The organism is Actinomyces urinae (genome assembly GCF_900119695.1).
GTDB classification, from domain to species: Bacteria; Actinomycetota; Actinomycetes; order Actinomycetales; family Actinomycetaceae; genus Gleimia; species Gleimia urinae.
Genome location: NZ_LT632546.1, coordinates 114,855 through 172,525, shown reverse-complemented (window position 1 = coordinate 172,525; position 57,671 = coordinate 114,855). Strand labels below are relative to the sequence as shown.

The following is a 57,671-nucleotide window of genomic DNA, read 5'->3' as shown; positions in this document are numbered from 1 at the left end:
CCGGGGGCTAGAATCAGCTTGTCGTAAGCCTCTTCATACTCGCCCTTCGGGCCCGCGACCGTCACCGTTTTCGCATCGCGATTGATCCGGGTCACCCGAGTTTCAATACGCACGTCCAAGTTCGAGCGGCGAGCCAGCGACTCGGGAGTGTGCAACAAAAGCGCATCTCGTTCCTCGATCTCCCCGGCTAAATGATACGGGAGGCCGCAATTGGCAAACGAGACGTACTCCCCGGCCTCAAAAACTACAATCTCGGCGTGCTCATCGATACGGCGAGCCCTCGCCGCCGCGGACATGCCGCCGGCAACGCCACCAATAACTACAAGCTTCATGACACTCCTAAAACCGAACAGCTGCGCAAACTACGCAAGGGACAAGAAGATTTTGCGAAGTTCCTCAGCGTCGGGATGATCATCCACCCCGCTGCCTTCACTGGCCGCACAAGACTGGATGGCCGCCAAAACCATCGCGTACGTAGCCCTGTCCACCGCCTTCGATGCCGCGATCATTTGCGGCAAAACCTCTAGGCACGGCTTGTCTTCCTCAAGCTGGCGGATAATGGCATCTATTTGACCGCGTGCCCGAGAGAGGCGGTTTCGAACCGCGCGGCGATCTTTTTCGCTTACTTGAACTGAAGCCATTTTTACAACCTGCAATCTATACGAAAGATACCCCCACGGGTTTACGACCGATCATATCGTGTACCCGTGGGGGTATTCTCGAGAGGGAGTTAATCGAGTGGAAAATCACCACATCTTGGACTTCTTCTCCTTTACGCTTGCTATAGCCGCAGTGATCAGCATGATGAGGCCCATCACCGTTAGACCCGCCGTTCCGATCAGAGGCCAGTTGAACATGTGCCACCACGGCATCGAGATGATAAGCGCTCCGATGGCAATTAGAGTGAGTGCCCAAGTCAGCAGGCCGAACTTAACCGAACGATCCTCGTCTTCATTCTCTAGGGGAGGCTGAAAAGCGGGACGTTGCGGAGCAAAGCCGGTATCTGCAAACGGGTCTTCCTGGCGGCGCGAGTCTTCGAAGGAGGAAGCGGGGCCAGGCGTTTCGTTGGGGACATGCCCGGCCTGCGCTGGCTCATTTTGCGAAGACGCGGTTGCGAAGACTTCAGGCTCTGCCGCGATGTTCTCCGTTTCAGTCGCGTCGGACTCGCCTGTAACGCGCGGATCAAACGCGCTGGGCTGGTCCGCTGGGTCAAAGTTAAGCTCTGGAAGAAGCTCGGTTGCGCCGGAGTCCTCTCCCTCGCCCATCGGCATTTGGGCGGTGCTGTCCACCTCAAACGAGGTGGTCTTATCTTCGTCAGGAATGTTCTTATTTTCCGTCATGATTCACTCCTAAAAAGCTAAAAAGGCCGATGCGCTGCCAACAACCATCATGAATCCTGGGACCAGCACCGTCACTGCAATCGACAGCGCGGTGAGCCACGTGCCCTGCTTGCCCTGCAGCGCGCGCACGCCCAAAACCATTCCGGTGATTATGAACGCAACGCCAACCACCGAGGTAGCGATAATGCCCGGATTCGCAAAGAAGTCCATCCGCCACAGTAACCAAGTCAGGGCCGTAACGAGGAACAGTGAACCCGTAATGCCAAGGAATGCAGACACGCCAGGTCCCTGCGGGCGTGTCCTCACCGGATAAGGCGGTAGTGGTGCGGGTTGCCCATACGGGGCGTAGGGAACTGGCCTCGGCTCAGGGCCACGCAAGGGGGGCGCCGGTTGGTTCGAGTTCCATGCTGTTTGATCGGTCCTGAACGCGGCATTCGTTGGAGCGGGACCAACTACACTTTCCTCGTGTTCCGGTGTAGCGTCCGAGACATTCCAAGCCGGGGCATTTGGTTCCTGCTGGTTTTGGTTAGGCAGGGAAGTCTCACCGGGCTGGACCGCGTTGCCAGTTTCGTCAAACCTGAAGTCGTTCTGGCGGGGAGGAAATGCGTTGCCGTGAGATTGGGGTGCCTCACCATAGGGCGGGCGCGGACTGAACTGGCTTTCAAGCTCCTCACGCTGTTTGCGTTTACTCATCAGAATAATGATCAGCACAGCCGCTGCGACCAAGAAGAATGTTGCGACGGTACCTCCCGCCCCATACAACCCTCCAATCCAGCCATCGCCCGTCTTGTACTCGATAGAAATGGGCCAGAAGAATCCGAAAATAGCGAACGCTGCCACACCCAAGTGCGCGATATCGAAACGCGCCTGAATGAACTCTTCAAGATGGATTCGGTTATCCGTGCGTTCTGGAACGAGCGCCCAGAGCGCCGCATATGCGAACAGCATCACGCGCGGGTTCAAAATCGCGAAAATGAACATCAGGCCGCGAATCAGGTTGGCGTCAAGGCCTGTGATAACTGCGGCGCCGGAAGCCACGCCGCCGATCCAACGATCGGGTTCGCGGCGAATACGCCAACTGCGGATCGAATTGAAAAAGCTCTGCCGACCCCGCTCATCTGGCTCGTAGGGCGGGCGCGGAGGCTGATAGTTGTAACTCATGATTCAATAATCACCCGCGCCGCCGTCTTGCGGTATCAGGGAAGGCCCTGATTTCACCCTGAATCTGGGGTAGGGGAAGTACAAGCGAGGTTATTTTTTGGCACTATGAGAGTGTGAATAGCGCGCAACAACAGAATTGGCTGGCCGCAGTAAGGCCGCCGCTCGAACGCACTCCGCGAGGAGCGGATGGTAGGCCTAAGCCGTGGCTGGCAGGTGTCGTATCCGGGCTGTCCGTACATTTGCGCGTGTCCGTCACCGTGCTACGCGTAGCCTTTTTGGTGCTTGTGCCGCTTGGGAGCCCAATCCTCTACGTGTGGTTGTGGGCACTCACGCCGAAGGTGAGTGAAGAACGCAGATACCGCTCGGCCCGCATTGCCCGGCCCGTTAAAGAGCACCGAGACGTGCCAGCCGGCACCGCCCGCAACGGCATCGCCTTTGCCATTGCCCTCCTTCTAGCTGCCGCGATCTTCTGGGCTGTGCAATCCGGGTGGATCTACCTCAGCAAAGACTGGATCGCAACCGCCCTCCTACTTGCCGGCATCGCCCTCATCTGGGTGCAATCCTCCAGCGTCCAAGACTGGAGAAACCCCATGGTGCTTGGTCTAACCGGAACAGGTGTAGTTGCCGTCCTCGGCGGCGTCACCCTGCTACTACTCGGGGGAGGATCCGGCCTGCTTCCCGGCCTGATCCTAGGCCTGGCCCTCATCCTCGTTCTCGCGCTCGCATTCTCGCCCCTAGTTATGCGCATGACCAAAGAGCTCTCCGCAAACCAGGTGGCTCGTGCCCGAGAAACCGAACGTGCTGACATTGCCGCGCACCTGCACGACTCCGTCCTCCAAACCCTCACTCTAATTAAGAACAATGCGGACAATCCCACGAGCGTGCGCTCTCTTGCCCTCAAACAAGAACGTGAATTAAGAGCGTGGCTCTACACGGGAGCGGAACGAACAAGCGCGTCAGCCCGGCGCCTACTCGAAACGTCAATTGAGGCGGTTGAAGAACTTTACGGCGTGGAAATCGAAACTGTAACCGTTGGTGACGGCGCGCCCGGCTCCAACGAGCAGGCTGCCATCGCGGCCGCCACAGAAGCCGCCAAGAACGCCGCACGCCACGGAGCGCCGCCCATCCAAATCTACGCAGAAATTGGCGACCAATACGACATTTACATCAAAGACGCGGGCCCCGGCTTCGACCTTTCAAACATGCCTCCAGACAGGCACGGCGTGCGCGACTCCATCATCGCTAGAACCGAACGCGCCGGCGGCCGCGCAGAAATCCGGACCCTAAACCCCGGAACCGAAATTCACATCAGCGTTCCTCGAAGTGAAAAGATTAAACCGTGACACTAAACGTAATAATCATTGACGATCACCCCCTCGTGCGTGCAGGCGTGCGTCACGAGCTGTCAAAATACCCTGAAGAAGTCCGTGTTATTGGGGAAGCCGAAGATGTAGATACCGGTATTGCCCTCGTTCGCGAACTCCAGCCAGACGTAGTCTTGCTAGACGTGCATCTACCCGGTGGAAGAGGCGGAGGCGGCGCTGAAATTCCGCGCACAACCGCTGACCTTCCCAACGTGCGCTACCTGGCCCTCTCCGTGTCGGACTCGCCCGAAGACGTGGTTGCAACCATACGCGCAGGCGCTCGCGGGTACGTCACTAAATCGATTTCCACTAAGGACCTCGTGGGAGCGATCATCCGTGTTGGTGCCGGTGACGCCGCCTTCTCGCCGCGCCTCGCCGGATTCGTTCTCGACGCCTTTGGAACTCGTGAAATCGCCACCACCGATGAGGAACTCGACTTGCTCTCCGCGCGCGAACGTGAAGTTATGCGGCTAATCGCTCGTGGATTCACCTACAAAGAAGTAGCGGGCGAACTTTTCATCTCGGTCAAAACGGTAGAAACCCACGTTTCATCTGTACTGCGCAAACTACAGCTGTCAAACCGCAATGAACTCGCGCGTTGGGCTGCCGCAAGAAATATCGTGTGAGGGCCCCACTAACTTCATGTCCGTGGCAGTGTGTACAGTTGATGCGGGCGGCTAACCTGCCCGAATAGTCGACAAGTTGGAAAGCGCGATGCGAAGCTTTAACGAACCTGCACACTCCTACACCGCACTACCTGGCCTGCCTCCACTGGCGGCGCAAGGAGACGAGCCGGAAGTATCGTGGGATACGCCGGGCACGCTGTGGGATGAACCAGCGTCTGTTGACACCAGTGACCTCACAAACGGCCTCAATCCGCAGCAGCATGAAGCCGTTGTATACGAGGGTGGGCCGCTACTCGTGGTGGCCGGAGCGGGATCTGGAAAGACGCGCGTGCTCACTCATCGCATTGCATACCTGCTCCGCACGGGGAGGGCGCGCGCCAGCGAGATCCTCGCAATCACATTTACCAACAAAGCTGCGGCCGAGATGCGGGAGCGGGTTGCCGGTCTCATCGGCCCCGAAGCGCGCCGTATGTGGGTATTCACTTTCCACTCCGCGTGCGTACGCATTCTGCGCGAGCAATACCAGGCGGCGGGTCTGCGCTCCTCGTTCACCATTTACGACCAGCAGGACTCCAACCGTCTCGTCACCATGGTTGCACGCGCCCAAAACATCGACACCAAACGGTTTAGTGCCAAAATGCTTCAGGCGCGTATTTCTGACCTCAAGAACGACCTCATCACGCCCAGTAAATACGCTGAGATCGCGCCAAACGATCCGGTTTCGCAAACCGTTGCAAACGTCTACCGCGACTACCAGAAGCGCTTGCGCGAATCGAACGCTCTCGATTTTGACGACCTCATCATGCGCACCGTTCAGCTTCTCAAAGAGAATAGGGCCGTTGCGGAGCATTATCACAGGAGATTCCGCCACATCCTCGTTGACGAATATCAAGACACGAACCACGCGCAATACGTGCTCATCCGTGAACTAATTGGAGATGGCGCCGATGTTCCGCAGGGCGAACTGACGGTAGTTGGTGACTCGGACCAGTCGATTTACGCATTCCGGGGCGCCACCATTCGCAACATCGAAGAGTTCGAAAAAGACTTCCAGAACGCGCACACCGTGGTCCTAGAACAAAACTACCGGTCCACTCAAAACATTTTGTCGGCCGCAAACGCCGTCATCTCAAAAAACTCCGGGCGGCGCGCGAAGGCCCTGTGGACTGACCTGGGCGCTGGAGACAACATTGTCTACGACGCCGCAGAATCTGAACACGACGAGGCGCGCTTCATCATCGGTGAAATCGACAACCTGATCGGCACCTACAAGTACGGCGACATGGCGATCTTCTACCGCACCAACGCCCAATCGCGCGCCCTAGAAGAATCGCTTGTCCGAGCCGGCATTCCATACCGCGTTGTGGGCGGCACCAAGTTCTATGAGCGCAAAGAAATCAAGGACGCGATTGCCTATCTGCAGGCCATCGCAAACCCTGACGACACGGTTTCGTTGCGCCGCATTATCAATACGCCCCGGCGTGGCATTGGCGACAAAGCAGAGGGGGCGTTCATCGCCCATGCCGACATGTATGCCACAAATTTTGGAGGGGCGCTACGCGAAAACTGGATTGCAAAAGACTGCCCGCGCGGGGAAGGTGAGGGCGTAGACCTGCCCGAGGGGGCATGGGAAGCGCACATAGACAAAGTGCGTGCAGAAGGCGGCGGCAACCTGGTTACAGGGGCTAGCCCGAGGGCGCTCAACGCGGCCGCCGGTTTCTGGGGTCTGCTCGAAACCATGCGATGCGCAGTAGAAGCAGGAGCGACCATTAGCTCTGTGCTCGACGACGTCATGGAAGTCACCGGCTACCTCAAAGAGCTACGCGAATCTAACGATCCGCAAGATGCCTCCCGCGTTGAGAATCTGGCGGAACTGCACTCCGTGGCCGAGGACTTTGCCCAGGTGAATCCCGAGGGCGGGCTAGTGGACTTCCTTGAACGGGTATCCCTCGTAGCAGATGCCGACCAGGTTCCAGACTCCGCGGACCTTGCGGGCGGCGTGAGCAGTGGGGAAGTGACCTTGATGACCGTGCATACCGCTAAGGGCCTGGAATTTCCCATCGTGTTTGTAACCGGCCTCGAGGATGGAACGTTCCCGCACCAGCGCAGCCTCACCGACGAAAGCGAACTATCCGAAGAGCGTCGCCTCGCATACGTTGCGATCACGCGCGCCCGGAAGCGCCTGTACCTAACGCGCGCCGCAGTGCGGTCTGCATGGGGAACGCCCGTGGATTTGCCCCCTTCGCGTTTCCTGGACGACATTCCTGGCGAGGTGTTGGAAATCAGGCGTGAGCATACCCAAATGGACAGTTACCGCTCCGGTGGTTATGGATCTGGCTACGGGTCCAAATACAGTTCCGGTTCGGGCTATTCCGATTCTGACTTCAGCCCCGCCTTTGGGTCGGGCCGCTACCGGGGCTCCCACTCTGGGAAGCGATCGTCGCGCGTCACCTCGCGTTTTGACAGTGACGCTGTCAGCCGCGTGAGGGAGGTCGGCGAGAAGTTTAAACCCACCAAACTCGGGCAAGGCAAGGCGAAGAAGAGTTCCGCCCCCGCGATTCAGCTGGACGCGGGTGATCGGGTTAAACATGCCTCGTACGGTGAGGGAGTGGTGATCCGCTTGGAGGGAGACGGAGCGTCGCAGGTGGCGCACGTCGATTTTGGTGAAGGGAAACCGCGCAGATTACTGCTTCGTTACGCTCCGCTAAAGAAGCTCTAAGCATTTCTTGGCGAGCTAATGGCGTAAATCTCAAACTTGATATACGAAAGTGAGATTCGCGCCATTAGTGACGCATTTTTTGCGGCAAGAGGCTAACCTGATATCAAGATGTCTCGATGTCGAGCTTCTTTTGATGGGAGCTCTTCTTCAGATTTCGTAACCGAGGACCATACGATCCAGACGAAAGGCAAGGGCGTGGATCTATACGAATACCAGGCGCGCGACCTCTTTGAAGCGCACGGTGTACCAGTTCTCCGTGGCATCGTCGCCACCACCCCAGATGAAGCAGAAGCGGCAGCTACCGAACTGGGAGGCGGCACCGTAGTTGTCAAAGCCCAGGTCAAGGTTGGCGGCCGTGGTAAGGCAGGCGGCGTTAAGCTCGCGCATTCGCCCGCTGAGGCCCGTGAGAAAGCTGAGGAAATCCTCGGTATGGATATCAAGGGCCACACCGTCCACCGCGTTATGATCGCCGAGGGCGCCGCGATCAAGGAAGAGTACTACTTTTCCATCCTTCTTGACCGTGCCAACCGGCGCCACCTGGCCATGTGCTCGCGCGAAGGCGGCATGGACATCGAGACCCTCGCGAAAGAGCGTCCCGAAGCCCTCGCCAAAGTGGGCTTGGACGCCACGGTTGGTATCGATGATGCGAAAGCGCGTGAAATCCTTACCGAGGCCGGCTTTACTGCTGATGAACTTGATGCGCTTGCTCCCGTCCTCGTGAAACTTTGGGACGTTTACAAGGGCGAAGATGCAACGCTCGTTGAGGTGAACCCGCTGGTCAAGGTTGAAAGCGGCTCGATCATTGCCCTCGATGGTAAGGTCTCGCTCGATGACAATGCCGCATTCCGGCACCCTGAACACGAGGCCTTGAAGGACACTTCGGTGCAGGACCCGCGCGAGGCCAGGGCCAAGGCAGAGGGCCTGAACTACGTTCGCCTCGAAGGTGAGGTTGGCATTATTGGAAACGGCGCAGGCCTCGTCATGTCTACCCTTGACGTCGTCGCATACGCCGGCGAGAAATACGGTACGCGCCCCGCGAACTTCCTCGACATCGGTGGCGGTGCTTCCGCAGAGGTTATGGCCAAGGGACTCGACGTCATCCTTGGTGACGAGCAGGTGCGTTCCTGCCTCGTAAACGTTTTCGGTGGCATCACCGCGTGCGATGAGGTTGCCAAAGGCATCATCGGCGCCCTCGAGCTGCTAGGCGACGCTGCAACGAAGCCGATTGTGGTGCGCCTGGACGGCAACAAGGTTGAAGAAGGCCGCGCTATTTTGGCCGAAGCCAACCACCCCCTCGTAACCATGATTGAGACCATGGACGGCGCTGCCGCCAAGGCCGCTGAACTCGCGAAAGCCTGAAAGGACCGAAAAGATGGCTATCTTTCTAGATGAAAATGATCTGATTATCGTCCAAGGCATGACGGGGTCAGAAGGCACCAAGCACACCACGCGTATGCTATCTGCTGGCACCAAGGTGGTGGGCGGCGTGAACCCGCGCAAGGCTGGACAAACTCAGACATTCGACGTCACGCCATACGGCCCCATGGCCGACAAGGTTGAGGCTGGCCAGGTAGAGGTCTCTGTTTTTGGAACCGTTGCTGAGGCTAAGGAAGCAACTGGGGCGGAGGTCTCCGTAGTTTTCGTGCCCCCACGTTTTGCCAAGGGCGCCGTCCTCGAGGCCGTAGAGGCGGGTATGCGCCTAGTCGTGGTAATCACGGAGGGAATCCCCGTTCAGGACTCCGTTGAGTTCCGCCAAGCAGCTGAAGCTAAAGGCGTTCAGTTGATCGGCCCGAACTGCCCCGGCATCATCTCGCCCGCAAAGTCCAACGTGGGTATCACGCCTGCCGATATCACGGGTCCCGGCCGCATCGGCCTAGTCTCTAAGTCTGGCACGCTCACCTACCAGATGATGTACGAGCTTTCCGACATTGGCTTCACCACCTGCATTGGTATCGGTGGCGACCCGGTCATCGGAACTACGCACATCGATGCTCTTAAGGCCTTTGAAGAAGATCCTGACACCGAACTGATCGTCATGATTGGCGAGATAGGTGGCGACGCGGAAGAACGCGCAGCCGAGTACATCAAGGCACACGTAACCAAGCCCGTAGTTGGCTACGTTGCGGGCTTTACCGCTCCGGAGGGCAAAACCATGGGGCATGCCGGTGCGATCGTCACCGGCTCGTCCGGTACTGCGGACGCCAAGAAGGAAGCGCTCGAGGCAGTGGGCGTGCGCGTAGGCAAGACACCTACCGAAACCGCTAACCTCGCTCGCGAAATCCTCCTGGGCTAATCGATAAGCGCTAAGGGCGGCCCCACGTCGTTGTGAACTGTCCCCTGAAAGTTAGACAGTTTAATAGTAGGGGTTCTTAGGCTACGAGGGCATGATTCCGATATTCGTTCGGGGTCATGCCCTCGAGTCGTTGTTGGATGCGTTGGTTGTTGTACCAGTGGATGTAGTCCTGTATTTGATTGGCTAGGTCTTCGGTGTTGGTGAACGCTTGTTGGTAGAACAGTTCTGCTTTGAGGTGAGCGAAGAAGTTTTCTGCCATTGCGTTGTCATGGCAGTTACCTTTTCTGGACATGGATTGAGTAGCGTTGTAGTTGGCTAGTAGGGCTTTCCAACTGTGGTGTTGGTATTGGAATCCTTGATCCGTATGCATGATCATGCCCGGTCCTGGCTGTGAAGCGTACTGAGTTTTGTTCCGCTTCTTATACGGGGGTCAGCTTGGCTGACCGGGTTTGATTGTATCTTGTGATGACCTCTTCGGGGGTGGTGTAGTTGAGCGATTCGTGGAGCCGTTCAGTGTTCCACCAATGGACCCAGTTCAAGGTAGCCCATTCGACCTCGGTACATGAACTCCAGGACTGGGAGTAAATCAACTCGCTCTTGTACAGTCCGTTGACTGTCTCAGCTAGCGCGTTATCGTAAGAGTCACCAACCGAACCGGTCGAAGACTTAATCCCGTAGTCAGCGAGCTTATCGCTGTAGGCAATCGATGTGTATTGCGAGCCGTGATCAGCATGATGAACCAGACCATCAAGACCCTCTTTTGCGCCCATGATGGCCTGCTCAAGTGCCTCCAGTGGAAGAGCCTCGGTGGTCATGGTCGATCTGGTAGACCATCCCACGATCTTCCTGGAGTACACGTCGGTGACAAAGGCCGTGTAGACGAACCCTGACAAGGTGCGAATGTAGGTCATATCAGCGACCCATAGCTCGTTAGGCCTGCTGGCCTTGAACTCCCGGCTCACTAGATCCGGGCGAGTATCTGGGACTGGTGCTGGCCGGATGGTCACAGGCACCCGGCCGCGGCGAACACCGCTAATACCGGCGATCTTCATAAGCCTGGCGACCTGGTCACGACCGATATTCCACCCTGCACGCCTGGCAGCGTGCCACATCTTGCGTATCCCATACACGCCATAATTGCGAGCATGGATCTTCTTTAGCTCGTCGATCAGCATCCGGTCTCGTATGCTCCTAGCGCTGGCAGGCCGACTTTTAGCTAGCCGGTAGCCACGGGAGGTAATAAACCTGCCAATCGTATGCTCGCCTAGTACCCGGCAGATGAGCTCGACCGAGAAACGCTCGCGATATTCGTCAATGAACGCGATCATTTGCTCCCGGGGTGGTCGAGTTCTCGTGCGAAAAAAGCTGACGCGAGTTTCAAAATCTCGTTCGCCCGCCGTAATTCCGCATTCTCGCGTTTTAACCGTTTGATCTCTTCGTGTTCTTCACGCGTTATTCCGCCTTTCTTACCCGAATCAATCAGGTGCTGGTCATACCAGCGCCGCAACGACTCATTCGATACCCCAAGCTTCGGGGCGATCTTTTGAACCGCCTGCCACTGCGTCACGCTCGGATCATCGCCTAGACGATCCGCAACCATCCGCACCGCGCGATCCTTAAACTCTGGTGAATACCTCTTCGCCATGTTCCTAATCCTCTCAAAAACAGGTAGGAACAAAACCCAGGACGCTTCAATTATCGGCCCATCCGGAGCTGGCAAGAGTACCGTTTTTCCCTTTTGGAATGCTTCTATCCCTTAAGGTATGGGCAGATCTACATAATGGGTCAGCCATTAACTTCAATGACAATAGAAGAAGTTCGATCGCATTTTGCGTACGTCGAGCAAAATGCACCCCTTCTATCTGGCACTGTTCAGGACAACCTCTGTCTCGGACTTTCCGAGGTAACACGAGAGGAATGTGCGAGAGCACTCGAAGTAGTTGGACTGGATCATCTGGCAGATGATCTTGGCCGCGACATAGATGCGTATGTCGGCGAGCATGGCGTTTTGTTAAGCGGAGGCGAAAGGCAGCGGCTTGCATTGGCTCGCACGCTGCTTTCCGATAAAGATATATTGCTACTTGATGAGTCGACGTCTAACGTCGACGAGATTGCTCAGAAAAAGATAGCCTCCTTTCTTAAAGGTTACGTAATGAATAAAACGGTACTTATGATCGCTCATTGACCCGCGCTGATTGAAGCAGCGGATAATGTCATTGTTTTCGACAAGGGGCGACTGGTGGACTCAGGATCGCTTGAGGCCGTCCGCAGCCGTTGCTCCCTCTACCGGCAATTGACTCAGGTGGGTGGTTAGTTTGATAGGAATTGCGGGTATATTGATGTATATCAACGTGGGGAGTGGGGTTTAGCGTGCATACTCGTCTATGTTTTCGGAAAATGCGGAGCACAGATTGGCCCCTTGTTCGACTTGCTCGCAAAGAACTAGCCAAAGATCTCGCTCCCTGGATAGCACTCGCGTTTACATCAGCCTTTACCGCCATGGGCGTGTCATTTTACATCGGCAGCCTGGTCCGAGGGAGCGGGTTTGATGGTCAGATCGGACAGGCTTACGTTGAATCCGGTTCTACCGGTATTGTGCTGTTAATCCTGGTTTCGGTATTTGCGATCTCATCCAGTTCACGAGTTGCAGTCACGCTACAGCGCAGGGATATTGTCGTCTGGCGACTTGCTGGGGTTAGTGAGCAGCAGGCTAAGATCGTTGCGCTGGTTGAGATTTCGATTGCTACTGCGGTGGGTACACTTGTCGGCGCAGCTGGCGCTTTCGGGCTTTGGCCCATCTGGAGACTTGTGTTACACGCTGCGGATATGCCTTATGCGCTGACGCTAGGTGTTCCGCCGCTTGCGGTGTTTCCTATTGTTGTCTTTGCCCTTAGCGTCACTGCGGTTTTGGGTGGCATGAAGGCAGGTCGGCAAGCTGCGAATGTCCGACCTGTATTGGTGCTGAAATCTGATTCTGTGGCGGTGCGGCGATTTAGCTGGGGCAGTTGGTTAGTCGGAGGACTTGCGCTGTACCTTATTGGACATCTTCTCTTCTTGGCGAATCGCACGTCACCCCACAGCAGTATTACCGATATAACGCAGAAGACGACTTTTATTTATTTGGGAACGGCGTTGGCATATGCTGTGCTTGTGGGTTCAGTAGGCAAGTATTTTGTCGGTCGCTTCCTGCGTGTGTGGACGGCAGTTGTGCCCAAACGATGGTCAAAGTCTTGGTTTTTGGCCAGCCGCCAGTCCGAACATGACTTAGAGATTTCAACTGCTCTTGTCATTCCGTTGACAGTCTCCCTTGTCCTGGTAACCGGAGTCTTTGGTTATGTTGGGCAGGCACAGGATGCGGCGAGAGCGTTTGGTGTTGCCTTTGCTGGAAAGGGAATCGACATCGGTGGTCTTGTGCAGCTCCTCGGTCTTCCGGTTCTCATTTCTTTGATAAATGCCGGAGGAATCGCCATTGCCACCGGCGCTAAGAAGCGCAGGGACGCAAGTATGCTGTTCGTCCTAGGGGCAACCAAAAGGCAACTTTATTCTAAATTGGTTTTTGAGTCAGTCATGCTTGTAGGGACTGCATTGCTGATTTCGCTCATGGTGTATTTCGTCAACGGATTGGGTTTCTATCTCGCTGTCCGATACGGCCCGATTCCTGACGCAACTTTCATATGGCCTAGTCTGACTCCGTTCGTATTAGCGCTGCTTGGACTGGGAATTTTCTTAGTGAGCTCATTGTCTACACATCGCAGGCTTGATTATGTTCAGTCGGGAGATATCAAGTAGGGGATCGCGGGTAATTTAGATCGCGAGATGAAAGGTGATGAAATCATGACACGAGAAACAACGGCTCGGGTGTGTTGTCAGAGCCTCAATAAGAGTTATGTCGTCCCAGGGCGTGAGGGGCTAACAAGGCAGGTTCTTCAGGATGTGTCCTTCCAGGCGTGTGACGGCGAGTTGGTTTCTGTTGTGGGACCCTCAGGTAGTGGTAAGAGTACCTTACTGTACTGTCTTTCCGGACTTGAGTCGTGCGATGATGGCAAAGTTGAGCTTTGTGGTGTCGATATTACCCAGCTAAGCCTTCCAGATATCTCGCGGCTGAGGCGCGATAACGTCGGTTTCGTCTTCCAAGATTACAACCTCATTCAGTCTTTGACGTCGATTGAGAATGTGATGTTACCTGCCCAGTTGTCGGGCGCTGACGCTGATCCCGCTGCCGCGAAAGCACTGCTAAATAAACTCGGCCTATCGAATCAAATCAACGCGAAACCGCAGACCCTCTCAGGGGGCGAACAGCAACGTGTTGCAGTTGCTCGTATTCTTTTCAATCAATCGAAAATTGTTTTTGCAGATGAACCCACTGGCGCACTCGATTCTCAAGCCAGCAAAGTCATTGCCAATCTCCTTCGAGAAGCAGCTCGTGCGGGCTCCACAGTGGTGATCGTGACACATGACATTGAACTCGCGGCACAGTCAGATCGGGTGTTGGTGCTCTACGACGGCCGCGTTAACAGCATATTGGAACATCCTTCACCCCGTGAGGTCTTTGAGACCCTCAACATGCTGAACAACGGGAACAGCCCCCATGAAGCCAACTCTGATTAGCCAGTTCGAGAATCTTGCTGCCCTCACTAATACGGCGGCACAAACCAAATGGGCGAGACACGGAGAATGGTGGTACTACTCGGATAGCGCCACTGGTCTCTTAATGCGCGTTCCGATCAGCGATCCGGACGACTGGGATCTTGATGAGCACAACATGCAGCGGTTGCGCCCCTCTGCACATCCTGTGTTTCACCATAATCAAACGGAATACTCAGAAGTCATAAGTCAAGATATTTCAAGGGACGGCAACTGTACCTGTTCGGCTACACGTTCACCATCTGACGATATAATTCGACTTGATGTTCGTGAGGCTAAGTCTCAGCGCATAGTTTTCAGCAAATCTCTTCGCGGATGGATGCTAGACCGAATATATCTGTCGAAAAACGGTGAAGGAATTTACTTCACCTGCCCCTCCTCGTCACATCATTCTAAATCACTGTGGGCCATTATAGCTGATAGCCGTAAAGCGCAGCATCCAATATGTCTTTTTGCCGGACATAGCGGCGACAACCTCAGCGTAAGCCGCACCACATGACAAAGATTTCTGAAAGTAATACATACATCTAGCTCGCGTCGCGTGTTTACTCTCATTGATCTCGATACTACCCAGATACACTCCGGCATCGAAGTTGCGACAGGATTAGCTTCCAAACATTATACATTCGAGCATTTAGAGTGCGAAGGGATAGACTTCGCATTTCTCATCGAGCACAGTGGTGCGGCCTCTGGGGCTACCTGAGTAGTTTTAGGCTCAACGACGGACGTGCCATAGGGGTAAGGTGCTCAATTAACGGAGAAGCGAACCGGTCTTTGACGTGTGCGACCTCGGTTTACCTAGGAAAAGAAAGCCTTGTCGCCTTCCTCCCCGATGGGCTATCTGTAGATGTAGTTGTCTTTTCTTACACATACTGCGGTAATGGTGGAATAACTTTGGAGGTTCGATCGACTCTTCACCTGCCATCGCATGTGAATTCAGCGCTAATGCGCCCGATGGACTGGTGGCAGCCTTATGTCGATATAGCTATTTCGAGCTTAGTCGCACCACCGGAGCTGTTGCGAATCCCCCCCTCAACAGAAGATTGTGTAATCGCCAATCTCCATCCTCCTATCTTTTTGATGTACTACCAAAAATGAAGGAGAGTAGATACGGCGTCGTTCGCACTCTAAGTCGCTTGGATGGCAACTCGTCCGCAGGGTTAACAATGGCCTCGTCGAGCGCTAGTATGCAGCCGGCAAAGGGTTGCCTAGTTGTCGGTTACGGAGCCTATGGACGGTCATTACCCCGTAGCTTCAATCCACTGTACGCAATGATGCTTGAACGCGGCGTTGATATCGCACTCGCGCACGTTCGAGGCGGCGGAGAATTTGGTGTTGAGTGGCACCAACAGGGAACGAGGTTGCATAAACTTGACTCTATCGGGGATTTTCTTGATGTCTGTGAATATATTAAGACCAACGGAACTAGTCTAAACCCAGACTATAAATTGTTTGCGCTAGGGGCTAGTGCCGGGGGGGGGTTGGTAGCAGCAGCCGCGAATATGTCGCCTGATCTTTTCGATAGTCTCATACTGGTCGCTCCGTTCGTCTCGCCGCTTCGTGCTCTCATGGACCCCGATGAACCGCTGACTATTACTGATTGGAAAGAGTACGGTAACCCCATTTCTGATCTCAATATTAGGAAGTATATTGCGGGCTACTCGCCGGTTGAAAACGTTCCTCCCGTTAGGATGCCAGACGCCTTTTTAGCTCTCAATGAACTGGATAACAAAGTCAATAACCGACATGCTTTAGAATGGGTTGACCGTATGCGCGAAACTGGATCGCACATAGAGTTGGAAATCCGCCCGGGTGCCGATCATGCCGGCACGTGGTCTGGAGCAACGTCTTCTCAAATACGCATCCTCGAATGGATCACAAAACGCCTGCCCTAATAGACATGCCTGCCAGACTGCGCTGATACCTGCTGGAAATGATGTTAAGTCGGTCGTATCGTTGTATCGCCTCCCACTACAGTGTCGGCGTGCTAAACATCAAGAGGTGGAACAGCTGTGGAGGGTCCATTACTGCCGTGCTCCGCCACAACAACAAGAACACTGCAGTGACGGCACACTAATAGAGTCTGAAACAGCGGTCAGGGCGGCGAGGCCCTAGTTTGTATAAGAATGTCACTTGTACTTGCGGTAGACCCAGGTATGTTCATGTTTTCTTGGAGATGTAGACCCCCTGACTCCGAACACACCAACGCAACCCGCCGGGCGCCCCCCCCTCAGCCACGACAGCAAGGACGACAGGCTCGCGGTGATACGCCAGTGAAACCGTTTAATCGAGGGCTCTGGGCGGGACAACCTCGCTCAGAAAGCACAAAAATCCTAGTAAACACGGGTGAGCAGCCAGCGAGACCCTTATCAAATCCGACGTCCAAACATCCAAATTTTTTTGGATCGATTATCTTCTTCGAACAATCTTCTTATCTACACCCGTGCCGGTATCGTTAGTTGATCATGGACTGTTATATTTGTTTTCGCCCCACCTGTGGAAACTGCTTCATTCCCAGGTTCGATTGATATTGTTCAGCCATAAAGCACGGTCCTGTCCGAAGGAGGTGGGGACAATGACAGCTGGAGTGGATATAGCCCCTGAGCTGTTCTTCTGGGCTGTCGAACGTGCTGGGTGGAGCGAAGAAGAAATTGAGGAACGCGCTCCATACTTCTATGAATGGGTAGCACAGGAAACTAAACCAACCTTCAATCAAATTCAGAAATTTGCCGGCGCTACCTATACGCCTCTGGGATCTTTGTTCTTGTCTGAGCCACCGAAAGAATCCTTGCCACTTCCAGACATGCGAACTACGGGGAACAAGAAAGTTCCCAGGCCGTCCGCAAATCTCCTCGACACCATCTACATATGCCAGAATCGACAAGGCTGGTACAAGGACTACGCAGTAGACGCAGGCTTCCCAGAGCTCTCATTTGTTGGCACAGCGAGACTGTCTACCCGACCCGAAAAAATCGTGCGACAGATCCGTGAAATCTTGGACTTCGACATGCAAGCACGTTCTGCCTATGTGACTTGGTCTGAGGCTTTTCGTGCCCTCGTAAGAAAGATTGAAGATCTGGGCGTATTGGTCATGGTCAGCGGAATCGTTGGCAGCAACACAAGCCGGAGCCTCGACCCGGAGGAATTCCGCGGATTCGCAATCGCCGATCCGATTGCACCACTAATTTTCGTTAACGGTGCGGACACGAAGTCTGCACAAATATTTACGCTCATTCACGAACTTGCACATATCTGGCTCGGACACAGCGCAGTATCTGATGCTTCAATCACAGCGGATACCAGTACTGATGAAGAATTGTGGTGCAACCGAGTCGCTGCTGAAGTTCTCGTGCCTATGGACACTCTAAAGCAGGAGTTCAAGGGAATTGTTTCCGAAGAAGAACAAGACCGTCTGGCTAAGAAATTCAAAGTTAGCACCCTGGTAGTTCTAAAACGTCTCTACGACGCCGACTTGCTATCCTGGGAACATTTTCAAGAACGCTACGCCAATGAGATGGAACGCCTCCAGGCGTTTATGGAAGAGAAAAGGAGCAAGAGCTCAGACGGAAATTATTACTACACCCAACGCGGTCGTTTGGGCGAGCGATTTTCCAGTGCGGTTGTGCAAAGCGCGCGCTCTGGATACCTACCCTACCGAGACGCATATGAGTTACTCGGAATAAAGAGACACTCTACGTTTGAGAACTTCGCCAATATGATCGAGGGATCCTGATGTTCCTCTTGGATTCAAATGTATTTATCGAGGCGAAGGATCGATATTACGGATTCGATTTCGCACCTGGGTTCTGGGCGTGGTTAGATTTTCATTTCAAGAGTGGTCGTATTCTTAGCATCCAAGATGTGAGAGACGAACTCATTGGTCGTGAAGACGATCTTTCGCTTTGGGTCAGGGAACGCAAACAGTATTTTCGATCAACTAGTGAATCGGTCACTCTAGAAAAGTTTGGTGAGGTAAACAATTGGGCGGTAACACATGGCTATCCCCAGGAGGCACTCCAGGTAGTCCAGAATAATCCGACTGATTTCATGCTCGTTGCTTATGCCGCGGCACATGATCTTGTCGTGGTCACCCACGAAAAATCAGCACCACAATCAAAGAAGAGAGTCATGATTCCGGACGCTTGCAAAGCAATGGGCGTGAAGGTTACTGACACTTTCACGATGCTCCAAGAGACTGGAATTCGCCTCATCATTGAAGACCCACCAAACAACGTCTCATTCGACCAAGATTTTGGCGTGCCGGACGGAGTGAATCGACCTCTCCCCGGAATGTAGACCTACAAAAATCCTGAGTTGCCTGAGCCTTCGTCAGGGCAACCCAGGATTTATTCCTTAGTTTTGCACTAGATGGAAGCGTTAGTTACCCGTCAAAACCTGAGCAACGACAACAGCCGAAGCCGCCGCCCACGCCTGCGGCCTGCAAGACGCCGGGTAGGGGAGTGGCTTCGCGTAAGCGTCCCGCTTGACTCCGGCAAACAGTTCCGGCAGCCGCCAGTCGAAGCGACGGGCGGCCTCCATCAATCCGCGCGCAACTTCCTGCGCTTCCTCCTTGCGACCTTCACGCCACATTCCGCGGATAATCATCGCCGTGTCATGCGGCCACACCGACCCCACGTGGTACCTGTACGGCCAGAAACCGGCATTCGTCGTGGACGCCGTGTGAATGCCATACCCAGAGAACATTTCCGGACTCATCAACGTCCTCATCACGTCATCCACTTCGCGCTCATCTAGCAGACCCGACCCAAGCAGGTGCCCAATATTCGAAGTCAGCGAATCCACCGTCCTCTTCGACGCATCCAACGCGATCGCAGGATAACGGAAGCCGTCATTTTCAACCCAGAACTGCTCGCGGAAACGGGTCTTAAAATCAGCCGCCCAAGCGCGCCAGGACTCACCATCTTCGCCGAACACCTCCAAAATTTCCGCACCATCTAAGGCCGCACGATGCGCGTAACCCTGCACCTCACACAGCGCGATCGGACCGTCCGCCAAAGATCCGTCGTGCCAGCGCACCGAATCCCCGCTGTCCTTCCAGCCCTGATTTGCGAGGCCGCGGCCGGTCTCATCTAGATACTCCAGGAACCCGTCACCGTCGGCCTCTCCGTAATCGCGCATCCAGGCCAGCGCCAAGCGCAAATTCGGCAGAAGCTCAGCTACGTCCCCCTCGTTGGCGCCCGCCTTCCACGCATCATGTAGCGTGCTAATCCACAGCGGAGTCGCATCGATCGTTCCGTAATAAACCGGCGGCAAAACCAGCGGTCCGGAAGAGGTCTCGAGATTCAAAGGTTCGCTGCGCACCTCATGCAAAATCTTGCCCGGCTGCTCCGCGGTTTCCACGCGAACTTCCTTGCCCTGCAAGCTTGCAAGTAGCTTGAGCGTCTCCATTGCCAACGCAGGATCAACACTGTTCAAGAAGCCCGCAGTGATCAGCGAATCGCGACCAAACAGCGTCAAAACCCAGGGCGCCCCCGCCCCAATAAAACGCAGATCCGAATCGTTTTCGTGCGAAAACGTTAGCCCGTCGGCGAGCGCATTGATCTGCTCACCTTCCCTGACGGAACGCCGATACAGCCTGAGGACGAGCTCATCCTCGCCCTCAACAACTACCGCCAGTCGGGTGGATCCGCCTACCCGCACGTAAAGACCGCCCCGGTCATTTACGACGAACAGAAGGCAATCCGCGACCTCATGATCGAATGGGCACAGGAAAACGGAACCGTCGATCCTTCAACGTTCTTTGAAGAAAACTGGTCCGTTTCCACTTCCGCTGCCGAGGGCGGTGCTGAGGAACCTACCGAGACGCCGACCAACGGTGAAGGTGGTAACCTCGCCAAGACCGGTTCAAGTGACATCTTCGCGCTCGCAGGCGCAGCACTTGCGATGCTAATCGCTGGATCTGTTCTTGTAGTCAGGCGCATGAAGGCATAACTCCGCGAACGCGGAAGCTTTGAGGCCGGAGGGTGGTCCCCTCCGGCCTCAAACAATTCAAGAAATCCTTTAGGACCGCGTGCGTCTACGACTGATTTCGGCCGTCCCGGTTTCGGTCGTCGCGGAAATAGTGGTGGTTAACGCTGATTTGCTACTTCAGAGCGCGCGAAACTGTCAAGGAATCCGGCTTTCGGGAAAAATTGTTAGATTAGCACCCCTCTAATCTAACAATTTATTGGTAGTTGCTGATTTCTTGACAGATTTCTTCAAGTCTTTAGGGCGATAATGCGTCGACCTTCCAGCTCCAACTGTACGAATGATTTCTCGTGATGCCATGTCGTCTAAGCGATTCTTTGCCGTTCCTCGCGAAACGCCTGTGAGTGCCATCAGATCACTGGTTGCGATGCTTCCCATCTCATCAAGCCAAAGGAGAGCAGCGTTCTCCATCTCTACGGGGTCAGTCGAGAGATATGACGCGGGTCTTGTAACGGAAGTAGGCGTCTGCTTAAGAATGGCTCTCGCACTTTCACCAAGAATCCACGAACCATTGTGCTCGGTGATTAGGGGTAACCCATCCACTGTCGTTTGAAGTGACGCTTCAAGCGCAGATATGGCGGCATCATTTCCAGATTGGAGACCTTTTGCCACTGTGTCTACGGTGACAAATGGCCTCCTGAACAGCAGGTACAGGATAATTGCGATCCGGTAATCCCGTTGCCGGCCTAGTGGGACAATCTTGCTCATCAACTCCAATACAGGGATTACCGGCTTGCCACCGACCAAGGTGGTTTCTACAAACGGACCGGCAACCTCCTCAATTGTGGGAGGCCGATGACCAATTGCAATCATTGACTGGTACATGCGGTCAACACCAACACCTTGTTTATCAACAAGCCTAATCGCGCGGTAAAGGTCAGCTAATGCAGGATAACGGGCAGCTCGATTGCTTAGTACGTTACCGGAGTTGATATTGGGAGGGAATCCGCCAGGACTACGCAAGATCATAGTTGAGTCAAGTTCGATCCAGCGGATGTCAATAGGCTCACTGCGATTCCAGTCGCGGTGAATCATTGCGTTTAGTAGTGATTCGCGAACAGCGGAGCGAGGAATCTCGGAGACAGGCTGATCCGATAATCCCGTCGACACGGTGTGGTTTTTGTTAATAACCGATAGTGCATTCTCAATTTGTTCAAGCTGTTCCAATCCTGATCCTTCCGGAGCAGGAACCACACGGTTGCGCACCTGACCACCGTGAACATCGAAAACGGTAAACTCAACCACGGTTTGCCTGAGACTGGTGAATAATAAGACACCGGCTTGGGACAGCTTTCCTGTAGCGTCGACGGCTCCGATTCTGCGTAGAAGGTCCTCTTTTGTGTATTCTGCGAACTCGGTATCTTGACGTCTTACGTAGGCTATAGCCCCATCCCTGACCTGATCGATCGAAATGGTGGTTGACTTTGCCATAGGGTCGTACGCCGCTTGTGAGCGTTGATATTGCCACCATTCAGATCTGTCCACAGGCTCGCACGCGTCACCAACTCTCCATCTGAGACGTCCGCTTGTGTCTTCCACAGGTTCGGGCGAAGGAGCTACAAAAACTGCAAGAATCCTTTGTCCTTCGGCCCTCTTCTCAATGATGTCGGGAGCAATGTCAACCCTGCTGTAAATGCTCTGTCGGAGCCAATCAATGTCTAGCTCCGTTCCAATGATCATTCCGCTACGGTCTTCTATGCCAAGGAGTAGCACGCCGCCTTCCGGCGAATTCGCCATGCACGCGACTTCATCGGCAAGCTTAGTTGCAGCATCTGAATTCTTGTTTTGGCCTGGTTCTATTGAAGGTCCGTTTCGGCGTCCAGCTTCTTCTTTGAAGTCGATGCTTTGGGTTTCTTTCGTCTTCGTCACGCGGCCATCGCGAGCGGTCGACAAGATTGAGTCGATAGATGAGTTCAATTCGGTTCGACGATGATCAAAACCTTCTAATGTCGGAGTCATAGCAACCTACCTGACAGAATTGTTAGATTAGCACTCCTCTAATCTAACAATGAATTGCGTATTGGGACATTCCTTGACAGATTAAGAGGGTGCTTTATTAACAATTCATCGCAGAAACCCAATTTCTTGTTAGATTCCGTTCCGTAGAGCATCCCAGCCTCGCCCTCGAGGATGAAAATTCGCCGCAAAGGTGGTTGGAGGCTTCCGGATAGCTAACGTTAACGTCGTTTTAACTTTCTCCTTCCTAGGGCATCACTGTTGCATGGTTGTCATCAACGAGATTGTTTACGGAGACGCGCTGGTTCCTGGAGCTAACGACTCCATTGAGCTGTACAACGCTGGAACCGAAACTGTGGACCTGACCGGCTGGTCACTCCATGATGACAAGGATCGCCCGGGCGAGGCGGACCTGAGCGGTTCGATCGCTCCCGGTGAATTCAAGGTCCTAGTTGAAGGCACCGACTTCACGTTCGGATTCGGCAAGGGCGACACGGCCCGCCTATTCAACGGTGAAGAGCTTGTCGATTCCTACACCTACGAAGTTAACGCCAACGAAAACTGGTCTCGCTGCCCTGACGGCACCGGCGAGTTCGTTGACGTCGCAATCACCACGAAGGGGCAGCTCAACGCCTGTGGCGACCCCGGTTTCGGTCTGGGTGGCGCGGATTCCGTGCGAGTCTTTGACGGTGACATGCTGGTTGAAGAGTACAGCTGGACCGAACACGCAGACCACACCTACGGTCGCTGCCCGGACATGACTGATGACTTTGCGCAGACGCGTGAAGCCACGCCGGGTGAACGAAACGCCTGTGATGGTATTCCGGATCTGCTTCAGTACTACTCGACTGGTGAGCCGCCGGTCGTAGTTGATGAGGCTCCAACGTTCCTGGAGGACTCCTCCGGCCTTGACTACGCCGACGGATTCCTGTGGGCGGTAGATAACGGAACGGGTAAGTTCTGGAAGCTCGTCCCGCAGGCCGACGGAACCGTTCAGTTTGCAGACGGCTGGGAAGACGGCAAGCGCGCCCGCTTCATCAAGGACGCGGAAGGCCCGGACGTGGTCGCATCCGCCGAGTGGCACATCACCGACCTGCTTCCTGAAGTCAGCGCAAACATGGGTATCGAAGCTATCGAGTGGATCCCGAACGCCGAAGCCAAGGGCCGCCTATTCGACGAGAACACGGGCGAAGCTTACGATCCCGCAAACTACCCGAACGCGGTCGCTGACGGCGTCTTTGTAGTCGCACTGGAAGATAACGGCCACGTTTATGCCTTCTCTCTCAAGGAACAAGGCGAAGTTACACCATTTGTTGCAGGATCGGACGCGACCCTGCTGACCTCCTACGACTCCTTCATCGGTGGCGCTATGGGGCTTGATTACAGCCGCAATACCCTGCGCATCCTGTCCGATGACGGCTACGAGGGCGTTATCGCCGAAATCTTCTTTGACGGCACCGACAGCCCGCGCGTTGTCCACTATGAACGTCCCGGCGGCATGCCGAACCTGAACAACGAAGGCTACGCCGAATCCGACTGCCAGGAAGGGGCCGGCTTTGCATGGTTCTTTGCAGACGGTGAAAAATCAGCTGCGTTGCGTGCTGTCCCGATCTCGTGTTCGAATGACGAGGGTGGGCCTGGAACTGTCGATCCCAAGCCCACTGATTCAGTCGATCCTACGGAGCCAACTGAACCGGAAATAAGCTCTGGCGATAAAGACTCGAATGGGGCAGGCGAGGAGTCTGGTGACAACACGGATGACTCGCAAAATGTTGGAGCGTCTAAGTCAGACGCTACCAAGTCTGACAACTTGGGAACGCACGCCGAAAAGCGGAGTGGCGAACTAGCCAAGACCGGTGTTAACACTGCTGGCCTGGCTGCAGTTGCGGGACTTCTTTTGGCTGCAGGTGGAGTCGCCGTTTGGAGCAGGCGTATCAACTCCTAATCCGGCCACAAAACCGCCCGAGACATAGTTCCCGCGCACCCCGCGTGCGCGGGAACTCTTATGGCCGCTTGTTTGGCGTGACGGTGGGCCAGCCGCGCGCCCCGCGTGTGGGAACTATTTTTGTTGGAGTTGTGAGCCACGCCCTCGTCATTTTCGTTTGGAAGCATCACTTGCCCCAGTGTGCGACGAAGTGCCGCGGTCGCGAAACGCGCGATGGGACGGCGCCAAAGCGCGTCTTGTAGGCTCACATGTGACGGGTCGTTGGAGTCTGCAAGCCCGAGCATGATCCTGGCGGAACCGGGTAGCAGAGCGATCGCACCATTCTTCAACATGTCGTACCCCCATTTCATTGGGGGCGACAGTGGTGGGTTGTCGATCAGGAGGTCTACGACGTCTGCGGCGGCTGGTGAAAACTCGAGTTCGGGACCATAGAACGCCATCATTTTGTAGAGTTCATCGACGCTATGGGGCGGATTTGTTACTCCCAGCATTTTGGCGGAAATCGCAGTTTGGGCTACATATGTATCGCATTCCTCGGGTGTTAAGGGACGTGGACTGAGGTTCTGATACGCGGTTAAGAACGACTCGCTTTCCGCGCAGTGAACCCACGTCAACAGGTGAGGATCAGACGCAGCATACGGGCGCCCATCCGGCAGCTCGCCCTTTATGTGTTCGTGGATGCGACGCACGTGGGCGATCATTTTCTCCACGTCTTCTTTTCGCGCGAACGTGGTTGTCGCAACGTAATCCGCAGTGCGTTGTAACCGTCCCCACGGGTCATCCTGATATCCAGAATGTCCAGCCACGCCCGCCATTGCCAGTGGGTGCAGACTTTGTAGCAGGAGGGCGCGGATTCCGCCAATGTACATGGTGGGAGCACCCTGTACTTTCACGATTGGGTCCGCGTTCGTGAACCAGCGTTCTCCGGGGGCGCGCCAAATGAGGTCGGCTCGATCCTTTCGGTCAGATCCAGCGACGCGTTTACGAACGGCTTCAGCGAACTGTTCTCGAATTTTGGAAATCAGCATGATCTCAGTATTTCAATCAAGTCGGGGCTTCACGACTTTTGAGAAAATCGTGAAGCCCCGGGAAAACTAGATATCTAAGCTTGCTGGTCGGACCTAGTTCTACTTCCAGCTTGGCTACTCGGACTGGGTTGCACTCTTAGCAGTTGCCGGTGGTTGGACTAGCGCGTTTAGTTTGGCGAGTTCTTCGGGGTGGGAGTTGTAGTATTTGCGGTGGTTGTCATAGGCATTCCAGGCTACGTCATTTCGGGCCATTTGGGCTTCGTCTTCCCAGCTGGGGTCATCTGGTGATACTCCGTAGAGTGTGAAGCGGCGGTGTTGGAGTTCTTCTAGTAGGCGGATGAAAGCCAGCGTGTAGTCGAAGCGCGTGTAGTCCAGGTTGATTTTCTTTTCACCTTTGTAGAACTTGTAGCGCTGGTTGGCAACACTGAGTTTGATGTCAGTGATTTCGTCGAAGCGGACTTCCTTATAGTAAATCTTGCCGAATTTTGACCAGACTTTGTCTTGGTCTACACCGTAGCGGCGGAACAGTCCGATAGCCGTCAGGGTGTACATAAAGAGTGCCATTAGTATTGGTGCGATAACCGAGGCGAGGTCATCATTGGTACCGCGGAAGTAAGCGGGTGTCATGACTAGTGCTGTTAGGGTCATTAGGAGTGCTCCGGGTATTCCCACACCCAGTAGAATTGGTGCCTGGTTAAATACTCGTGTTTCTTCGGGGTACTTGCTCATCTTCCGCAACAAGAGCGGCAAGTTCTTAGTGTATGGGGACGGTATATTCTGTTCCGGCCCAAACTTCATCGGCTCAACCATTGAATAATTTCCTTCTATTTTCCTAGTCCGTCTTTAAAGCCTGACGCGATCCCTTGAGCCAAATTGACAGAATGGTCAACGCCCATAGTGAACTGTCCCCTGAAAGTTAGACAGTTTAATAGTAGGGGTTCTTAGGCTACGAGGGCATGATTCCGATATTCTGAAGCGTCCTGGGTTTTGTTCCTACCTGTTTTTGAGAGGATTGGAACATGCCGAAGAGGTATTCACAAGAATTTAAGGACCGTGCGGTGCGGATGGTCGCCGATCGCCTTGCTGATGACCGGTCGTGCACGCAGTGGAGAGCAATTAACGAGATTGCCCCTCGACTGGGGATTTCAGTTGAGTCGATGCGTCGCTGGTACGAACAGTCTCTGATCGACTCTGGACAACGCCAGGGCTTAACTCGTGAGGAACACGAGGAAATTAAACGGCTTAAACGTGAGAATGCAGAGTTACGGCGGGCGAACGAGATTTTGAAGCTTGCTTCGGCTTTTTTCGCACGAGAACTCGAACACCCCGGGAGTTAATGATCGCTTTCATTGACCAGTACCGCGATCACTACTCAGTCGAGTTCGTGTGCCGGGTCCTTTGCGAACACCTTGAAGGAGGGTTTATCACTCCTCGGGGGTACCGGGCCGCTAAGAGCCGGCCTGCGAGCACCAGGAGCATACGAGACCAGATCCTGATTGAAGTACTACGTGAGATTCACCAGAAGAACTTCAGTGTTTATGGTGTGCGTAAGCTCTGGCACGCAGCTAGGCGTGCCGGCTGGGATATTGGCCGTGACCAGGTGGCTCGGCTCATGAAAATCGCTGGAATTAGTGGGATACGCCGCGGACGTAGACCTGTGACAACTCGGCCAGCACCAGTTCCCGATACTTGCCCCGACTTAGTACAGCGGCAGTTCAAGGCTGTGGGTCCGAACCGGTTGTGGATCGCCGATATCACCTATGTCCGTACCCTGTCCGGGTTCGTCTACACGGCCTTCGTCACCGATGTTTTCAGTCGTAAGATCGTTGGCTGGGCGACCCGGACCTCGATGACAACAGAGGCGTTACCGTTGGAGGCGCTCGAGCAGGCAATCATGAACGCCAGACAAAACCTATCCAATCTTGTTCACCATTCTGATCATGGATCTCAGTACACGAGCATCACCTACAGCGAGAAACTCACTGACTACGGAATCAAACCCTCAACCGGCAGCGTTGGCGATTCCTACGACAATGCCCTAGCCGAGACCGTCAACGGGCTTTACAAGGCCGAGCTGATCTACTCCCAAACCTGGAGGTCATGTACCGAAGTCGAATGGGCAACCCTGAACTGGGTCCATTGGTGGAACAACGAGCGCCTACACGAGGCCCTGGACTACACCACCCCTGAGGAGGCCATCACCAGCTACAATCAACACCGGGCGGCCGAGCTGACCCCCATATAAGAAGCGGAACAAAACCCAGGACGCTTCAACAAGCCGCACTCTTGTAACCAAAACCCTGCTCAAACAAACCCACCAGCGCCGCACGCTGCTCATGAGTCAACGTAGATCTCGGATGCATACAAATCCCCCGGAAGAAAAACTGAATAAATCAGTCCAACTTCCGGGGGACAGTTCAGATCGTGGAGGCCGCCCTTTTGTGTTGCTCCCACGCGATAGCAGTGTCGCGTTTGGTGGACACACCGGCAATTCGCCGCGATAAAGACGGCGGTTTGAACCAAGATAGAAATGATGCGAGAAAACACAGGGGATCGAAGTGAGCGCGAGCGCGCGCACCGGCCGAGCAAGAAAGAACGGGAAGCGAGCGAGCGGAAGTTAGCTCGTAAGGCACACGCCGATCAGGTTCGCGAGCGCGTTTTAGAGCAGCGCCGTCGCGACCAGGAGACCGGTGTGTCAAACCCGCGGCGAGACGCCGAGGAGTTGCGCCGGGCCATTGCGCAGGCTCGCAGCCGGCAGAACCGACGTGCCGCAGATCCGCGCGCACCACACGAACTTCCAACCGAGCGTCTCACCAACGTGGAGCGCGCACTCATCGAACAAGATCTTCTAGACGAGCTGGAAGCTACTCCCTCGCAAGACGAAATCGAAGAAGATATGGACGGGCAGGTTGAACAAGAGCCTGCGCAGTCCCTGAAAGAGACCGAGAGTGAACCAGCTGAACAATCCGATGCTGTTCAAACCGTGGCGCGAACGCCCGTGGAGCGCAAGGTCATTGTGGTGCGCCCGCCCGCGGGTTGGCCGCAGTTACTGCTCGCAGCCCTCGAAACTGCGTTCTTCTCGTGGGCACTAATCGCCGCAGTTGCGTTGGTTAGTTTCCTGGCCAACGCGTCGAATCCGTGGATGATGGAGGCCGATTGGAACTCCGCAATCTCGGTGGGTAGCGACTTTTGGGCGATGTCATACGGTGCCAGCGTGAAGATCGCTGGCGCAAGCTACAAGATGATTCCGCTGGGGCTAACAATCATGCACGTGGCGCTGGCCAGAGCCGGATTAGCGCGGGCAAGCGTTGCAAGCTGGCGTGGTTCAGCGCTGTTCATACCGGCATACCTAGGGGTCGTGCTTTTGCTGGCATTATTCAACAAAACGAGCGCGTCGCTACCCCAGCTGATCCTTGGGAGCCTCTTTGTATCGGCCCTGGCGTGGGTGTGGTCGCTGGAGCCGCAGGATTTGGATCTGGAATCTAAACCTGGCGTAGGCCCGTACCTGCGTGCCATCAAAGACGCAGTAGCTGCTCTCGCCGCACTCTTTTCGGTGGGAATGGTGACCGGCCTCGTCGGGATCATTGCCGGCTGGAGCCGCATAAGAGGCATAACGGATCTACTTAACGCCTCGGTTTTTGACTCCGTAATCATTTGGATTACTCAGGCTCTGTACCTTCCTAATGTGGCCGGTTGGGCCGCGTCATGGCTAATGGGGCCAGGCTTTTACACCGCTTCGGATGCGATAGTCACGCCTTCGCGTGCAGATGTAGCCGCGATTCCTGCCATCCCGATCCTGGGAGCTATCCCGCAGACAGAGGTAGGAATTTGGGTTGTACTGATTCCTATCGTGCTCGGTGTTTTGCTGGGCGTTGCCGCAGTGAAGTGGAGGCAGGAAGCGAACCTGGCCGACCACCTGGTGCATGCCTCAATGTACGTGCTAACCCTCCTGGTGCTGGTTGCGGCGTGGATGTGGCTTTCGATGGGTAGCCTCGGTGTCGCACGAATGGGGCTTTTGGGGCCACGCCTGGTTTACGCCGTAGCGTTCGCAGCGCTAGAAGTTGGTTTGAGCGCGGCGGTGGTATATGCGCTGGCGCACCCGTTCTTCCTTGCGAAGTATGCGCAGGCAGGAGCAGCCTTATCCCACGTCACGCGCTCGACCTCCAAGAAGATTAGTCGGAAGACAACCAGCGACGATCAGATCGGTCAGCCGGATCTTGCGCAGGAAGATAGTGGGGATCAGGAGCAGCCTGATCCGGATGTAGATCAAGAAGTTTCCCTCGACCAAAGCGAGACAAATTGAGACCAAGGTTGACGAAACCGGGTGAGGATTTGAAACTAGTAATCGGATTATCGTCGTTCAAGGAGCAGCAGTGACGACTTCCGCAGAATCTCCCAGCAAAATGTCCGCCACGGACAGGAACGCGGCGCAGGCGGGTATCGCGGCTTCGAGTCTCAAAGTATCGCCGCACGTCCAGGCTGAGTCGGTGCAGGAGATGGGGGAGCGCGTTCCCGCAGCGGGCACGCAGTACTCGCCGTCGCAGTCATCAGCCGGCGTGAAAGCTGCGCGTTTGGTAGTCCTCATTTCTGGTTCTGGCACAAACCTGCAAGCACTTATCGACGCGTGTGAAGACCCCGGATACGGGTGCGAGGTCGTTGCCGTAGGCTCGGATCGTCCGGGAGTTAAAGGTTTGCAACGCGCTGAAAAAGCAGGAATTCCCACCTTCGTGGAGCGTGTTAGTGACTATGCAAGCCGCGAAGAATGGGACGGCGCTATGACCGAGGTTGTAGAGGGTTTTGACCCTGACCTGGTGATTTCGGCTGGTTTCTTGAAGCTGCTTGGTCCCGAGTTTCTAAATACTTTCGATGGCCGCGTCGTGAACACGCACAACTCGTTACTGCCGTCCTTTGCAGGTATTCGCGGTCCGGCAGATGCCCTCGCTTATGGCGTTAAATATACGGGCGCAACCTTGTTTTTTGTGGATCCTGGAATGGATACGGGCCGCGTGATTGCCCAGTGCGTTGTTCCCGTTGAGGCAGGTGACACGCTGGCCGAGCTGCTAGAGCGCATTCAGGTGGCTGAGCGCCACCAGCTGGTTGAAACTGTGGGCAAAATGATGCGGGAGGGTTGGACTACGACAGGCCGCTGGGTGGAGGTAGGCTAGCGCCTCACTTTTTGGACATTCCTTAACCTGCAAGAGTGGGTTTATTACACTGAGGGTGGCCGTGACTGGCGCAGGTGGATCACCACCGGGGAGCGGCCTAGCAGTGCCTTCGACGCCGCCCGCCTGGGTGTGGGGCAGGATTGGATAGGAATGATGTCTGCAATTAAGCGCGCCCTGGTTTCGGTTTTTGATAAGTCCAACGTGGTGGAGTTGGCTAAGGCTTTGGCCGAAAATGGCGTGGAGGTTGTTTCTACGGGTTCGACTGCCCGTTTGATCGAAGACGCTGGAGTTGCGGTTACTCCCGTTGAGAAGGTCACGGGTTTCCCAGAATGCTTGGGCGGCCGCGTTAAGACTCTGCATCCGCGGATTCATGCGGGTATTTTGGCTGATCGGACAAAACCGGAACACGTCAATGAATTGTCTGAGCTTGGCGTTGCCCCGTTCGACCTCGTGGTTGTGAACCTGTACCCGTTTGCACAAACGATCGCGTTTGGCGCAACGTTTGAAGAGGCTATCGAGCAGATCGATATCGGCGGCCCAACGATGGTGCGCGCGGCGGCGAAGAATCACGCTTCCGTTGCGGTGGTGATTGATCCGTCTCGCTACGGCGAGGTTATTGATGCGGTTAAAGCTGGTGGTTTCACAGATGAGCAGCGTCGCCGCTTAGCCGCGCAAGCGTTTGCCCACACCGCAACTTATGACGCGGCGGTTGCCACCTGGTTTGCGCAACAGATTGACAAGGACGAGGCGCAGCAGGGTAATGAGGAGCCGCTTCCCGGTTTCTTGGCGGGCACATGGGAGCGTTTAGATACGCTTCGGTACGGCGAGAACCCGCATCAGTGTGGCGCTGTGTATGTGAATGCGGGTGCTGGTTTTGCAGGTCGCACGGAAACTGGCGGCCTGGCTCGCGCAAAGCAACTGCATGGCAAGGCCATGTCTTACAACAACTACACGGACGCGGACGCGGCCTTGCGTGCGGCATATGATCACGATGAACCGTGTGTTGCAATCATCAAGCACGCCAATCCGTGCGGTATTGCGGTGGGTGAGGACGTTGCGCAGGCTCACCGCAAGGCGCACGCGTGTGACGCGGTGTCTGCGTTCGGCGGCGTGATCGCGGTAAACCGCCCGGTGTCGGTAGAGATGGCCAAGCAGGTTGCCCCCATTTTCACCGAGGTGGTAGTGGCTCCGTCATTCGAGGACGGCGCCCTCGAGATCCTCGCTAAGAAGAAGAACATCCGTCTGCTAACGGTTGAGGCGCCTTCGCGTGGAACCGTTGAGTTTAAGCAGATCACGGGAGGCCTCGTGGCTCAAGATCGTGACGACGTGAATGCCACCGGCGATGACCCGGCAAACTGGCAACTGGTGTCAGGGGCTCCTGCCGATGCGGCGACGCTTGCGGATTTGAAGTTCGCGTGGAAGACGGTTCGGGCGGTGCGCTCAAACGCGATTTTGCTGGTAAAGGACCAGGCATCGGTGGGCGTTGGTATGGGCCAGGTTAACCGCGTGGACTCGTGTGGTCTGGCAGTGGAGCGGGCTAATACCCTCGGGGGCCGCGAGACCGGTGACGCCGCGAAGGTGGAGGCCGGAGTTGGGGGCGCTTCAAATGCGGACCTCAAGGTGGAGCAAGCTCCGCGTCGAAGCGAAGGGGCGGTAGCCGCCTCGGACGCGTTCTTCCCGTTCGCTGACGGACTACAGCTCTTGATCGATGCAGGCGTGAAAGCGGTGGTCCAGCCGGGAGGGTCTATTCGTGATGAGGAAGTGATCGAGGCAGCCCAGGAAGCCGGCATAACCATGTATTTCACGGGTAATCGTCACTTCTCGCACTAGAATCGAGTGACAATCCAGACGGCGAATGTAGACGCGCCCTCCAGCCGATAGGATGGAGGGCGTGTCGAGTAAAAAAGCAGTGGTTGCGGCCGGAATCATTTTTGTGGCGGCCTGTATTGCGGGTCTGACGGTGGTTGCGCTGTGGGCAAGTGTGCGGGCGGCGCTGTGGGGCTTGGTCGCGTTTTTTGTTGTGCTGCTTTTAATCCGCATTTTGGCGCGTGATCACACGTGGCTGCGTGCGCGTTCCACCCTGTTTGATGCCCTGTTCTTGACCGCGATTATCGCGGGGCTGGCACTAACAATATCGGCGGCAACAACGCCTTCCCCGGTTTAACCAATCTTTGAGGGTTGTGCCCTGCCGTTTGCGCAAATGCTTCACGAGAGTCACATTTGCTGAACACTTGGCAAAGTGTGTGCCAAACAGTCGATAATAGGAGTGGTCTTATTCCTAGTTTGGAGGTCTAGATGACACCGTCTCCTGATTTGAAGAAACGCGTTGGCGTGCTTACATCGGGAGGTGACGCTCAAGGAATGAATGCGGCTGTTCGCGCGGTGGTGCGCACCAGCCTCGAGATGGGCGCCACGCCGTACGCAATTTTGGAAGGCTGGCAGGGCGCCGTTGAGGGCGGTGAGCGGATCAAAGAAATGGCGTGGTCCGACGTGTCCTCAATTTTGAACGAGGGCGGAACCGTGATCGGCACGGCCCGAAGCCCGGAGTTCTACGAGTATGAGGGGCGGCGCCGCGCGTGCAAGAATCTGCTCGAGAGGGGCATCGACCGCCTGGTTGTGATTGGCGGCGACGGGTCTTTGACCGGCACTAACGAGTTCCGCAAGGAATGGCCCGGCCACGTCCAGGGCCTGTTGGAGGCGGGTGAGATCACCCCAGAGGTAGCCAGCGCTCACCCCGCGCTCATGATTGTGGGCATTGTCGGTTCGATCGACAACGACATGGTGGGCACCGATATGACGATCGGTACGGACTCTGCGCTAAACCGCATTGTGGAGGCGATTGACGACATCTCGTCAACGGCCGCATCCCACCAGCGCATGTTCGTCATCGAGGTGATGGGGCGCCACTGCGGTTATCTGCCGCTCATGTCAGCGGTTGCGGGAGGCGCGGACTACGTCTTCACACCCGAGAATCCACCCACGCCCGGCTGGGAAGAGGACATGTCGGAAAAGCTCCGTTTGGGCCGCGAGGCGGGCAGGCGTGAGTCCATCGTGATTGTTGCCGAGGGGGCAAAAGACTCGGAAGGTAACCGGATCACGTCGGCGCAGGTAGCCGAGGCCATTGAGGCTCGCCTGGGAGAAAAACCGCGTATCACGATCCTCGGGCACGTTCAGCGCGGTGGTACGCCCTCGGCATACGACAGGTGGATGCCGACCCTCATGGGTTACGGGGCGGCGCAAGAAATTTTGAAGGCTACCGCGGATACGCCAGCTAACATCATTGGCGTGCGCAAGAACCGGTTGACTCGCATTCCGCTAGTTGAATCGGTAGAGGCCACCCGAAACGTTGCCGAACTTGTGGCAAACAAAGAGTTCGATAAGGCCATCGAGTCGCGGGGTGCCTCTTTTGTGAAGATGACGCGCATCAACCAGATTCTGTCCGAACCGCCGGGCAATACCGCGATTCCCGAGGGAGCAAAGCGGGTAGCCGTTATGCACATGGGCGGGTTAGCTCCGGGCATGAACACCGCTGCGCGAGCCGCTGTGCGTATTGGTCTGGACAAAGGCATGCAGATTCTGGGTGTGCAGGGCTCCATGACCGGCTTGATGAATGGCAATGTGCGGGAGCTGACTTGGTCTGACGTTGAAGGCTGGGCGTTCAAGGGTGGGGCCGAGCTTGGTACCCGCCGCACCATGCCGACCGTTGACCAGTACTATGCGATCGGGCGCGCCATCGAAGAACACAAGATCGACGCGTTGCTTCTGATTGGCGGAATGAACGCCTACCTGTCGATTTTTGACATGTTCCAAGAGCGTGGCCGTTACCCGGCGTTCAACATCCCCATGGTTCTGGTGCCAGCCACTATCGATAACAATCTGCCCGGCGCGGAGCTCAGCATTGGTGCGGACACAGCGGTCAACAACGCGGTGTGGGCGCTGGATCGAATCAAAGAGTCTGCCGCCGCCTCGCGTCGATGCTTCGTTGCAGAAACGATGGGACGCAAATGCGGTTACCTGGCCCTCATGGCGTCCATTGCGAGCGGCGCCGAAAAAGTGTACCTGAATGAAGAACCCACTACGCTCGCGGACATTTCAAAGGACGTTGCCTACCTAAAGCAATCGTTCCGCGCGGGCCGGCGCCTGTTCCTCGTAGTGCGAAATGAGGAGGCCCATCCCGAGTACAACCGCGAGTTCCTCGCCCGCGTTTTTGAATCGGAAGGGGAGGGCCTGTACGACGTGCGTCATTCTGCCCTCGGACACCTACAGCAGGGTGGTGCCCCGTCACCGTTTGACCGGCTTCTTGCAACGCGCCTCGTATACGAGGCGATCGCGGTGCTGGATGAAATTTTTGCACGCGGTGGGGATGACGCATGCTACATCGGTGAGGCCGGCGGCAAAATGCAAGCATTCCCTGTGCGCCGCATGATGGACCACTTGGATACCAAGAACCGGCGCCCCTTCGAACAGTGGTGGCTCTCGCTCGCAACCGTTATCCCGGTGGTGTCGATGCCGCGCGGGGACGTGATTCCCGTGGAAATTCCAATCGAAGACGGCGATCACGTCGTGACATACTAGATTTCAAAAGAGGTTATACCTAAAGAAGGAATGGCGATGACAACTCCAGTGAACCCTACGTCTACGAAAGCGTGGAGTGAGCTTTCTGCTATTGCGAAGGATTTTGCCCCGGATCTGCGAGGCTGGTTTGCAAAAGATTCTGGCCGCGTAGATCGATTCACGTTCGACGCTGCTGATCTGCGCGTTGACATGTCAAAGAACCTTGTAACCGACGAGGTTGTTGAGGCACTGTTGGATCTTGCCGAGCAGACGAATCTGGAAGAGCGCATTGAAGCCATGTTTAGTGGACAGCGCATTAACGTGACAGAGAACCGTTCGGTGTTGCACACAGCATTGCGCCTGCCTAAGGATGCTTCGCTTGAGATTGACGGGCAAAACGTTGTGCGGGATGTACACGAGGTGCTAGATCGCGTGTACGCCTTTGCGAATAAGGTACGTTCTGGCGAATGGGTTGGCGTAACCGGAAAGCCGATTGAAACGGTTGTGAACATCGGTATTGGCGGTTCGGACCTCGGCCCGGTCATGGCCTACGAGGCGCTGAAGCCGTATGCGAAGGAAGGCCTCAAGGCGCGCTATATTTCGAATATTGACCCAACAGATGCGGGCGAGAAGACGAAGGACCTGGATCCGGAAACTACGCTCGTGATCGTTGCTTCGAAGACGTTCACCACGCTGGAGACGCTCACGAACGCGCGGGTTGTGCGTAAATGGCTACTAGATGGCCTCGAAAAGTCGGGAGCACTCGAAGGCAAGTCGAAGGCCGAGGCAGTGCGCAAGCACTTCATCGCCGTGTCCACGGCCTTGGATAAGGTTGAAGAGTTTGGCATCGACCCGCAGAACGCGTTTGGTTTTTGGGATTGGGTTGGAGGCCGCTACTCGGTTGATTCGGCGGTAGGTACGTCACTGGCGATTGTGCTCGGCCCGGAAGCTTTCGAGGAGTTCCTGGCTGGCTTCCACGACATGGATGAGCATTTCCGCACCGAGGAATGGGGAGCCAATGTTCCTGTCCTCATGGCTTTGCTGAACGTGTGGTACACGAACTTCCTCGGCGCCCATACTCACGCTGTGCTTCCGTACTCGCAGTATCTGCACCGCTTCCCTGCGTACTTGCAGCAGCTCACGATGGAGTCTAACGGCAAGAGCGTCACGTGGGACGGCAAGCCGGTTAACTACCAGACCGGAGAGGTGTTCTGGGGTGAACCCGGCACCAACGGCCAGCACGCGTTCTACCAGTTGATCCACCAGGGCACTCGCCTTGTGCCGGCTGACTTCATCGCGTTTGCGAACCCGGCATGGCCGTTGCAAGACGAGGACGCCGACATGCATGACCTGTTCCTCGGCAACTTCTTTGCCCAGACCAAGGCTTTGGCATTTGGTAAGACGGCGGACGAGGTTCGCGCCCAGGGCACACCCGAACACATCGTTCCGGCCCGCGTGTTTGAGGGTAACAAGCCGACGACCTCGATTATGGCGCCGGTGCTCACCCCATCCGTTCTGGGCCAGCTGATTGCACTGTATGAGCACATCACGTTTGTGCAGGGCATCATTTGGGGTATTGACTCGTTTGACCAGTGGGGCGTTGAGCTTGGTAAGGAGCTTGCGCGCGAACTGACGCCGGCCGTGGCGGGAGACCGTGAAGTGCTTGACGCACAGGACCCGTCCACGAGGTCGCTAATCAGCTACTACCTGGAGCATCGCGACAAGTAACCGGTAAATTGCGCTAACGCCCTCGCTTTAGGCGCCCAAAGGTGCACCGAAAGTGGGGGCGTTAGCTAACTCTTGAGCGGTGTGCGCGCTACGATAGGAGAGGTGGGTCATTTGACCCTAGCTGTCTAAAACGTAAGGAGATTTCCACTATGACAGAAGCTCGCATCGTAACCGTTACTGGCGCAGCCGGAAACATTGGCTACGCACTGCTGTTCCGCATCGCTTCGGGCGCTGTTTTTGGCAAGGATGTTCCTGTAAAGCTGAACCTCCTTGAGATCACGCCGGCGCTGAAGGCCGCTGAAGGCACCGCGATGGAGCTTGATGACGCCGCATTCCCGCTCCTCGAAGGCGTTGACATCTTCGATGACGCTAACAAGGCGTTTGCTGGCACGAACGCGGCATTCCTGGTTGGTGCTCGCCCCCGTACGAAGGGCATGGAGCGCGCTGACCTGCTCGAGGCAAACGGTGGTATCTTCGGCCCGCAGGGTAAGGCAATCAACGACAACGCGGCTGATGACGTTCGCGTGCTCGTGGTTGGCAACCCGGCTAACACCAACGCTCTGATTGCTTCGGCAGCGGCTCCGGACGTACCGGATTCGCGTTTCACCGCGATGATGCGCCTGGATCACAACCGCGCAATGTCGCAGCTTTCTCACAAGCTGCAGGTGCCGTCGCGCCTCATCAAGGACATGGTTGTTTGGGGTAACCACTCGGCAGACCAGTTCCCGGATGTTACCTACGCTCGCGTTGATGGTAAGTCCGCTAAGGATTTGGTTGACGAGGCATGGCTGGACGAATACTTCGTTCCTACCGTCGCAAAGCGCGGCGCGGCCATCATTGAGGCACGTGGCGCTTCCTCGGCAGCATCGGCTGCCTCTGCAGCGATCGACCACATGCACGACTGGGTAAACGGCACGCCGGAAGGCGACTGGGTAACCTCCGGCTCCGTATCTGACGGATCCTACGGCGTACCCGAAGGCCTCATTTACGGCTTCCCGGTAACCTCCACCGGTGGCGAGTGGGAGATCGTTCAGGGCCTCGAGCTTGACGATCGTCAGAAGGCCGGCATCGCACGCAACGTTAAGGCTCTTGAAGAAGAGCGTGACGCCGTGCGCGCCCTCGGCTTCGTAAAGTAAGCAGATTACGCTAGAGGCGGCTCGCAGCTAGACCTTTTGTCTGGCCGGCGAGCCGCCTTTGGTATGCAAAGTTATTAACCCTTTCGGCTTTGGTTTAAAGTGGGACGCATGGCTGAAGAAAACGTAAGTGACACCAAACTTATCCTCACTATCTCATGTCCGGACGGGCCGGGCATCGTGCACGCGGTTTCTAACATAATCGTGGAGAACCAGGGCAACATCATCCAGTCGCAACAGTTTGGCGACCCGGACACGGGCCTGTTCTTCATGCGCGTAGAACTCGACTGTCCCGCGGGGCGCGCGCCCATTGAGGTGGGGATGAAAGAGTTCGCTAAGCGATTTGACGCAGTCTGGAATCTTGACCTGTACGGCCGCCCTCTTCGCACGATCATCATGGTTTCCAAAGAAGGGCACTGCCTGACCGATCTGCTTTACCGCCAGCGATACGCTGACCTTCCTATCGATGTCGTAGCGATTGTTGGTAACCACCCGGACCTCGCACCCGTTGCGCAGTTCTATGGCATTCCGTTCCTGTGCATTCCGGTTACGAAAGACACAAAGGCTGCTGCAGAGGATGAGCTTTTGAACCTCGTCCGCGCCGAAAACATTGAACTGGTTGTGCTGGCTCGCTACATGCAGATTCTGTCTGACAGCCTATGTAATGAGCTTGCTGGCAATGTCATCAACATTCATCACTCGTTCCTGCCATCTTTCAAAGGGGCGAGGCCCTACGCGCAAGCTCACGACCGCGGTGTGAAACTGATTGGTGCAACCGCGCATTACGTGACTGCGGACCTTGACGAAGGTCCGATTATCGAGCAGGACGTCACTCGCGTGACCCACCGTGAATCAACCCGCGACCTCGTTGCTGAAGGCCAAGATGTGGAGCGCCGCGTCCTCGCGCAGGCAGTGAAGTGGCACTCCGAACACCGTGTGCTACTGAACGGCACTCGCACGGTTGTGTTCAACTAAGAATCTGACCAGCGTAGGTGAGGGAGTAGACGCTACCACAACCGACAACATCCTGGATTCCGGGCTACTATTGGATGGATGAACGATAGCTGGCGGGTATTCGTCAGGGACATCAAGCGAATTTTTGCTGTCCCGCGCTCCCTCATAATCGTGATTGGTATCCTCGTGATGCCAGCTCTCTATTCATGGCTAAACATCCTGGCTTTTTGGAACCCATACACGGCTACGCAAAACCTGCCGATTGTGGTAGTTAATAATGATGTGGGGACCAACTCTACACTCACCGGGAAGATCAATGTTGGCGATCTGATCGTTGAAGAGCTTTTGAAGAATGATCAGCTAGGTTGGCAGTTTCTCGAAGAATCCGCAGCTACAGACCGTATTAGAGCCGGCGACGTATACGCCACGTTCATTATCCCGGCCAGCTTTAGCGACGACCTCGTCGACATTTTCTACGGTGAACGCAACCAACCCACAATCGAGTATTTGGTCAATGAGAAGAAGGGCGCCATCGCGCCGAAAATCACCGACGTGGGTGCTAACGAACTCGATATTCAAATAACCTCCACTTTCCGCGAGCAGGTGGGGCAGGCGATCGTGCAGGGACTGCGCGACGGGAGCCTCAAAGTTTCTACAGACATCAACAGTGCAGAAAGCAGTGCGCTTGGTGCTTTAGGAGGCGTGGAGAAAGACCTTGGAGACGCGCAGGCAACCCTCGACGCGGCCAGCGCATCCCTAACCGAATCGTTGCAAACCATGGGGAACGTGCGCGGCGCACTTGCGGCTGCGGATCCGGCTCTTGCCGATATGTCAGGCGCGCTGTCTGATTCGCAGACCATTTTGGGAACCGTCGTATCGGATGCGCAAAGTTTTGCCGTCTCCGTGGGCAAAGCCAGCGCGAGTGCCCAGCAGGCGTTAAACCAGTCTTCGGCGTCAGCTTCGGCAGCGGTCTCTAATGCCACGGCTCGGTTAAATGAGATACAGCCCCAGCTTCAAGGCGGCATCGACCGTGCAAATGCTTCGCTTGACGCTGTGCGTGAACGCGTGGAGATTCTTGAACAAATCCCGGCTGCGCAAGACGCGGCGCAAGAGCTGAATGCGCGTCTTGATGATGTCCAAGACCTGCTGAATAAGGTGAATCAATCCGGTAAGGACGCTACGGCGGCTGCCAAGGATCTCGACGAGCTGGTCAAATCTTTTAATGACGCACTTTCGGCTGCGCAGGGCGTTACTAACAAAACGCAAGAACTTGCTGGTCAAGCGGTTAGTGAACTGACTGCACAGGTTACTGAGCTCTCGGCACGCCTGGGCGGAATCGACTCGGCTATCACCACCACGCGAGCTTCGCTTACCCAGGTGTTCTCCCTCGTTGACGGGGTAGAAGAACAGATTGGTGCCACCCAAGGGGTACTGACGCAGGCTAAAGGGAATCTGGATGGCCTCGCGGGCTCTGTTCGAGTGGCCCAAACCGATGTGGCAACACTTGCCACTGCCATACAGTCGGGCACACTCGAAACGGTGATTGGCCTGGACGCGCAGAACATCGGGCACTACCTGGCGTCCCCCGTGGAGTTCGACCAGCAGGCCGTGTTCAAAGTTAATTCCTACGGTTCGGGCATGGCCGCGATGTTCATCAACCTCTCGATGTGGATTGGCGGCCTCATCCTCGTAATTATCTTCCGGGTGGAGGTCGATAAGGAAGGCTTTGACTGGCTCCCCTTGCGCTCGGCGTACATGGGGCGCTTCATGCTTTCAGGAGCACTATCTATGGGGCAGGGGCTGATAGTGAGCGTCGGTAGCCTCATGATCGGCGTGCAGACGGCCAGCGTGCCCGCATTCATCGCAACTGCCACGCTGATTGGGCCCACATACTTTGCCATAATCTATGCGCTTGCCGCGGCGCTCAGCCATGTCGGGCGCGCCCTTGCGATTCTATTGGTGGTCTTGCAGATTCCGGGAGCTTCAGGCATTTATCCCATTGAGCTTATGCCCGGCTTCTTTCGCGCGCTGTATCCTCTTTTGCCATTTTCTTACGGCATCGACGCCATGCGAGAAACCATTGGCGGATTCTACGCCGGGCACTACTGGCGCCTAATGGCAATCCTGTTGCTCATGAGCGCTTCAGCGCTATTACTCGGCTTTTTTGGGCGGCGACACCTGGGTTATTTCACTCAGTTGTTTTACAACGATCTGGCTCGCACGGAACTGGTAGTCAATGAGGACGTGCAACTGCAAGGCTCGGTTTACCGTCTGAGCAACATCATTGCGCTACTCTCAAACCGCAAGGAATTCGCCAACCGGATCGCCTATCGTCAAGAGCGTTTCAACTCGCATTATCGCCTGCTAATCAACGGTCTAACCATCGTAGGCATCCTCGGATTCGTAGCGCTAAGCCTGGTTTCGAGTCTGACTGCTGCGAGCAAATCAGCCTTGCTTGGCCTCGTCGCTGTTTGGGGCCTGGTGATCATAGGCGCGCTTGTTGCCACCGAGGGGCTCAGGAGCTCCCTCCAGCGTGCACGCGACCTGTCGCACCTGAGTGAAGATGAACTGTTTGACAGCCTGGCGCGCCCTCGTAGTGAGGCGGAGCGCGAGTTTACCGGAGGTGAGGCGCGGCGATGAAACAGATCCTCTTTATTGCGCGCGATGACCTGCGCCAGATCAACTCCTCTGTGATGGCGAAGATCTTCGTGGTGATACTCATTAGCGTTCCCCTGTTCTTCACGTGGTTTAACGTACTTGCAACGTGGGATCCGTTCTCTAACTCTGATCGCCTTCAAATCGCTGTGGCCAGCACGGACAAGGGTTACAACAGTGAAGTGCTGCGAATGAACGTGAACGTGGGCGACATCGTGATGAAAGAGCTCGCCACTAACGATCAGCTTGATTGGGTGCTAACCAGTGAGGACAGGGCGCTTGAGGGCACGAGGTCGGGCGAATACTATGCGGCAATTGTGCTGCCCGACGACTTCTCCACCTCGATGTTTACCTTCTACGCGGGCGGGGCAAAGCCTGCCAACATCACGTTATACACCAACGAGAAGAAGAACCCGCTTTCCGCAAACCTCACCACGCAAGGGGCCCAGGGAGTAACCGCGCAGATCAACACCACGTTTTCGCAAGCCCTGGCCGAAGTGGCGGTTGGTATGGCGGAGGACGTCTCTGCGTATCTGGATGATGCGCAAACGCAGGCCACATTGGATCGGTTAGGTAATCGCCTGGAGTCGTTAGCCGCGCAGTTAAATTCGGGCGCTGACACGGTAGATTCCCTTTCTGCGCTGATTGGTTCTACAATCCCGCTGGCTACTGGAACTCGCGATTTGGCTGCGGGCGTTCAGGAATCTTTTGACCAGGCCACCGGCACTTCGCTCGATTCCAGCAGTGGGGCGGCTGATCCGTTCGCTGGGCTTTCCGCCGGGTTAAGTGATTCGCTGAACCAAGCGTCCTCCAGTATTGAAAAAGTTCAATCTCGTCTGGACACTTTGCTGAACTCGGCTGACGAGGCCGCGCAGAGCAGCGCGGATGCGGTTGATCAGCTACGCGTCATGCTTGATAAGCAGATCGACGGGTTCAAGCAGACGAGGGACAAGCTTGCCGAAGTTTTAGGACCGGAAGGGGACGATCTTCTGGCTGATCTTGATACGGCGATTGCGCGGCAACAAAGCCTTTCAGACCGCCTAGGTCAGATCTCAAAGGAGCTGCGTGCAGGTAAGTCTAGCGATTCGGATTCCAAAGAGGCTGCGCGTAAAGCTATCGAAGAAGCCGCCGGTGCGATCAGATCGGCTCACGATAGCTTTTCAAAGAATCTGCAGCCACAAATCGACAGCTTGCGATCCAACCTCGAATCGGCCGGAGAAAGCGCGGCAGTTTTCCGCTCTTACATGCAGGCAGTAAAGTCCGACCTGTCAGATAGTGCGGGTGGCCTCATCGCGGGAATGGATAGCGCGGCGCAATCACTTTCCGCAACTGCGCAGAGTATGCGCGAGAGTGTGAAACGCCTGAACGAGGCTAACAAGCAGGTTAGTGAGGCCCGCTCCGGCGGTGATATGAACCAAATCGCCAAGGCGCTTGGCGCCGACCCGCAAGGTTTTGCCCGCTTGTTGTCATCTCCCGTAGCTGTGGATCGCACGCCGGTATTCCCCGTGGCGTCTTTCGGAGTGGGGATGGCGCCTCTATTCACTGTGATCGCACTGTGGGTGGGCGCGCTATTGGCTGGTGTTTTCTTGCGTACGGACGTCTCCAAGAATGTGGGCAAACGCTACTTAGAAAGCGTGGAAAGCAGTGATGCTGACGATTCAGATGATGGCGCAGAGGCAAATGAGGAACTAGAAGTTAGCGACGAGCTTCAGGAGCCTGAAACCGCCGCGGAGACCAGCGACGGCGAATCGGTCGATGAGAAAGATACGGAGGAGCAAGCCCAGGCGGCCGAGAGCGAAGATGGCAAGGCAAAGAAGAAGGTGAAGCACGCTCGCAAGCGGGCATTCACGGGAGCGGAAGAATACTTGGGGCGCTACGTCATGTTCTGGCTGATCGGCATGGCTCAATCAACTTTGCTGATGGGCGGGCTGATCGTGATCGTTGAGATTGAACCGGCGCACCCATTCCTGCTGATGCTGGCCGGATGGGTGATCTCTACGGTCTTTACCAATATCGTGTATACGCTGGTGATATCGCTTTCTAATGCGGGCAAAGCAATAGCTGTAGTACTACTTGTGCTCCAGATCTCTGCTGCCGGGGGAGCGTATCCACTTGAACTGTTACCCCAGTGGTTCCAAAACATCAGCCCGTGGCTTCCCGCAACTTACGCGATCAACCTCATGCGTTCGGCAGTGGCCGGCATTTACGCGGGCGACTTTGTGCAAAACCTCGCCATGATCCTGCTGTTCATCATCCCCAACCTGCTCATTGGTCTCGTGTTCCGTCATGCCATTGCAGGCAACATCGAGAAGATGACACAAGAGATCGAGAAAACCAAGGTGATGTAGGGGCGCCCTCCTCGCGCTCGCCGCATTAATCGGCGGCGTTAGCCAGCCCCTTGACCCCAAAATTGGCTGTCTGCAAATGTGTTCGAAAAGAGAACGAGCAGCCCGCCCGCGAGCGTTTTGCGCTATGTTTGAAACGACGCGACTGGCGCAGGTGGACCACCACCGGGGAGCGTCTTTTGGGATTCAACGGCCGCCCGCCTGGGTCAAGGATCATCAAAACACTTGGTGTTTGGAAGACAAACCTAAATAGGAGAACTCATGGCAACATCTCAACTCTTGCAGTCCCTAGCGCAGGTGGATCCACAGATCCAAAAAGTTCTTGATGATGAACTGGGGCGCCAGCGCGAAACCCTAGAAATGATCGCGTCTGAGAACTTTGTGCCCAAGGCAGTTTTGGAAGCGCAGGGTTCCGTCCTCACCAACAAGTACGCGGAAGGCTATCCCGGCCGCCGCTACTACGGGGGTTGCGAGTTTGTAGATGTCGCAGAAAACCTCGCGATTGAACGTGCAAAAGAGGTCTTTGGCGCTGCTTACGTGAACGTGCAGCCTCACGCGGGCTCGCAGGCAAACGCGGCGGTTTTGGCCGCAATCGCCCAGCCTGGCGATCGTATTCTTGGCCTCTCACTGGATCACGGTGGTCACCTGACTCACGGCATGAGGATCAACTTCTCGGGCCGCCTGTATGAGCCGCACTTCTACCACGTGAATCAAGAGACCATGCGCATCGAGATGGATGAAGTCCGCAAGATCGCGCTCGAGGTTAAGCCCAAGGTCATCATCGCCGGATGGTCCGCGTACCCGCGCGTCCTCGACTTTGCGAAGTTCCGCGAGATTGCCGATGAGGTCGGAGCATACCTATGGGTAGACATGGCGCACTTCGCCGGCCTGGTTGCCGCCGGACTGCACCCGAACCCCGTTCCGTTTGCGGACGTCGTATCCACCACGGTGCACAAGACCATTGGCGGTCCGCGCTCGGGCATGATTATGTCCCGCGATGCGGAACTTGGTAAAAAGATCAACTCCGCGGTGTTCCCCGGGCAGCAGGGCGGTCCGCTCATGCATGTGGTTGCTGCCAAGGCCGTTGCTATGAAGATCGCGCAGAGCGAAGAGTTCAAGGAGCGCCAGCAGCGCACACTGGAAGGAGCTAAGATCCTCGCTGATCGACTGCTCCAAGATGACGTGAAGAACGCTGGTATCTCGCTAGTTACCGGCGGTACCGACGTGCACCTCGTTCTCGTTGACATGCGCGATTCGAAGCTCGACGGCCAGCAGGGCGAGGACCTGCTCCACGCGGTCGGTATCACCGTGAACCGCAATGCTGTGCCGTTTGACCCGCGCCCTCCGCGAGTCACGTCCGGCCTGCGAATCGGCACTCCCGCGCTTGCCACCCGCGGTTTTGGCGCCAAGGAGTTCGAGGAGGTTGCAGACATCATCGCCACCACCCTCGTACAGGGCGCATCTGACGGTGACGTAGACGTTGAAGGCCTACACGCCCGAGTGAAGGCGCTAACTGACGCATTCCCGCTATACGAAGGCCTTGACAAGTGAGGGCGCCCTGGGACGGTCAAGCCAAGGTCCTAGACGGCAAAGCTACGGCAGCGCAGATCAAAACTGAACTGCGTGAGCGCGTGGAGGCGTTGCGCGCTCGCGGCGTTGTACCCGGGCTGGGCACGATCCTGGTGGGTGATGACCCGGCCTCGCAAACCTACGTTGCGGGCAAACACCGCGATTGCCAAGAGGTGGGGATCGAATCCATCCGCGTGGACTTGCCCGGTGATTCTACTGAGGCCGACATCCTGGCCGCGGTAGAGCGCCTCAATGCTGACGATTCGTGCACGGGCTACATCGTGCAGCTTCCGCTGCCAAAAGGCGTGGATACCAACCGGATTTTGGAGGCCATTGACCCGGCGAAGGATGCAGATGGTCTACACCCCATGAACCTGGGACGCCTGGTGCTTCGCGTATCGGAAGAAATCGATTCGCCGCTACCGTGCACGCCGCGGGCAGTCATCGAACTCGTTGAACGCGCCGGTATAGATCTGGCAGGTAAAGATGTAGTTGTGGTGGGGCGCGGCGTAACCGTGGGCCGCTCCATCGGCTTGTTACTTACCCGCAAGTATGTGAACGCAACCGTTACGCTCTGCCACACGGGCACCAAGGACCTTGCCGACAAGGTCCGCCGAGCTGACGTGGTAGTGGCCGCCACCGGTGCCGCGGGAATCGTTACCCCGGACATGGTAAAGCCGGGCGCCGTGGTCCTTGACGTAGGGGTTTCCCGCGTTGAAGTAGATGGCAAAGCGCGTCTGGCCGGTGACGTTGCAGATGGCGTTGATGAGGTTGCCTCGGCCCTGTCTCCCAATCCTGGAGGAGTGGGACCGATGACTCGCGCCCTTCTGCTCGCCAACGTGGTTGAAGCCGCTGAAAGGCTTTAGCGGATAGTCGCGGAGGCGGCAGCGTCCTCGTAAATCCAAAAAGTCGCCCCCAAGTGGGGCGACTTTTTCATGCGCAGTTTAGGCGCTTAGCTGTAGATGATGCGCAGGGGAGCATGGTCGGAGTACCGGGAGGCGTAATCGACCGCGCGGTCCACATTCACGCTCTTGGCCCGCTGAGCCATCGCAGGGCTGGCCAGATGATAGTCAATGCGCCAACCCGCGTCGTTGTCGAACGCCTTGCCCCTGTATGACCACCACGTGTACGGGCCCTGCACGGGGCCGGTTAGTTGACGGGCAACGTCAACCCATCCCGATTCAATCCAACGGTCCACATACGCGATTTCGGAGTCAAGCACGCCGGCTGTCTTATTGTGGTTGCCCTTCCAGTTCTTGATGTCGAGCTCGGTGTGAACGATGTTTAGGTCGCCCGTGATAATCACGTTGGGTAGCTCGCGCAGTTCGCTCATACGGCTGGTAACGAGATCGAGGTGAGCGTACTTTTGATCCATCTTTTCCGTACCCACTTCACCCGAATGCAAGTAGGCAGAGACAATACGTACAGTCTGATCTCCGTCCTGCACGTCTACTTCGAGCCAACGCCCCGTATCTACAGCCACCGCCTCACTTTGCTGCGGGTGGGCGCCAAAACGGACGGTTTCGGGAAGGAGCTTCACGTGGGAGTCACGGCGAACCCCGATGGTTACACCGGCGCGCCCCTTAATCTCACATTCGAAGTTTAGTAGCTCCCACTCTTCCAGTAGGTCGGTGGTGATCGTGCTTGCCGCGCGCACCTCCTGCAACGCGATCACATCGGGCTTAGTATCCGCCAGGGAGTCTTTCATACCGCGTTTAACTGCGGCGCGAATCCCATTAACGTTGATCGAAGCTAGCGAGAGGGTCATTATCCTACTTTCAAAATCTCAGCGCGTACGGCTTTTTCGAAGTCCTGTTTAGCACGCGCGGTAGCTGGCCTTACTTGTCGCCCACCTGCTGGCGCTGGCCCATAGCCAAAAGCTCGTCGCGATACTTTTGCGCTTTGGTCTCAGCGCTCTCAATACGAACGCGCAACCACTTGGCGCGCGGCGAATGCCAAACCTCGTCCCCCAGGACGGTTTCGTAAGATTCCGGATTCTCACGCGGGTCAAAGGCAATGTCACCCGTGAGAGGATTATGCGGCCAATCAAGAGTATCTGGCTCTGTCATGGTGACGTAGTTAGGTGTGCTGTCACCGTGCACATACTTTGGATCCTGCGGGAACTCCGCGTAGAACGGGTTGGCCATCCACGCGGCAACCATCAGAAGCAGTCGCACGATGAGGTTAATCCACAGCATGAGGGTGGCCAAGGCTGCCGAGGCAGCAAGCAGGGGGTTGTCGGCTACGGAACCAACCGCGCTAGTGCCCAGATAACGCAAAACTGCCGAACCAACACCCGCAACAGCCGCGCCGATCCACAGATCGCGACTGGGCACGCGAACGCCTGCAGTAACGCGCACCAGAGCAATCACCAAAAGAGTGTCCACGACGAAAGCGGCTAGCAGAGTAGCCACGTTCAAAAGGATGCGCCCGGCTACCCCCTCGATATTCAACAGGTCAATAAACCACGAGCCGACCGTGTTCATCATGATTCCGAGAGCGGCAGTGGCAAGCACGCCAATGCCAAGGAGCGCGAATCCAAACAAGTCGCGGATCTTGATCGCTACCGCACCATTTGGCAGGCGCACGATTCCGAACATCGACCACAGAGACATTTTCAGTGCGTCCATGGTTTTCGATGCTGAAAACACAAGCACTACTAGACCCACGATGCCGGTGACAGACCAAACGTTTGTTTGAATGAGCGAATCCGGGTTGATCATGCCGGTGCCATCGCCGGTGTCGATAAGGCCAGGCATTGCCGATTCGAGGGCGTGCAATACTGCCTCACGAAGCTCATCGTTGCCGCCCAGGAAGTACATGAACACGGTCCACCCAACGGTTAGTGCCGCGGCAATGGAAAACAACGAAGTGTAAGAGACGCCGCCGGCCAATAGATTGCCACGCTTTAACGTGTAGCGGCGCATGCCCCGGCCAACGCGCGAATGGTTGTACCAATCCATGAGCCCCATTACCTTGGCCACTATCCCGCCTGCCTCTTTCACTTCTTGCAAAGTGGGGCCGTACAGGTTTGGAGCATCGGGAGCTCTTGGTGCCAAAACTTCTACTGGCTGATCAAGCACGGATTTCGCCATATCTTCGCCTATCCTATCCAGCGCGGAATCGTCTACAGCTCGAAACTACCCGAAAATCTGCCCCGCGGCTTTCCCAAACCCACTTACAGTCACGGTTATGTGCTCAATTGCTCACGAGGCGGGCGGGCAACCCGGTAATTTAGCCTGCCGTAAAACTAAATAGCGCCTGGGAATGGTACACGCCGTCAGCACCCACACGGTCCAATCTGAAACCGCTTGCAACCCACTCCGCCTCGAAATCCGCAGCAAGCTTCTCAGCTTCATCTAACGTCTCCTCATGGTCAATGTGAGCGAGCGTCACGTGCGGGTGGAAGGGGAAACGCGGGGTTGGAAGAGCGATGGCCTTGTGAATCTCGTCCTCGAGGGCGGCTAGAGCCTCGCCGCCAGCAGCGACATTAATGAAAGACACGGGCGACACCGGGCGGAACGAACCCGCTCCGCGTAGACAAATCCGAAAAGGCGCATGTTTCGCGGCAACTTCTCCGAGTTGGTGCATAATGCGCTCGCGGTCGGCCTGCTTCACGGGAGTGGGTGGCACAAGTGTGATGTGCGGTGCGGTACTGCTTGCGGTATCTAGGTTGAGCCGTCTGCGAAGCGCATCAATGTTGCCTGCAAGCGGCTCGGGAACTGCTACGAGTATGCCGATGAGTTCCTCGTCGGGCCCGCAGGGGGGAAGGTACATGCTTATTCCTTGCCACGCATAATCGCCTGTTAACGAATTATTACTATCACAAGCGGCGGGAGGTATTCATTTTTGCATGGCAAAGAGGTAGTTGAACAGCCGATTTGTGTGTCAGTACGCCGATGCAAAGGCATTGGTAGGTAAACGGAAGGGCAAAGATAGCTCAAGGAACAGTGTCAGAAAAGCTTCTCGAGGGGTAGGCTTTAGGAGGTTGATAAAAACGAAAACACTGTTGGGAGTGCTGATGACTGCTCGCGTTCGTAAAACTGCTACGAAGCTGGCTGATGGTCGCGACTTTTTCTACTTCGATGATTCGGAACCTTACGTCAGCGGCGAGAAGACTCGCCGTTTGGATGATCCAAGGCCTCTGCAAGATAGGTTCGCCCCAGTCAAGGATGAGGAGGGAGGCGAGAAACCGGTAACCGGGCCAACCATGCGTTTGGATCCGCTAACAGGTGAATGGGTGGTTATCGCAACTCACCGCATGAACCGCACGTTCCTGCCCCCAGCAGATGCGAATCCGCTCGCCCCGGCACGTCCGGGTGCCGCCTATCAGGATGGTGAGATCCCCGATACCGACTACGACGTCGTAGTGTTTGAAAATCGTTTCCCCTCGCTCATGCAGATTCCGGGCGAAACCATGGAGGTTGGTGATCTGGATGGAGAGAGCATTTGGAAGGTGGCGCCGGCCGCTGGTCGATGTGAGGTTATCTGTTTTGGTCCCGATCTAAATCGCAATCTCGTGGATATGGGGCCAACCCGCATGCGCACAGTCATCGAAGCTTGGGCAGACCGTACGCAGGAGCTCGAAAAGATGGATGGCATTAAGCAGGTGTTCTGCTTTGAGAACCATGGTGAAGCGATCGGTGTTACCCTGCATCACCCGCACGGGCAAATCTACGCCTACCCATACATCACGCCTCGCACGGCAACTATGATCCGTCAGGCCAAGCAGTACCGTGAGAACACGGGCAAAGATCTGCTGAGCGACGTCCTCGCCGCGGAATTGCGTAGCGGTCGCAGGATCGTCGACGAAACTGAGCATTGGGTGCTTTATGTGCCTGCTGCGTCGCGTTGGCCGGTTGAAATGCAGCTGATGCCCAAGCGTGACGTGAAGGCGCTGTATGAGCTGACCGATGAGGAGCGTGAGGAGCTCGCCCACCTTTACATTCGCATGTTGAAGGCGGGGAACAAGTTCTTTGAGGTCGAGGAAGACGGCCAAAAGACCTACCTGGAGATTCCGTACGTGATGTCTTGGCACCAGGCTCCCGTGGGCGAGGAACGCGAACTTATGCGCTTGCACATGCAGCTGCATTCGATCCAGCGTGCGCCCGGCAAACTGAAGTATTTGGGCGGTTCCGAATCAGGCATGGGTGCGTGGATTTCTGACACTACGCCGGAGAAAATCGCAGATCGTCTACGGGAGGTCTACGAAAAATGAGCAACATCGTGATGGAGTCATGGACTCTTGAAGAGGGCACGCGCAAAGTCACGGAGCTGTTCGAACGCGCCTACGGTTACAGTCCGGAGGCCCTCCACTCGGCACCTGGGCGTGTGAACGTGATTGGTGAGCACACCGATTACAACGGTGGTTTCGCACTCCCTATGGCCCTTCCTCACCGCACCTATGCGGCGGTAAGTCAGCGTGATGACCGGATTGTTCGCCTCGTGTCCGCACAGGAGGAGGGCGTGCGAGAGGTTAACCTCGACGAGGTCGATACGCACAATTCGAAGAACCCTGTTGAGGGCTGGCCGGCCTACGTGGTGGGAGTTGCCTGGGCCCTTGAGCAACAAGGGAGGGGCAAGATGCCCGGCCTCGATCTCGCAATCGATTCTTGCGTGCCGTTTGGTGCTGGCCTTTCATCTTCTGCGGCGCTTGAGTGTGCGGTTGCCGTTGCCTGGGATGCGCTTATGGCGCAGACCGAAAACTGGGTTTCAATGATGACCACTAAGAAGGGGCGTAAAGAACTTGTTGAGGCCTGCATTAGCGCTGAAAACGAGATTGCTGGCGCCCCAACCGGTGGAATGGATCAGGCTGCGTCGATGCGGTGCCGCGCCGGCGCAGTGATTTTGCTTGATTCAAAAGATGCCTCCATCAGGCACATTCCATTTGACCTCGAATCCGTTGGTCTGGAGATGCTGGTCATTGATACGCGGGCGCCGCACCGCCTGGCAGATGGCCAGTATGCGAACCGGCGCGCCACGTGCGAGGCTGCGGCTCAGAAGCTCGACGTGGAACACCTGGCGAGCCTGCCCCGCGACGCGGATCTGTCTGCCCTCAGTGAAGAGGAACGAAAGCGCGCTCGCCACGTGATCACTGAAACGGCACGCACGCTGGACTTCGTTGAGCTCCTAGAGGACGGGGCGTTGATGGATGAGCGGTTGGATCAGATCGGTTCGCTCATGACGGCATCGCACGAATCACTTCGGGATGACTACGAGGTCACGGTTCCTGAACTGGACATCGCGGTAGAAACGGCGCTGGAGAACGGGGCTGTTGGGGCTCGCATGACGGGCGGTGGCTTTGGCGGATCGGCGATTGCGCTGGTTCGAAAGCACCAGGCGGGCGCGGTCATGGATGCCATTACCGAGCGGTTCGCGAAGGAAGGCTTTAATCAGCCACACTTCCTGCATGCAAGGCCCTCGGCGCCAGCTAACTAGGGGAACGCGGACCATTGGTGTGTTCGTTTGGCTCTGCCCCCCCTCGTAAATTTCTCGCATCGCGTGAGTTGGTAGAGTGGGGGCGTGCAAGAAACAGCAAAGCAGTGGCTCATTGTTGGCTTGGGTAATCCGGGCCCAAAATACGAAAACAATCTGCACAACGCGGGTCGCATTGTGCTCCATGCGGTAGCTGACAATGCCGGTGTGACGTTCAGTAAGCACCGCGCTGGCGCGTATGTGGCAAATGCGCGTATTGGGATGCTTCCGGGAGGCAGGCCAGGGCCGGCCGCGATTCTTGCATACCCCGACTCGTACATGAATTTGTCGGGCAACGCGGTATCGAAACTCATGCAGTTTTATGGGGTAAAGCCGGACCATCTGCTGGTTGTGCACGACGAGCTCGACATTGAACCGCACGTTCTTCGTCTTAAACGAGGTGGCGGCGAGGGCGGACACAACGGGTTGCGCTCAATCTCGCAGCTGATTGGCACGAAGGATTACAACCGGTTGCGCTTTGGTGTGGGCCGCCCGCCTGGGCGAATGGATGCGGCTGCGTTCGTGCTTTCGGATTTCCCAAGAAAAGACCTGGATGAATGGGCTGTAACTGTTCGCTTGGCTGCGGATGCGATCGAAGACGTGGTTACCCTCGGTTTTGAACAAGCGCAACAAAAACTGCACACGGCCTAGTCCGGATAGTCCGGTTGCACACAAGGAGCTGTTTTGAAAAAACTGCGCGGTCTACTCAGCGCTCTTGATGGTGACGAAGCGCTTGCCGCTGCCGCCCTCGCCCTGAACGAAGGGGGCAACCCCACGGTCATTGCCTCAGCTGGTATGCGGGCCCCTCTGCTCGCAAAAACGGCGCTGCAAGAGGACGGAAGGCCGCTGGTTGTTGTAACTGCAACCGGCCGGGATGCGGAAGAACTGGCCACCCACCTGCGCGGATATATCGATGGCGTGGAGGTGTTGCCCAGCTGGGAAACGCTGCCGCACGAGAGACTCAGCCCGCAGCGGGACACGATGGCCAGACGAGTTGCGGTAATGCGGCGCTTGGCACACCCCGAGGGCGAGGTTGGATCACGAACCGGTGCCATTAGAGTTCTGCTTGTGCCGCTACGCGCATTCTTACAGCCGGTTATCTCCGGTCTTGGAGACCTGGAGCCCGTGCGTCTAACAGTGGGCGACGCTGTTGATTTTGAGAGCCTGACTACCCGCCTCATGAATCTGGGTTACGAACGCACGGAAGTGGTGCAAAAGCGCGGCGAAATGGCGGTTCGCGGCGGAATCCTAGATGTATTTGCACCCATTGATCCGTACCCGACGCGTATCGAAATGTTTGGCGATGAGGTTGACGACGTCCGCTACTTCTCAGTTGCCGATCAGCGCGCGGTTGGCGCAGCTAAAGAAGGGCTGTGGGCGCCAGCTGCCCGCGAACTGCTACTGACCGACGATGTGCGCAAGCGAGCGCGCGAGGCCGTCGCAAAACTGCCGGGCGCTGGCCAGATGTTGGAGCTTATCAGCGAAGGCATCAACGTGGAGGGCATGGAGTCGCTCAGCCCCGTCCTCGTAGGCGGGATGGAAACCGTGCTGGATCTCGTTGGGGCCGATTCGCAGGTGGTTATCGTCGAGCCGCAACGCGTTGAATCGCGCACCGAAGACCTCGTTGCCACCACGCAAGAGTTCTTGGAGGCCGCATGGACGGGCGCCGCGGCAGGTGGTGAGATTCCACTTCAGGCCGGTAACGCATCGTTCAAAACGTTGACGCAAATGCGCTCGATCGCTCGTAAACGAGGCTTTGGATGGGCAGAGATTTCCGCTCTCGCCCCAATGGAATTGGCTGACGCGCTTACCGACGCACCATCCGCGCACGCTCCGATTGTTGTGACCCCGAGCCTCATGCAGGTGGGCGCTCGTGACGTGAAGCCATATCGCGGCAAGATTGACCAGGCCGCCTCTGACCTTGGGAAGCTTCAAAAAGACAACTGGAAACTGGTTGTAACCACGGATGGGCCGGGCCCCGCCAAGCGGATTGCGGCGGTGCTAAACGAAGCGTTTGTACCTGCAAAGATAGTCGAGGCGGTAACCGAAGGGCTAGAGCCGGGCGTAATCGAAGTGCTGGCTGCTGGATCCGGGCCAGGGTTTGTAGCTGAGGAACTGAAGGTTGCGGTTGTTACCGAGACGGATATGACGGGCAAGGCGGGCTCGTCGACCGCGGAAATGCGGAAAATGCCGGCGCGTAGGCGTAAAGGTATTGATCCGCTAACGCTGCACAAGGGTGACCTCATCGTCCACGAGCAGCACGGTATTGGCAAGTTCGTTGAGATGGTTTCGCGCACTATTGGACGCGGCGAAGAGGCCGTGACGCGCGACTATTTGCTAATCGAGTACGCGCCCACCCGGCGCGGCCAGCCTGGGGACCGCCTCTACGTTCCAACCGATCAGCTGGATCAGGTTTCTAAGTATTCGGGTTCGGATCAGCCAAAGCTATCCAAGATGGGCGGGGCTGAATGGGCGAAAACTAAGGCCAGAGCACGCAAGGCCGTTAAGGAAATCGCGGGAGAGCTGGTTCGCCTTTACGCCGCACGCAAGTCCGCGAAGGGCTACGCGTTCTCACCCGATACGCCGTGGCAGCGTGAACTTGAGGACGCCTTCCCATACGTGGAGACGCCGGATCAACTGACCGTGATCGACGAGGTCAAAGCAGACATGGAAAAGCCGATCCCTATGGACCGTCTGCTTGGCGGAGATGTGGGCTACGGCAAGACTGAAATTGCGGTTAGAGCCGCATTCAAGGCAGTGCAAGACGGCAAGCAAGTGGCTATCCTCGTGCCCACCACCCTCTTAGTTCAGCAGCATCTGGAGACATTCCAGCAGCGTTACGCGGGCTTCCCCGTAGATGTTGCGGCCCTATCTCGTTTCACTAGCGCGGCCGAGGGGGAGCGCATTCGCGCGGGTCTTCGCACCGGCCAGATCGACGTTGTGATTGGGACCCATTCCCTGCTTACAGGTTCGGTCCGCTTCAAGGACCTCGGCCTCGTCGTCATTGATGAGGAGCAGCGTTTTGGCGTTGAGCACAAGGAAACCCTAAAGCAGATGCGCACGGACGTGGATGTCTTGTCAATGTCAGCCACGCCTATTCCTCGTACGCTCGAAATGGCAATCACGGGTATTCGCGAAATGTCACTTTTGACCACCCCTCCAGAGGAGCGCCACCCAATCCTAACGTTTGTGGGGGCATATTCGGACCAACAGGTTAGTGCCGCAATCAAACGCGAGCTTCTGCGTGATGGTCAGGTGTTCTACGTGCATAACCGCGTGGAAGATATCGGCAAGATCGCCGATCATATTCAACAGCTCGTGCCCGAGGCGCGGGTTCGTATTGCGCATGGAAAGCTCGCTGAAGCTCAGTTGGAGCAGGTGATCGTGGACTTTTGGAATCGCGAGTTCGACGTCCTCGTCTGCACCACGATTATTGAAACCGGCTTGGATATTTCTAACGCCAACACACTCATTGTGGATCGCGCGGACGCAATGGGACTGTCGCAGCTTCACCAGCTACGAGGTCGCGTTGGACGCGGACGCGATAGGGGGTACGCATACTTCCTATATCCGGCCGACAAGGTACTGACCGAGACCGCACACGAGCGACTTTCAACGATTGCGGCTAACACCGATCTGGGCGCGGGCATCGCGGTGGCGCAAAAGGACTTGGAGATTCGCGGCGCCGGCAACCTGCTGGGTGGCGAACAGTCTGGGCACATTGCGGGCGTGGGCTTCGACCTTTACGTGCGCATGGTTGCTGACGCCGTGGCAACCTATCGCGACGGGCAGCCTCCCAAGCGTGAAGAGATGCGCATCGAAATCCCCGTGGACGCGCACATCCCGCCGGACTACATTGAGGGCGAGCAACTTCGCCTCGAAATGTACGCCAAGATTGCGGCGTTGCGTTCACCCGAAGAGGCGCATGACCTGCGCGAAGAGCTCGTGGACCGCTACGGCAAGATCCCCGAGCAGGTCCTGCTGTTGTTCGCTATCTCTGGATTGCGCGAGTATGCGCGTGACCTCGGGATTAAAGAAATTGTGGCGCAGGGGCGTTACATTCGATTTTCTCCAGTGGAATTGCGCGATTCTCAAGCATTACGTTTGAAGCGGCTGTACCCGGGTTCAATAATTAAGGGAGCCGTTCGCCAGATTCTGGTTCCCGCTCCTAAGTCCAAAAAACTTGGGGGCCCAGCCATTGTGGACCAGGAACTACTTGATTGGACACAAAACTTTTTGCAGACAATTGTTGAGTACTCGCCCGAATCTAAAGGTTAACCCAGGTAGGGGCAAGAAAATGTTAAGGGAAACAGCGTAGAATCTGTACCAGATGGTTGAAAACGAAAGGACGCGTAACCGTGACACTTAAGTCAACATGGAAACGCATTGTAGTTGGCGCCAGCACAGTGATGGCAACGGTTGCTCTCGCAGCCTGTTCTGCCCAGCCCGGTGTGGCGCTGAAGATCGACGGAACCACCTATACGGAAGACGAAGTGAGCGAGGCTGCCCAGCAGCTTTCGCAAATCAGCGGACAGCAGTTCCCAACTGCAGGTGTGGTTTATGTGTTGGCACAGGGGGCGGCCGTTCGTGAGGTTGCAGACCAGCACGGTGTTGAGTTCTCGGATGAAGACGCCCGTAATGCGTTGGCCTCGGTGCAGTCTCCGGGCGAGCCAGTTAATGAGGCTGCCGTTGGCGTTGTGCGCATCAACCAGCTTTTGGTGCTTCTGCAGGGCGATCTGGATCAGCAGGCGTTGGCGCAGGAAGTGACTGAGGCACAGAAGAACAAGGACGTTGAGCTCAACCCGAGGTACGGAGAGCTAGACGAAAACAACGCTGTGTACGCACCGAACTTGCAGGGCGTTGTGCTTCCGCCACAACAGTAAGTTTTAAGAAGCATCAGTAGGGCCCTCGAAGGACTTACACCCCGCTGATCTTCAACCTAGACCTGAAGGGATGCAGACCGTCTGCAAAACCCTAATGAGGGAACGATAACTCGTTAAAAATAGTCCGCGACATTACCGGATCTATAGAAGGAGAAAAACATGGCACACATTGAGGCCATTGGTGCTCGCGAGATTCTTGACTCTCGTGGCAACCCGACTGTTGAAGTTGAAGTTCTGCTTGACGACGGCACCGTTTCGCGTGCAGCCGTTCCGTCGGGTGCTTCTACCGGCGCATTTGAAGCCGTTGAGCGTCGCGATGGTGACGACAACCGCTACATGGGCAAGGGTGTTAAGGACGCCGTTGAGGCGGTAACTGACGTTATTGCTCCTGAGCTGATCGATGAAGACGCCACTGAGCAGCGCCTGATCGATGAGATCATGATTGATCTCGACGGTACGGACAACAAGGGCAAGCTTGGCGCTAACGCTATTCTTGGTGTTTCGCTGGCCGTTGCCAAGGCTGCTGCAGAGTCAGCTGGCCTGCCGCTGTACCGTTACGTTGGCGGCCCGAACGCACACGTCCTGCCCGTTCCGATGATGAACATCCTCAACGGTGGTTCGCACGCTGACACGAACGTTGACATCCAGGAGTTCATGATTGCTCCGATCGGTGCAAGCTCGTTCCGTGAGGCCCTCCAGTGGGGTGCTGAGGTCTATCACACCCTCAAGGGCGTCATTAAGGGCCGCGGCCTTTCCACCGGTCTTGGTGACGAGGGCGGCTTCGCCCCGTCACTGGAGTCAAACGCTGCTGCACTTGACCTCATTATTGAGGCAATCGAGAAGTCTGGTTACACGCCGGGCAAGGACGTCGCTCTTGCTCTTGACGTCGCTTCTACCGAGTTCTTCAAGGATGGCAAGTACATGCTTGAGGGCGAGGGCCGCGACACCGAGTTCATGGTGAAGTACTACGAGAAGCTACTTGCACAGTACCCGCTAGTTTCGATTGAGGATCCTCTGTCTGAGGATGAGTGGGATTCTTGGATCAAGATGACAAGCGAGCTGGGCAACAAGGTTCAGCTGGTTGGTGACGACCTGTTCGTAACCAACCCGGCTCGTCTTGCACGTGGCATCAAGGAGCATGCTGGTA

The 57,671-nt window shown here is 56.2% G+C and carries 45 protein-coding genes and 2 riboswitches (2 of these 47 cut by a window edge); of the genes, 32 read left to right on the top strand and 13 right to left on the bottom strand.

Annotation, left to right across the window (positions count from 1 at the left end; translation table 11 throughout):
* From BQ7114_RS01260 to BQ7114_RS01245, 4 genes are all read right to left on the bottom strand, one after another.
* Positions 1 to 332, bottom strand: the beginning of a protein-coding gene (locus BQ7114_RS01260) for an FAD-dependent oxidoreductase (RefSeq protein ID WP_072340861.1). 1,354 nt of this gene lie to the left of the window's left edge; only the first 332 of its 1,686 coding nucleotides appear in the window; it begins with the start codon at positions 330 to 332; its stop codon lies off the left edge, out of view.
* A gap of 30 nt (positions 333 to 362) precedes the next feature.
* A complete protein-coding gene (locus BQ7114_RS01255) occupies positions 363 to 641 on the bottom strand; it encodes a metal-sensitive transcriptional regulator (RefSeq protein ID WP_072340859.1) in 279 nt (92 codons plus the stop codon).
* A 105-nt stretch (positions 642 to 746) separates the two neighbouring features.
* Positions 747 to 1,340, bottom strand: a complete 594-nt coding sequence (locus BQ7114_RS01250; protein ID WP_072340855.1) for a carbon starvation CstA 5TM domain-containing protein — start codon at positions 1,338 to 1,340, stop codon at positions 747 to 749.
* A gap of 9 nt (positions 1,341 to 1,349) precedes the next feature.
* Positions 1,350 to 2,501: a PspC domain-containing protein gene (locus tag BQ7114_RS01245; RefSeq protein WP_072340851.1), complete on the bottom strand. Its 1,152-nt coding sequence runs from the start codon at positions 2,499 to 2,501 to the stop codon at positions 1,350 to 1,352.
* A gap of 113 nt (positions 2,502 to 2,614) precedes the next feature.
* On the opposite strand from BQ7114_RS01245, the gene BQ7114_RS01240 reads away from it, so the two are divergent.
* From BQ7114_RS01240 to sucD, 5 genes are all read left to right on the top strand, one after another.
* Positions 2,615 to 3,844, top strand: coding sequence for an ATP-binding protein (locus BQ7114_RS01240; RefSeq protein ID WP_195906689.1), 1,230 nt, complete (start codon positions 2,615 to 2,617; stop codon positions 3,842 to 3,844).
* Complete coding sequence (locus tag BQ7114_RS01235) at positions 3,841 to 4,491, top strand: LuxR C-terminal-related transcriptional regulator (RefSeq protein ID WP_072340848.1); 651 nt, start codon at positions 3,841 to 3,843, stop codon at positions 4,489 to 4,491. Before BQ7114_RS01240 ends, BQ7114_RS01235 begins: the two co-directional genes overlap by 4 nt.
* A gap of 88 nt (positions 4,492 to 4,579) precedes the next feature.
* Positions 4,580 to 7,210 carry an ATP-dependent helicase gene (locus BQ7114_RS01230; RefSeq protein WP_072340843.1) on the top strand — a complete coding sequence of 877 codons (2,631 nt, stop codon included), beginning with the start codon at positions 4,580 to 4,582 and terminating at the stop codon, positions 7,208 to 7,210.
* A 195-nt stretch (positions 7,211 to 7,405) separates the two neighbouring features.
* On the top strand, positions 7,406 to 8,569 hold the full coding sequence (sucC, locus tag BQ7114_RS01225; protein ID WP_072340841.1) for an ADP-forming succinate--CoA ligase subunit beta: 1,164 nt from the start codon (positions 7,406 to 7,408) through the stop codon (positions 8,567 to 8,569).
* Positions 8,570 to 8,582: 13 nt separating this feature from the next.
* Positions 8,583 to 9,503, top strand: coding sequence for a succinate--CoA ligase subunit alpha (sucD, locus tag BQ7114_RS01220; protein WP_072340840.1), 921 nt, complete (start codon positions 8,583 to 8,585; stop codon positions 9,501 to 9,503).
* A 76-nt stretch (positions 9,504 to 9,579) separates the two neighbouring features.
* Here sucD and BQ7114_RS01215 read toward each other — a convergent pair whose 3' ends face one another.
* Both BQ7114_RS01215 and BQ7114_RS01210 read right to left on the bottom strand, forming a co-directional pair.
* A complete protein-coding gene (locus BQ7114_RS01215; protein ID WP_230205934.1) occupies positions 9,580 to 9,795 on the bottom strand; it encodes an IS3 family transposase in 216 nt (71 codons plus the stop codon).
* Positions 9,796 to 9,922: 127 nt separating this feature from the next.
* A protein-coding gene (locus BQ7114_RS01210; protein ID WP_143236766.1) for an IS3 family transposase occupies positions 9,923 to 11,148 on the bottom strand; the annotation gives its coding sequence in 2 pieces (ribosomal slippage) (positions 9,923 to 10,869 and positions 10,869 to 11,148; 1,227 coding nt in all).
* Between the two features lie 93 nt (positions 11,149 to 11,241).
* Between BQ7114_RS01210 and BQ7114_RS01200 the strand changes: the two genes are divergently transcribed.
* From BQ7114_RS01200 to BQ7114_RS01175, 6 genes are all read left to right on the top strand, one after another.
* Positions 11,242 to 11,688 carry an ATP-binding cassette domain-containing protein gene (locus tag BQ7114_RS01200; protein WP_268258620.1) on the top strand — a complete coding sequence of 149 codons (447 nt, stop codon included), beginning with the start codon at positions 11,242 to 11,244 and terminating at the stop codon, positions 11,686 to 11,688.
* A gap of 314 nt (positions 11,689 to 12,002) precedes the next feature.
* Complete coding sequence (locus tag BQ7114_RS01195) at positions 12,003 to 13,292, top strand: FtsX-like permease family protein (RefSeq protein WP_230205932.1); 1,290 nt, start codon at positions 12,003 to 12,005, stop codon at positions 13,290 to 13,292.
* Between the two features lie 27 nt (positions 13,293 to 13,319).
* Positions 13,320 to 14,111, top strand: a complete 792-nt coding sequence (locus tag BQ7114_RS01190; RefSeq protein WP_143236765.1) for an ABC transporter ATP-binding protein — start codon at positions 13,320 to 13,322, stop codon at positions 14,109 to 14,111.
* Positions 14,112 to 15,418: 1,307 nt separating this feature from the next.
* Positions 15,419 to 16,042, top strand: coding sequence for a prolyl oligopeptidase family serine peptidase (locus tag BQ7114_RS01185; protein ID WP_195906688.1), 624 nt, complete (start codon positions 15,419 to 15,421; stop codon positions 16,040 to 16,042).
* A gap of 680 nt (positions 16,043 to 16,722) precedes the next feature.
* Entirely contained in the window at positions 16,723 to 17,880 is a 1,158-nt protein-coding gene (locus BQ7114_RS01180; RefSeq protein WP_072340825.1) for an ImmA/IrrE family metallo-endopeptidase, read from the top strand.
* Positions 17,880 to 18,443 carry a DUF4411 family protein gene (locus tag BQ7114_RS01175; RefSeq protein ID WP_072340822.1) on the top strand — a complete coding sequence of 188 codons (564 nt, stop codon included), beginning with the start codon at positions 17,880 to 17,882 and terminating at the stop codon, positions 18,441 to 18,443. The genes BQ7114_RS01180 and BQ7114_RS01175 overlap by 1 nt, the downstream gene beginning before the upstream one ends.
* A gap of 81 nt (positions 18,444 to 18,524) precedes the next feature.
* Here BQ7114_RS01175 and BQ7114_RS01170 read toward each other — a convergent pair whose 3' ends face one another.
* On the bottom strand, positions 18,525 to 19,808 hold the full coding sequence (locus BQ7114_RS01170; RefSeq protein WP_072340819.1) for an amylo-alpha-1,6-glucosidase: 1,284 nt from the start codon (positions 19,806 to 19,808) through the stop codon (positions 18,525 to 18,527).
* A 51-nt stretch (positions 19,809 to 19,859) separates the two neighbouring features.
* Here BQ7114_RS01170 and BQ7114_RS08925 point away from each other — a divergent pair, with 51 nt between their 5' ends.
* A complete protein-coding gene (locus BQ7114_RS08925) occupies positions 19,860 to 20,099 on the top strand; it encodes an LPXTG cell wall anchor domain-containing protein (protein WP_072340815.1) in 240 nt (79 codons plus the stop codon).
* A gap of 219 nt (positions 20,100 to 20,318) precedes the next feature.
* On the opposite strand, the gene BQ7114_RS01160 is transcribed toward BQ7114_RS08925, so the two are convergent.
* Positions 20,319 to 22,094 (bottom strand): DUF5635 domain-containing protein, encoded by a 1,776-nt coding sequence (locus BQ7114_RS01160; RefSeq protein ID WP_072340812.1) that lies wholly within the window; start codon positions 22,092 to 22,094, stop codon positions 20,319 to 20,321.
* A gap of 262 nt (positions 22,095 to 22,356) precedes the next feature.
* Here BQ7114_RS01160 and BQ7114_RS01155 point away from each other — a divergent pair, with 262 nt between their 5' ends.
* Positions 22,357 to 24,036 (top strand): lamin tail domain-containing protein, encoded by a 1,680-nt coding sequence (locus BQ7114_RS01155; protein WP_072340809.1) that lies wholly within the window; start codon positions 22,357 to 22,359, stop codon positions 24,034 to 24,036.
* Here the strand turns inward: BQ7114_RS01155 and BQ7114_RS01150 are convergent.
* Entirely contained in the window at positions 24,033 to 25,064 is a 1,032-nt protein-coding gene (locus BQ7114_RS01150; RefSeq protein ID WP_083431678.1) for an oxygenase MpaB family protein, read from the bottom strand. The two genes, BQ7114_RS01155 and BQ7114_RS01150, sit on opposite strands and share 4 nt — an antisense overlap.
* 114 nt (positions 25,065 to 25,178) lie before the next feature.
* The gene (locus BQ7114_RS01145) at positions 25,179 to 25,874 is read right to left on the bottom strand and encodes a hypothetical protein (RefSeq protein ID WP_072340806.1); all 696 of its coding nucleotides are present in this window, start codon (positions 25,872 to 25,874) and stop codon (positions 25,179 to 25,181) included.
* A gap of 209 nt (positions 25,875 to 26,083) precedes the next feature.
* On the opposite strand from BQ7114_RS01145, the gene BQ7114_RS01135 reads away from it, so the two are divergent.
* The 13 genes from BQ7114_RS01135 to BQ7114_RS01075 all read left to right on the top strand — a co-directional run bounded on the left by BQ7114_RS01135 (position 26,084) and on the right by BQ7114_RS01075 (position 46,033).
* A protein-coding gene (locus BQ7114_RS01135) for an IS3 family transposase (RefSeq protein ID WP_230205931.1) occupies positions 26,084 to 27,309 on the top strand; the annotation gives its coding sequence in 2 pieces (ribosomal slippage) (positions 26,084 to 26,363 and positions 26,363 to 27,309; 1,227 coding nt in all).
* A 288-nt stretch (positions 27,310 to 27,597) separates the two neighbouring features.
* The gene (locus tag BQ7114_RS01130) at positions 27,598 to 29,367 is read left to right on the top strand and encodes a cell division protein PerM (protein WP_143236763.1); all 1,770 of its coding nucleotides are present in this window, start codon (positions 27,598 to 27,600) and stop codon (positions 29,365 to 29,367) included.
* Positions 29,368 to 29,437: 70 nt separating this feature from the next.
* Positions 29,438 to 30,229, top strand: coding sequence for a phosphoribosylglycinamide formyltransferase (gene purN, locus BQ7114_RS01125; protein WP_230205930.1), 792 nt, complete (start codon positions 29,438 to 29,440; stop codon positions 30,227 to 30,229).
* A 51-nt stretch (positions 30,230 to 30,280) separates the two neighbouring features.
* A riboswitch (ZMP/ZTP riboswitch) is annotated at positions 30,281 to 30,365 on the top strand.
* A gap of 14 nt (positions 30,366 to 30,379) precedes the next feature.
* Positions 30,380 to 32,059 (top strand): bifunctional phosphoribosylaminoimidazolecarboxamide formyltransferase/IMP cyclohydrolase, encoded by a 1,680-nt coding sequence (purH, locus tag BQ7114_RS01120; RefSeq protein ID WP_072340794.1) that lies wholly within the window; start codon positions 30,380 to 30,382, stop codon positions 32,057 to 32,059.
* Positions 32,060 to 32,120: 61 nt separating this feature from the next.
* A complete protein-coding gene (locus tag BQ7114_RS01115) occupies positions 32,121 to 32,393 on the top strand; it encodes a hypothetical protein (RefSeq protein ID WP_143236762.1) in 273 nt (90 codons plus the stop codon).
* Between the two features lie 131 nt (positions 32,394 to 32,524).
* Positions 32,525 to 34,804 (top strand): 6-phosphofructokinase, encoded by a 2,280-nt coding sequence (locus BQ7114_RS01110; protein WP_072340788.1) that lies wholly within the window; start codon positions 32,525 to 32,527, stop codon positions 34,802 to 34,804.
* Between the two features lie 36 nt (positions 34,805 to 34,840).
* The gene (pgi, locus tag BQ7114_RS01105; protein WP_407638934.1) at positions 34,841 to 36,511 is read left to right on the top strand and encodes a glucose-6-phosphate isomerase; all 1,671 of its coding nucleotides are present in this window, start codon (positions 34,841 to 34,843) and stop codon (positions 36,509 to 36,511) included.
* Positions 36,512 to 36,660: 149 nt separating this feature from the next.
* Positions 36,661 to 37,647: a malate dehydrogenase gene (locus tag BQ7114_RS01100; protein WP_072340781.1), complete on the top strand. Its 987-nt coding sequence runs from the start codon at positions 36,661 to 36,663 to the stop codon at positions 37,645 to 37,647.
* A gap of 108 nt (positions 37,648 to 37,755) precedes the next feature.
* Positions 37,756 to 38,619 carry a formyltetrahydrofolate deformylase gene (gene purU, locus BQ7114_RS01095; protein ID WP_072340778.1) on the top strand — a complete coding sequence of 288 codons (864 nt, stop codon included), beginning with the start codon at positions 37,756 to 37,758 and terminating at the stop codon, positions 38,617 to 38,619.
* A 78-nt stretch (positions 38,620 to 38,697) separates the two neighbouring features.
* Positions 38,698 to 41,238, top strand: coding sequence for a YhgE/Pip domain-containing protein (locus BQ7114_RS01090; RefSeq protein ID WP_072340775.1), 2,541 nt, complete (start codon positions 38,698 to 38,700; stop codon positions 41,236 to 41,238).
* Positions 41,235 to 43,601, top strand: a complete 2,367-nt coding sequence (locus BQ7114_RS01085; protein ID WP_072340772.1) for a YhgE/Pip domain-containing protein — start codon at positions 41,235 to 41,237, stop codon at positions 43,599 to 43,601. Before BQ7114_RS01090 ends, BQ7114_RS01085 begins: the two co-directional genes overlap by 4 nt.
* A 128-nt stretch (positions 43,602 to 43,729) precedes the next feature.
* Positions 43,730 to 43,812: riboswitch (ZMP/ZTP riboswitch) on the top strand.
* A 47-nt stretch (positions 43,813 to 43,859) separates the two neighbouring features.
* A complete protein-coding gene (glyA, locus tag BQ7114_RS01080; RefSeq protein WP_072340768.1) occupies positions 43,860 to 45,149 on the top strand; it encodes a serine hydroxymethyltransferase in 1,290 nt (429 codons plus the stop codon).
* Positions 45,146 to 46,033, top strand: coding sequence for a bifunctional methylenetetrahydrofolate dehydrogenase/methenyltetrahydrofolate cyclohydrolase (locus BQ7114_RS01075; RefSeq protein WP_072340764.1), 888 nt, complete (start codon positions 45,146 to 45,148; stop codon positions 46,031 to 46,033). The genes glyA and BQ7114_RS01075 overlap by 4 nt, the downstream gene beginning before the upstream one ends.
* An 86-nt stretch (positions 46,034 to 46,119) precedes the next feature.
* Here BQ7114_RS01075 and BQ7114_RS01070 read toward each other — a convergent pair whose 3' ends face one another.
* The 3 genes from BQ7114_RS01070 to BQ7114_RS01060 all read right to left on the bottom strand — a co-directional run bounded on the left by BQ7114_RS01070 (position 46,120) and on the right by BQ7114_RS01060 (position 48,944).
* Positions 46,120 to 46,935 carry an exodeoxyribonuclease III gene (locus tag BQ7114_RS01070; protein WP_072340761.1) on the bottom strand — a complete coding sequence of 272 codons (816 nt, stop codon included), beginning with the start codon at positions 46,933 to 46,935 and terminating at the stop codon, positions 46,120 to 46,122.
* 70 nt (positions 46,936 to 47,005) lie between these two features.
* Positions 47,006 to 48,262, bottom strand: coding sequence for a YihY/virulence factor BrkB family protein (locus BQ7114_RS01065; protein WP_072340758.1), 1,257 nt, complete (start codon positions 48,260 to 48,262; stop codon positions 47,006 to 47,008).
* Between the two features lie 139 nt (positions 48,263 to 48,401).
* A complete protein-coding gene (locus BQ7114_RS01060) occupies positions 48,402 to 48,944 on the bottom strand; it encodes a 2'-5' RNA ligase family protein (protein WP_072340753.1) in 543 nt (180 codons plus the stop codon).
* 244 nt (positions 48,945 to 49,188) lie between these two features.
* Here BQ7114_RS01060 and galT point away from each other — a divergent pair, with 244 nt between their 5' ends.
* From galT to eno, 6 genes are all read left to right on the top strand, one after another.
* Entirely contained in the window at positions 49,189 to 50,385 is a 1,197-nt protein-coding gene (galT, locus tag BQ7114_RS01055; protein ID WP_072340748.1) for a galactose-1-phosphate uridylyltransferase, read from the top strand.
* Complete coding sequence (gene galK, locus BQ7114_RS01050; protein ID WP_072340745.1) at positions 50,382 to 51,605, top strand: galactokinase; 1,224 nt, start codon at positions 50,382 to 50,384, stop codon at positions 51,603 to 51,605. Before galT ends, galK begins: the two co-directional genes overlap by 4 nt.
* 84 nt (positions 51,606 to 51,689) lie before the next feature.
* A complete protein-coding gene (pth, locus tag BQ7114_RS01045; protein WP_072340742.1) occupies positions 51,690 to 52,292 on the top strand; it encodes an aminoacyl-tRNA hydrolase in 603 nt (200 codons plus the stop codon).
* A 33-nt stretch (positions 52,293 to 52,325) separates the two neighbouring features.
* On the top strand, positions 52,326 to 55,919 hold the full coding sequence (mfd, locus tag BQ7114_RS01040; RefSeq protein WP_072340738.1) for a transcription-repair coupling factor: 3,594 nt from the start codon (positions 52,326 to 52,328) through the stop codon (positions 55,917 to 55,919).
* An 80-nt stretch (positions 55,920 to 55,999) separates the two neighbouring features.
* A complete protein-coding gene (locus BQ7114_RS01035) occupies positions 56,000 to 56,524 on the top strand; it encodes a hypothetical protein (RefSeq protein ID WP_143236761.1) in 525 nt (174 codons plus the stop codon).
* A 159-nt stretch (positions 56,525 to 56,683) separates the two neighbouring features.
* Positions 56,684 to 57,671, top strand: the 5' portion of a protein-coding gene (gene eno, locus BQ7114_RS01030) for a phosphopyruvate hydratase (RefSeq protein WP_072340729.1). 293 nt of this gene lie beyond the right edge of the window; only the first 988 of its 1,281 coding nucleotides appear in the window; the start codon lies at positions 56,684 to 56,686; its stop codon lies beyond the right edge, outside the window.

What these genes read in the sequence shown, in the direction of transcription:
- sucD (WP_072340840.1), top strand. Translation starts at nt 8,583, where the DNA reads ATGGCTATCTTTCTAGATGAAAATGATCTGATTATCGTCCAAGGCATG.
- purH (WP_072340794.1), top strand. Translation starts at nt 30,380, where the DNA reads ATGATGTCTGCAATTAAGCGCGCCCTGGTTTCGGTTTTTGATAAGTCC.
- BQ7114_RS01255 (WP_072340859.1), bottom strand. Translation starts at nt 641, where the DNA reads ATGGCTTCAGTTCAAGTAAGCGAAAAAGATCGCCGCGCGGTTCGAAAC.
- BQ7114_RS01245 (WP_072340851.1), bottom strand. Translation starts at nt 2,501, where the DNA reads ATGAGTTACAACTATCAGCCTCCGCGCCCGCCCTACGAGCCAGATGAG.
- BQ7114_RS01155 (WP_072340809.1), top strand. Translation starts at nt 22,357, where the DNA reads ATGGTTGTCATCAACGAGATTGTTTACGGAGACGCGCTGGTTCCTGGA.
- BQ7114_RS01070 (WP_072340761.1), bottom strand. Translation starts at nt 46,935, where the DNA reads ATGACCCTCTCGCTAGCTTCGATCAACGTTAATGGGATTCGCGCCGCA.
- purU (WP_072340778.1), top strand. Translation starts at nt 37,756, where the DNA reads ATGGCTGAAGAAAACGTAAGTGACACCAAACTTATCCTCACTATCTCA.
- pgi (WP_407638934.1), top strand. Translation starts at nt 34,841, where the DNA reads ATGACAACTCCAGTGAACCCTACGTCTACGAAAGCGTGGAGTGAGCTT.
- BQ7114_RS01175 (WP_072340822.1), top strand. Translation starts at nt 17,880, where the DNA reads ATGTTCCTCTTGGATTCAAATGTATTTATCGAGGCGAAGGATCGATAT.
- BQ7114_RS01130 (WP_143236763.1), top strand. Translation starts at nt 27,598, where the DNA reads ATGCGAGAAAACACAGGGGATCGAAGTGAGCGCGAGCGCGCGCACCGG.
- BQ7114_RS01145 (WP_072340806.1), bottom strand. Translation starts at nt 25,874, where the DNA reads ATGGTTGAGCCGATGAAGTTTGGGCCGGAACAGAATATACCGTCCCCA.
- galT (WP_072340748.1), top strand. Translation starts at nt 49,189, where the DNA reads ATGACTGCTCGCGTTCGTAAAACTGCTACGAAGCTGGCTGATGGTCGC.
- BQ7114_RS01065 (WP_072340758.1), bottom strand. Translation starts at nt 48,262, where the DNA reads ATGGCGAAATCCGTGCTTGATCAGCCAGTAGAAGTTTTGGCACCAAGA.
- BQ7114_RS01250 (WP_072340855.1), bottom strand. Translation starts at nt 1,340, where the DNA reads ATGACGGAAAATAAGAACATTCCTGACGAAGATAAGACCACCTCGTTT.
- BQ7114_RS01110 (WP_072340788.1), top strand. Translation starts at nt 32,525, where the DNA reads ATGACACCGTCTCCTGATTTGAAGAAACGCGTTGGCGTGCTTACATCG.
- BQ7114_RS01085 (WP_072340772.1), top strand. Translation starts at nt 41,235, where the DNA reads ATGAAACAGATCCTCTTTATTGCGCGCGATGACCTGCGCCAGATCAAC.
- BQ7114_RS01215 (WP_230205934.1), bottom strand. Translation starts at nt 9,795, where the DNA reads ATGTCCAGAAAAGGTAACTGCCATGACAACGCAATGGCAGAAAACTTC.
- BQ7114_RS01195 (WP_230205932.1), top strand. Translation starts at nt 12,003, where the DNA reads ATGGGCGTGTCATTTTACATCGGCAGCCTGGTCCGAGGGAGCGGGTTT.
- BQ7114_RS01180 (WP_072340825.1), top strand. Translation starts at nt 16,723, where the DNA reads ATGACAGCTGGAGTGGATATAGCCCCTGAGCTGTTCTTCTGGGCTGTC.
- galK (WP_072340745.1), top strand. Translation starts at nt 50,382, where the DNA reads ATGAGCAACATCGTGATGGAGTCATGGACTCTTGAAGAGGGCACGCGC.
- glyA (WP_072340768.1), top strand. Translation starts at nt 43,860, where the DNA reads ATGGCAACATCTCAACTCTTGCAGTCCCTAGCGCAGGTGGATCCACAG.
- BQ7114_RS01160 (WP_072340812.1), bottom strand. Translation starts at nt 22,094, where the DNA reads ATGACTCCGACATTAGAAGGTTTTGATCATCGTCGAACCGAATTGAAC.
- BQ7114_RS01150 (WP_083431678.1), bottom strand. Translation starts at nt 25,064, where the DNA reads ATGCTGATTTCCAAAATTCGAGAACAGTTCGCTGAAGCCGTTCGTAAA.
- BQ7114_RS01230 (WP_072340843.1), top strand. Translation starts at nt 4,580, where the DNA reads ATGCGAAGCTTTAACGAACCTGCACACTCCTACACCGCACTACCTGGC.
- BQ7114_RS08925 (WP_072340815.1), top strand. Translation starts at nt 19,860, where the DNA reads ATGATCGAATGGGCACAGGAAAACGGAACCGTCGATCCTTCAACGTTC.
- BQ7114_RS01060 (WP_072340753.1), bottom strand. Translation starts at nt 48,944, where the DNA reads ATGTACCTTCCCCCCTGCGGGCCCGACGAGGAACTCATCGGCATACTC.
- BQ7114_RS01090 (WP_072340775.1), top strand. Translation starts at nt 38,698, where the DNA reads ATGAACGATAGCTGGCGGGTATTCGTCAGGGACATCAAGCGAATTTTT.
- BQ7114_RS01185 (WP_195906688.1), top strand. Translation starts at nt 15,419, where the DNA reads ATGATGCTTGAACGCGGCGTTGATATCGCACTCGCGCACGTTCGAGGC.
- BQ7114_RS01190 (WP_143236765.1), top strand. Translation starts at nt 13,320, where the DNA reads ATGAAAGGTGATGAAATCATGACACGAGAAACAACGGCTCGGGTGTGT.
- BQ7114_RS01100 (WP_072340781.1), top strand. Translation starts at nt 36,661, where the DNA reads ATGACAGAAGCTCGCATCGTAACCGTTACTGGCGCAGCCGGAAACATT.